This window comes from Marinomonas vulgaris (assembly GCF_018145875.1).
GTDB lineage: Bacteria > Pseudomonadota > Gammaproteobacteria > Pseudomonadales > Marinomonadaceae > Marinomonas > Marinomonas vulgaris.
In genome coordinates, this window is record NZ_JAGSSV010000020.1 from 1 (window position 1) to 54805 (window position 54805).

Sequence of the window (54805 nt, forward strand, 5' to 3'; positions counted from 1 at the left end):
GCTTCAGTGACAGCGATAATCTCACCAACATGACCACCCCGACCTTCACCGGTGCAGCGGAAGCGGGCACGGTAGTGTCTGTGTTGATCAATGAAAAAACCTACAGCACCACGGTCGCTGCAGGTCAAACCACCTGGTCGATCACGGTTCCTGAGTCCGACGCTTTAACCGACACAAGTGGTGATACAGAGAGCGGTACAGATTACGGCTACACCATCAGCGCCGTGGATTACGCGGGCAACATCGCCACGCCAGTGACCGGCACACTGACACTGGATACAAGCAACCCAACGCCGTTAACCGGTGGCTTAAAAGCCGATGCGACTAACGACACCGGCCGCGAATCAGACGACACCATCACGAATAATCGCTTACCGGTGTTTGAAGGCACGGTAGAAGAGGGTGCGAAAGTCACCTTGAAGATCAACGGTGGGGTATACCAAGCGACCGTGACCGGCACCACCTGGACCTACACCTTACAGGCAGGCGAAATCCTGCCGGCCAATGGCACGCTCAATTACACCATTGAAGCCGAAGACTCCGCGGGCAATATCAGCAGCATCAGTCGCGCTATCACGGTGGACACGACGAATCCAGCCGTGACCAGTGCTCTCGCGGCAGAGAGCGACAGCGGCGTGTCGAACAGTGACAACCTGACCAACGACACCACACCGACCTTGAAAGGCACCGCCGATGTAAACGCGGACATCGTGGTGACGATCTCAAGCACCGGCAAAACCTACGAAACTCAAGCGGACACTGATGGCAACTGGAGCATCACAATACCAGACGGGGAAAAACTGAGCGAAGGCGAGCAAAACTATACGGTCAATGCGACCGACGTGGCGGGCAACACCACCACGCTCAATGGCGACCGCTTTACCGTTGACACCACAGCCCCTACGACTCTAACGACGGACTTGGCCACGGCCAGCGACAGCAGCGATGCGCGTAATGCCACAGGCACCAACAGCGATGGCATCACGAATGACACCACACCGACCTTAACGGGCGCGGTGGAAGCGGGTTCGACGGTCAAAGTGACGCTAATAAATGGTGGCACTTTTGACGCCACCGTGACCGGCACTACCTGGAGCTACACGCCTAGCGCCGACTTGCCACAAGACACTTACGACTACAGTGTGGTGGCCACGGACGCCGCAGGCAACAGCACGGCTCCCAAGACCGATTCGTTCACTATCGACACACAAATCGCCAGCTTCACCGGTCGCTTACAAGCGGCCTCGGACACGGGCGACAGCAACGCAGATGACTTGACCAAAACCACCCAACCGACCTTCGCAGGCAACGTGGAAGCGGGTTCTGTGGTCATCCTGAGCATCAATGGTAAAAGCTACAACGCCACCGTCGACGCCAGTGGTAACTGGACAGCACAAGTGGGCGACGCACTCACTGACACAACTCATACTTACACCTTAACCGCGGTGGATGTGGCGGGTAACGAGCAAGTCTTGTCCGGCAGTATCACAGTAGACACCCAAGCACCGACTGAAGACTTCAGTATTGGGCTTTTGTCATCAAGTGATACGGGATCAAGCAATACGGACAAAATCACCAACGACAAGACGCCGACACTAACCGGGACGGCTGAAGCGGGAGCGACAGTCGCTTTATCAATTAATAATGTCGTACGCACTGTTCAGGTGTCAGATACCGGGACATGGAGCGTGACTTATCCCGAATTAGCGGACGGAGAAAATATCGTCACTGTTTCTGTTACCGATGTCGCCGGAAACGAGGCGACCATGCCTGACTATGTGTTTACTCTGGACACAGCGACGACTGTCACTGCGCGTTTGGACGCCGATTCTGATACGGGTAATTTGAACACAGACAGTATTACCAATATCGCCACACCGACTTTTTCAGGGTCGGGTGAAGTGGGCGCTGCGATTGCTTTGTTAATTAACGGTAAAACGCATACGGGTACGGTTAGTTCAGAGGGTACTTGGAGCATTGCTGTGCCTGCGGTGGATGCTTTGGACAGCAACTCTTATGACTATAAAGTGACGGCAACCGATGTAGCGGGCAACGAAGCGATAGCAGAAGGCACTGTTTTAGTGGACTTATTGTCACCGACGATCAGTTTTGATCAGATTGCGGCGGATGGGGTGTTGAACATCGTTGAGTCTGGTAAGAGTCTGACGATCACGGGGACAACCACGGATGTTGAGAACAATCAGATATTGTCTCTGTCTTTAAATGGTGAAAACTACACAGCTTCCGTTATCGGTAATGTGTTTTCTATCGTGGTTCCAGTTGATGACGTAGCGGCGTTAACGGCAGAAGATTACACGGTCACGGCGAGTGTAAGTGATGTGGCGGGCAACAGCGCCACGAAAAACGCGAGCTTCACCACCGACTTATCGGCGCCCGTGGTGACCATTAATATAGTTGCAACAGATGATTATATTAACCTTAGCGAATCTGGTCAGGCGGTGATTGTTTCTGGCACAGCCGCTGGAGCCGAGTCGGGTCGTACAGTAGAAGTGACATTGGGTTCGAATACCTACGAAACAACCGTGGATGAAAACCAAAACTGGTCGTTAAGTTTGACCGTTGAGCAAGTGGCTTTATTGCCAAATAACGCCACTACCGTTGTTTATGCACAGACGACAGATGAAGCAGGTAACGTTTCTAATCTAGCAAGCCGTGACGTCTATAAAGACATTACGCCGCCGACACTGGCCATTAATAATATCGCCGAAGATAACGTGATCAATCTGCAAGAATCCCAGGAAGCGATGACCATATCGGGCACGGTATCTGGCGTGGCGGATGGGCGTGATGTCTCGGTGGAATTAAATGGCAAAACCTACACGGCGGAGATCAGCAATGGCAATTGGTCGGCTGAGATCAACAGTACTGATGTTGGTGCGTTAGCCGATGCTAAACCTCACAGTGTTGTGGTATCGGTATCGGATGTGGCCGGCAATATCACTACGCAATCCAAGTCCATTAGTGTGGATAAAACAATTCCTGAAATCAGCATCAATACTCTTTCCGGTGATGGTTATTTAAACGCGACGGAAGCGGGCCAACCTTTGGTGATTTCTGGCTCAACTGTGGGCGTGGAAAATGGTCAGTCAGTGAGCGTTTTACTCAATGACGTGTCCTATTCAACTACGGTGACCAATAATACCTGGACGATTCCTGCGTCTGCCTTAGCCGATGCCAATCTTGTGGATGGGCAAACCTATACAGTAACGGCGAATGTAAAAGACATCGCGGGGAATGCGGCGGTTGAAGCTACGGCGAACTTGGTCACCGATTACACCAAGCCAAATCTGACCATCGACTTATTGTCTGATAATGACTATATCAACGCAGCTGAGTCCTCAACAGCGCTGTTGGTGTCTGGTACGAGTGATGCCGAAAATGGTCAAACAGTGACACTGACACTGGGTGATTACACAACGACCACGACAGTACAAAACGGTGTGTGGTCTAAATCGATCCCTGATTCTGTGATCAGCGGATTGGACGATGGCGATTACTTTGTGGTCGCTAACGTCACTGATGTCGCGGGCAATGAAGCGGATACGGCGACACGAAACGTCACTGTGGATACTTCTGTCCCAGTGATTACGGTGTCGACAATTGCCCAAGACGGATTGCTCAACACGGTTGAACGAGATGCTGGCTTAATCATAACGGGCACTACGGATGATGTGGCCGATGGGCAAAAAGTACTTGTCACGCTGAACAGCAAAACCTACGAGGCGATTATTGCCGATAACGCTTGGTCGGTGTCTGTTGTTGCTTCGGATTTGAATGATCTAACCGACAACACCACCTATCCAGTGTCCTTGTCAGTCAGTGATTTAGCCGGTAACACCGGAAACAAATCTGAGACGTTAAGAACAGACTTTACCCCGCCGACCATAGAGATTAACGATCTTGGTGACAATGTTCTGAACATTGCTGAACGTGGTGAGGCACTAGAGATTACCGGCACCACAGGAGACGCAGAAGTAGGGCAGCAGGTCACGGTTACTTTTAATAACCAACCTTATTACGGATCGGTCGCCAGTGATGGAACCTGGTCGGTGACAGTGCCAAGTACGCGCCTAAGTGCCCTGAATGACGCGACGTCTTACACCATAGAAGCCAATGTGTCGGATGTGTCTGGTAACCCAGCGCCGTCGGCAACCTTGGCTATCACTACCGACTTCACTGTGCCTGTGGTGAGCTTCAATGCTATCTCTGAAGATACGTCACACGATTACGATGAAACAACAGAAACCGATTTTTACACATCGGATCAGTCTCTTACGCTATTGGGAACAACGGAAGCGGGCGCTACCGTTAGAGTCTATGACAGCGAAAACCAACTGCTAGGTCTGGCAACCGTTCAGGCCAATGGTGCGTGGTCGTATGCGCATACCAACACATTGGCAGAGGGCAGTCATGTTTTTAACGTGATCGCGACCGATGCAGCGGGCAACAGCAGTGATGTTGCACAGCGCACCATTACCATTGATACGTCTGCACCCACGGTGTCTATTGTGGGTATTTCCCCAGACTCAGGGGCCATCACAGACGACGGTATTACCAATTCTCAGACATTGAAATTTAACGGCACAGCGGAAGCCAATGCTTGGGTGGTGGTGTCGGTAAATGACAGTGTGATTGGGCAAGTAAAAGCCGACACAGGCGGTGTCTGGACATTCGATTACACGAGCACCACTTTGGCAGAAGGGGAATACACGCTGAAGGCGACCTCGGTTGACCAAGCAGGCAACACCAGTAGCGCGGCGGAGTTTGCTTTCGAAGTAGACACCACTAACCCAATTGGTAGTTTTGTGAGCATGTCGACGGATTCAAACATCACCAATGATTGGATCAGTTCAGACACTACCCCAACCTTCAACGGCACGGCTGAGCAGGGCAGTAAGGTACAGCTCTATGTGGATGGTACGTTAGTGAAAACCATCGCAGCGATGCCGGAATCGGCAAGCTGGTCGATCAGTTTTGCTGAATATAAAGCTCTTATCGGAGGTGTTGATGCTCTGTCTGAAGGCAGTCATAGCTTGACTATGAAGCTGACCGATGTAGCAGGTAACACTGCTTCCTATAGCAAAGGCTTCAGCATAGACAGCGAAGCGCCAGACGTCGCCATAGTGAGCATCAGTAATGATACTAATGTGGCGGGTGATTTTTATACCTCGGATGGCACCTTAACCTTCACTGGTACCGCAGAAGCTGGCGCGAGTGTTCTGCTCGAAATTGGCAGCAATGAAGTCGCTACTGTTACAGCAAACTCGGAAGGTGTATGGAGCTACGAATACACCACAGATCTTGGCAGCGATACCTATACGCTCACGGCCACCGCGTCCGATGTGGCAGGCAACAGCAAAACCGCGACGCAAAGCTTCACTGTCGATAAAGTTAATCCAGATGCGTTGAGCGCAAGTTTGGTGACAGATTCTGGTATTAGTGCGGAAGATTTTATTACCCAAAATGGTGAACTGACCATTAGCGGTTTAGAGACAAATGCCACCTGGCAATACAGCACAGATAGCGGTGCGAACTGGTTAGCGGGTTCTGGAGATAGCTTTACCTTAGCGAGCAATACCACTTACGTGCAAGGCACCGTTCAAGTAAGACAGTTTGATTTGGCAGGAAATGAGTCGGCGGCATGGTCGAACGCGTCGGCCATCGTGATTGATAATGAGGTAGCAACGCCAACACTGAGTTTGCAAAATGACACAGGTTCTCAAGACGGTGACTGGGTAACGCAAAATCGTCAGATTAACGTGGCGGGTTTGGAATCTGGCGGCACGTGGGAGTATTCATTGGACAATGGCAGTACCTGGACAACGGGCACAGGCACTTCTTTCACTCTTGCGGACAATGCAACCTACTCCAGTGAGCAGGTACAAGTGCGTCAAAAGGATGTGGCGGGCAATGTTAGCTTATCGGTAAAAGCACCGGCCATCACCATCGATAATACCAAGCCTGCTGTTGTGACGGTGACTCTGGATGCCGATACCGGCCAAAGTGCCACCGATTGGACGTCTAACAACGGCAAGTTGAATGTGTCTGGCGTTGAAGCGAACGGCAGCTGGTTCTATCGAACTTCTGCGGACGGTGTTTGGACAGAAGTGACCGCCAGTTCTTCCTTTACATTAACTGAAGGCGTGTATGAAGCGGGTTCGGTACAGGTGAAGCAACGAGACTTGGCGGGCAATGACAGTGATGTTTGGACGAACGAACAGTCGATTATCATTGACCAAACACCTTATGCTGCACCAACCGTGGTGTTAGAAAATGACGAGGGTACGCTGGACGACGATTGGGTAACCAACGACGGCACCTTCGTGGTGGGGAACATCGAAACCAATGCCACCTGGGAATACAGCACCAACAATGGTGCGTCTTGGACGCAGGGCGTGGGCACCAGTTTTGATGTAGCGGAAGGCAGCTACAGTATTGGCGCGATTCAAGTACGCCAAAGCGATGTATCAGGTAACGTGAGCACCAAGTGGACATCGACTAAAGCCTTGGAGGTAGATACAACCATTCCTGCAGCGCCGACCGTTGGCTTGGTAAAGGATACCGGATCATCGAGTACGGATTGGTACACCAATGATGGTGAGGTTCGTGTATCTAACCTTGAAGTTGGCGCCACTTGGAAATATTCCCTAGATGGCGGTACTACTTGGAATGCGGGCGACAGCGACACCAATATATTCTCTTTGACGGATAACACCACTTACGACGCTGGTGAAATACAAGTACGCCAGTACGACCTTGCGGGTAACGAAGGCACAGTGAAAAGTCTGGGGCAGGTGGTTGTGGATGTAACGGCACCTGTTACACCTGCCGTGGCGCTTGAGGAAGACACAGGCTCTAATACTTCTGATTGGATAACCGGTAATGGTCAATTAAATGTGACCCTAGAAGAGGGCGCTATCTGGTATTACAGTCTCGATAGAGGCACAAACTATACGCTAGGAACGGGCACCAGCTTTACTCTTGAAGAAGGCAGTTATGCCTCTGGTGAAGTGCGTGTGTACCAAGTCGATAAGGCCGGTAACGAAAGTACTAGATGGGAAAGTCCTATTATTCAGGTCATTACCACGCCACCAACCGTAGACTCTGTGGCCCTAGTATCAGGCAATGATACAGGGCTAAGCGCCGAAGATTTTATTACTAAGCAACAGTCTTTGACCTTTGAAGGCACCACCTCTGGCAACGTGGAATTTGTGACCATTAACTTTAATGGTAGCCAAGTGGATGTCACTGTTGAGGAGGGGGAGTGGAGCTATGGTCCGACTGAGAATTTAGTGGCTGATGAGTACACATTTGAGGTCTTTGCCACCGATATTGCCGGCAACACCAGCGATACGGTGACGCAAGCGGTAGTGATTGACACCACAGCACCTGCAGCACCAACGGACATAGTGTTGACTACAGATTCTGGCACAGAGGGTGACAATAAAACCAACATCACTAAGCCTTCTTTCCAAGGCAGCGCCGAGCCCTTCTCTGAAGTCACCATGACGTTTGATTTAGGCAATGGCGTGACGCAATCTGCGACCGCCATTACCAATGGCAGTGGCGTTTGGTCGTTAACGTTGAGTGAGGCCCTTCCGGAAGGTACCCGCAGCTACACAGCGACAACCAAAGATGTAGCGGGGAATGTGTCGGAGGAATTGGCTAGCGGGTCGGTCATTATTGATACGACTAAGCCGATTGTGTCTGCCGTTACCTTGTTTGATGACGCAGATGTTGAGTTAGACGATTGGCTAACCAATGACGCGATAGGTAATTATAAATTAACGGGCACGGCAGAAAGTAACGCCACTATCACCATTTATAAAAATGGCAGCCCGTTAGGAACAGCCACGACAGGTGATGACGCTAACTTCGAGTTTAGCTTCGGCATTGGCAGTTTTGCTGAAGGCACTTTTGCTATTAAAATTGAGGCAAAAGACGATGCGGATAACATCAGTACAGCCTTCATTAAGAACCTAACCATAGACAGAAGCATCAGTTTGACCGGGGGATTATCGGCCGAGTCTGATACCGGTGTGTCGAACAATGATGGCAAAACACAGAGCACCTTACCGACCTTCTCCGGTACCACAGATCCTAATGCGACGGTGACAGTCAAAATTGGTAGCGGTGTTGGTGTTGATGTTACTGCCGACGCTGGTGGTGCTTGGACCTATACGCCAAGTGTTGAACTGGCAGATGGTACTTACACCTGGGTTATTTCAGCGGTAGATGAAGCCGGTAACGACACCAACCTTTTGGATACAAATTTAGAAGGCGCCTTGGTCGTCGACACCATAGCGCCAGCATTAAGCGGCGTGGCAGTGGAAGCCGACTTTGTTGACGGCACAGACGACACCACCAACGATCAGCAAATTGCCATTACTGGGGTGAGTGAAGCGAATGCCTACATTACCTTAGACATTGATGATCAAACCTTTACAGCCACCGCCGATGGCAGCGGCAACTTCAGGGTGGAAACCACGACTCTAAATTATGCGGAGCATACTTATACTGTGACGGCGACAGATGCGGCGGGTAACGCCACTGAGTTTGTCGATATCTTGCTCATTCAACCTGACTTTATTGCGATTGAGTTCTTTGTTAAAGACACCACCAACTCAGGAAGTGAGCTGGATTATTTGACCAATTTCGAGCGCCCTACCATTGAAGGGGTGGCGACACCAGGTTCCACTTTGACCCTGACAATTAGTTATACCCTTGAAGGCGAGGGTGAAGAGGAAGACTCAATTGAGGAGTGGGGATCTTACACGACCACGCCAAATTCGTCTGGTGGTTGGGAAATTTCCATAGACAAAGATTTACCCGATGGTGAATACACCTTTACGGCTTCCTCTGTGAAACCCGGTGTGGATTCGGATGAAGAAGTTCATACGGTTACCATAGATACGCAAAATACGCTTACCTTTGGGTTGAGTGAATCGACCGATTCGTCTGATGGTAACGCCATTACGAACGCGTCTTCGGTTGAAATCACCGGTGAATCGGATCCTGATTCAAATGTGACGGTGGTGATTTATGATTCAGAAGGCGTGGAATTATCGAACTTAAGTACAGTAGTAAAAGAAGATGGCACCTACTTACTGGCGATTCCTGGCTTGGCAGAAGGCAGTTACACCTACACAGTAACCTCGGTGGACAAAGCCGATAACAGCGTGGGTGGCGATGCGAATTATACAGGATCCTTTACGATTAACCGTGTGCCACCAACGATCACTGGGGGATTGTTGGCGGAAGACGATACGGGTGAGTCTGACAGCGATGGTGTGACATCGATTAGTACGCCAAGATTTGCTGGCACCATCGAAGGGGATTACAACGAGTTATACATCACATTGAATGGCGAAAATTTATACATCTATCAAGAAGATGCAAATGGTGATGTGATTATTGACTTGGTCGATGAAGATGGAAATTGGGTTCTTCCTATCAGCGAAGAATTAGACGATGGATACCATAATTACATCATCACTGCGACTGACAGTGCGAATAACGAATCTAAAATTCAGGATTCGATTCGAGTTAAAACCGATATTCAGTTTACCACCTACTTGGTGGGGGATTCGGGTGAGTACAGTACTGACTTTATTTCTAAAGAAACCAGCTTGGTCTTTAAAGGACTGACTGAGCCGGATAACAGTATCGAAGCTAAGTTGTACGATTCAGAAAGCGTCTTGCTGAAAACTCTAACCTTAACAGCGAATAACTCAGGTTATTACACCGCTGACTTTGGTGAGGACTTTGCGCCCGGCACTTACAGTGTGGTGTTTGATGTGTCCGATGCGGCTGGAAACGAGTACAACGACATAATTGATGAAGTGGTGATTGACACCGCAGTTACTGATCTGACCATGAGTTTTGACAGTACCTCGGATACGGGCAACATCGACTTGTGGGGAGATGATGTTCTTTCTGATGGGGTTACTAAAGTATCGAATCCGGTGTTTGCCGGTAAGGGTGAACCTGAATCCATTATTACCATTACACTTAACGATGCATTAGGAAATCAACTGGATGAAGAAACGGCCTTTGTAGGGGACTCCGGTAACTGGACATACAGCCCAGGAATCCTCGTTGATGGCAGTTACACTATTTCAGCGGTTGCCAGCGATGTGGCGGGCAACGTATCAACCACGCCCGCTGAGTTGGATTTCACGATTAAAACATCTATTCCGACATTGACATGGGGAATCGATTACGACACCAACGATGATGGCATTATCAACGAAGCGGAATACGCAGCGTCAGCAGTACCAGGAACCGTGCGTTTTTCTGGCACAGGGGATGTGGGGGATAGAGTTTCCTTGATCATTTCTGGTCAAGAATATACGGAGAATGTTAAAGCGGACGGTACCTGGATCATAGATACACCTGAACTGTCAGACTTAAAATACAATTTCCAAATTCAAGCAGAAGACATTGCAGGTAACGTCAACACGGTGTATGACAGCATCATTCTAGACTCGGGCATTAGCGCGAGTGTTTGGATGCTAGAAGCTGATGACACAAATTACAAGTTAGATGAAATCACGAGCAACACCAATCCAGGCTTTGGTATTCTGTCCGAGAAGGACAACCAAATGACGGTGATTGTACGCAGTGGCAGTGCCGATGGTGAAATCTTATACCAAGAGGATTTTACGGCGCTGTCTAATTCCTTCACATGGAAGTTACCAGACGGCCAAACTTATGCTGATGGTACCTACTACATTCAAGTGTTCGCCACGGATATTGCGAACAACGAAGAATCCTCTAGTAATTTAAAATTTGTTATCGATACTTATGTGTCTCCACAGGCCGACGTGCAAGTGAATTACAATAACGAAAACTCTTATCGTGCTGCGACTACGGAAGATGACGGAGACGTTTATTACACTAACATCAGCCAATTCAGCATTCTTAGTAACGTTGAAAGTGAAATATCAACGATTTCCATTACGGCTGTCGATACTGAGCTAAGCGGTGATTGGACTCGCTTGAGCTCGGATAAATTAAGCAATACCTTCACAACGCGTTTGCCTGAAGGGCTTGTAGATGGCCAGCATGAGTTGCTGATTACCTGGACAGATCGAGCCGGTAACACGACCTCATCAACCATTACTGTTGATGTAAACAATAAAATTGATGTCTTTACTTGGGAGGTGAGTAACTTCACCAAAGAGGACGGGCTTTATTATGGTGCTAGTGAAGAGGCTGTGTTCAGTGGGCAAACAGATGTGGGTGCCGTGGTAAAAGTGGTTATTGGCAATGATACTTTCACTCAAACAGCGGACAGTAACGGTGATTGGAGTATAGATGTCACTGGTTTGAGCGACGGTGTATTGCAAGCTGAGGTATCAGTCAGTGATAAATGGGGTAACTACAGGGAGTCGGGTGAACAAGTCTTTGTGGTGGATACCTTTGCGCCAAGTTTTACTTACGAGAGTGTTACGGATCAGGATACGTCGGAAGACATTCTTTGGAACAGCGGCGCGCGAGTCTTGTCGGGTCGTGCTGAGCCAAATACCACACTGACTATTTCTATTGATGGAGCCGATGAAATTGACATTAGCTTGGATGGATCGGGCTATTGGTCATACGACATGGCGGGGTTGGCTGACGGAACTCACAGCATCTTATTGAAAGACACAGATTTCTCTGGTAACGAGACAGTGAAAAACTTTGATGTGGTCATCGATACGACAGCGCCAACGGCTACTATCACCCTTGATGATACTGTATTGACGGTGGGCGATAGCACGCTGGTGACCATTAACTTCTCAGAAAGTGTCAATGATTTTAGCTTAGAAGATTTGATCGCTGATAACGGCGTGCTGAGCAACTTTGTAAAAGTCACTGACACCGAGTACACAGCGACATTAACACCAACGACAAATACCGATGAAGTAACTGGTAATACGGTGCGCTTAAGTGTCGATTACACGGATTCAGTCGGCAACCAAGGTACTATTAAAAGTAGCGAGACCTACACGGTAGACACAAAATTGCCATCGGCCACTATTACTCTAGGTGATACTGTATTGACGGCGGGTGAAACCACGCTGGTGACGATCGACTTCTCAGAAAGTGTTAATGGCGTTACTTTGGAAGATTTGACCGCAGACAATGGCGTGTTGAGCGACTTAGTGGAAGTCAGTGATACTCAATACACAGCGACATTAACACCATCGACGAACACCGAAGCAACCGGCAATACGGTGCGTTTAAGCGCGAACTATACCGACGTCGCTGGTAATACGGGTACCATCGCAACCAGTACAACCTTCGCTGTGGACACACTCGCACCGACGTTGACGTCGATTACCTTGTCTGATTCAGCCTTAAAAATGGGTGAAACAGCAACCGTAACGCTGCAATTTAGTGAAGCCGTGAGTGATTTTGCTTTAGAAGATTTAACTACGGACAATGGCGTGTTGAGCGACCTGGTGAAAGTCAGCGACACCCAATACACAGCGACCTTAACACCATCGACGAACACCGAAGCAACCGGCAATACGGTGCGCTTAAGCGCGAACTATACCGATGCCGCTGGCAATACGGGTACTACCGCGACAAGTACAACCTTCGCTGTGGACACACTCGCACCGACGTTGACGTCGATTACCCTGTCGGATACTGCACTGGCCATCGGTGAGACAGCCACGGTTACGTTGCAGTTTAGCGAAGCCGTGAATGACCTTGTATTGTCTGATTTGACGTCTGACAATGGCGTATTGTCAGATTTGGCACAGGATTCGCAAGACGGCAGTCTATGGACGGCCACCTTCACCCCAAGTACTGATATAGAAGACACAACGAATGTCATCACCTTGGCAGATGGTTTTACCGATGCGAATGGCAACACAGGCGTGGGGGGCAGCAGTGATGAGTATGAAATCGATACGCTTGCACCCACTGTTACCCAAAGTGGTTTAACGCAAGGTACAGACTCTGGTCTGTCTCAAACGGACAACATCACCAATAATAATCAGCCGACGTTTGAAGGTACGGGTGAAATTGGTGCGACGATTACAGTGACCATTGAGGGACAAAGTGCCACGGCAACCACAACGGTTGCTGCAGATGGAAACTGGAGTGCCACATTAGACAGTGCCTTGCTGGATGGGAATTACCAGTACACAGTCAGCGCAGAAGACAGCGCGGGCAATAGCACTGAACTGGCGAGCGATAATTTGACCATTGATACAGTTGCACCAACAAGTAGTGGCAGCACGACACCTGCTGATGGTGATACCAGTGTGAGTGGCAGTCTACCAAGTGAAGAAGGCGCCTTAATTGAGGTTACTTTGGACGGAAGTGATTATGGTAGTACAAATGTCAGTGCTGGCGGCAATTGGTCAATCAGTGGCGCGACCATAAACAGTGGCGCTGATGGCGCAACAACGGAAGTGGCAGTGACAGTAACGGATGTGGCGGGCAACAAAGACGACGAGCCTGCAGACGTTTACAACCTTTAAAAATGACCATTGATAATAACAGCCATATTAGAAGCAGGTTTGGTGCATGACCAAATCTGCTCTGATAAAAGGAGCAGGCATTGCGTAGTAGTAAAAAATACCTCTTTGGAATGGGGCTGTTGGTAATGGCCTGTCGGGTACAGGCAAACGAGTATCCGATTGGATTAGAAGAAGTGTATCAGTCGGCTTTATCAGTATCGAATGAGTATCGAGCACTGGAGCAAGAGTCTCGGTCCGCCAAGGCGCTGAGCGATTCAGAAAATAAGTATTATTTACCTACTTTGTCTTTAACGAGCGAGTGGTACCAATACTATGGTGCTGAAACTCCAGATCCAGAAGAGGAGGATACGCTTAAACTCAACGCCGAAATCAAGCTTTGGGGTTCTGGCGTGGCCGATAAAATTTCTGCCGCGGGCAGCAACTTAGAAGCGTCGCAGCTGTTGGTGTTTGGGGAATCCTTGTCGGTTTATCATACCGTATTGCGTTACCTGGCTAAGATAGAGCGCACTCGAGTGTTTTTAGCTGACAACGAGAACATCGAACGACGCTTGAAAGTGTACCTTGAGAAGCAGCGTAATTCGTCCATCGAGGGGGCGTCTGCAATGTCTAGCTTGAAAGAAGCCGAACTGGAATACAGTCGCTTTAAAGACTCAGTAGATCGAATTCGCGCCAGTATCGATCAAATGTTCCGCAGCTTGCGAGAAGAGACCAACTATCAAACTGACTATCCAAGAGACGTGGGCATCAGTGTTGCTATGCTTGAACAGCTGCTGGCTCAAGATATAGCCTCGATTACTGAGATGAACATCGTTCAGAGTAATCTTGAATTGCGTAATCGAAACCTATTGTTGGATTATCAATTAAAAACCGCCAAAGCGCAGCGTGAGCGATTCACCGTTTCCTTGGTGAATGAAACGCAATTTGAGGTTTTTGGCAGTGATGATTGGGATTCAGGCGAGACCAAAACGGATTCTTATATTGGTTTTGAAGCGACTTATGACTTGTTTAACTACCAAAACAGTCAAGGTCAAAAGTCTGCCTATCATCTGTATGATGCAGAAAGTGAGCGGGTTGATTTATTGCGCTTGCAGCTCATTTCACAGCTCAATTCCTTACAGAAAGAATTTTTAGACATCAAAGATAAGCGAGAGTCTTTGATGGAACAGATCCTGCTCAATGAAGATTTGGTCACAACGCAGGAAAGTGAATTATTGATCGATAAACTAGAATACGTGGACATAGTGCAGAGCTTATCAGGGTTGAGCTCTTCTTATACCACCTTGCTTGATTACGAATTGTCTCTTATTGATGCTGTGGTTGATACCATGTCATTGCGTTCAGAGAAGTTTGCTAGCAATGACTAAGTCTAGGTCGTTTTCTTTGCCCATAGCACTGCTTGTTATTGTTGCCGTTAGTGTGTGTACTTATCTGATTTTCTTCAAGAAAATTGAAGTAGTTGCACCTGGGCAAGGTCTTACTGGTATCAATGAAAGTAATGTATCGCTTAAAAGTCCTTCAAACAGTTATGTGGTGGATATGTTCGCGTCGGTAGGAGATTTAGTACAAAAAGGGCAACCATTGCTTGAGTTTCGTAACCTGCAAGACGAGTATCAACTGCAAGAAGTATCTGAACGACTTGAACTAGACCGAGCTTTATTGGCTGAATATCGGCAAGAAAAATGCTTTCTAACCAGTGATGTGTTCAATCAAGGAAATAGCGCTACTGATAAGGCGTTTCATGCTTCCCAGTGCGGTGGTGATGCCTCCATGGGTGGCTCTGGTGGCCAGTACATTCTGAACTTCTATCAAGACTATCTTCAAGAGCAGAGTTACATTTTACAGTTGGAGCAAGAGAAAAAGCGTCACAAAGAAGAGTTACTTAATAAAAAAGAAGTGTTAAGTAAAAAACGCCGTATTTTGATTCGTGGTGGTGGCGAAACCTTGCGGTTATATGACATGGATACAGAGCTTAGTGATTTAAACAGTGAGATTATTTCTTTTGAAATCAGTAAACTAGATACTCAAAAGAACTTAAATGACAAGTTTATGACTTTTCAATTACGCCGTTCAGAGCGAGTGCTGACCCTAGATGAAAAGTTAACCGAGCTCAGCGCTGACATTGTGCAGCGTAAGTATCAAAAAGAATTGCTTGAAGAGAAAAAGAAAAACGCCATGATTCGCTCTCCCTTAGATGGCAGCGTATTAGAGTTGACTGAAGGGGTCGCCATCGGAACCTTTATTCAGGAAGGTAACCCTATTTACACTCTAAAAAAACGCGGAGCGTCACAAGAAGTGGTGGCCAAGTTTGAATCTCGTTACCGGTATTTTTTAGAGATTGGTCGTGAAGTGAAAATTATGACCAACTCCACTGGATTCAGTAAAGCCTTTACTGGGGTAATAAAAGACATCAGTTCAGATTCGTTACCTTATGAGCCGGGCGAAGAAAATGGTAAGCGTTATTATCGTGTTGCTATCGAACCGAATGATGAGTTTTTAAAATTACAATTGAACCTAGGTATCGATGTGAATGTTATGGTAGTTGAAAATGAAATTACAGCGTTTGATTATATGTTGAGCGTTATTCCCGATGTCTTTAATTTTAAAGTTTGGTAGATTATGATCGGTTTTGTGTCTGCTATATCTGCTTCATTAGCCATTATTATTTTGGTTGTTATCTCTTCGTTGATTGGATACGTTCAATCTATTATGCCAGCCAAAGGCTTGGTTAAAATTGATGAAAATAAATATCGTTATGTGATGGAAGGCAAGTTTGTGAATCCGGATTTGCTTGAATTAGTCGTTATTGAAATTGAAAGTGCGGGCATCGCGAGTCGTGTTACTTCATATCAAAATGGTTGCAGTTATGGATTCAATACTAAGCAACGTGAGATGGAAGAAGTCGCTACTTATAACTATTTAGTCTTAAACCAATATTTTCAAAAAAGTTTAAAAATTGACACCATTAATAACTATAAAGCCGATGATGTATTAAATACTTGTTACATTGATATCAATTTACGCTCAGCACTTTAAAAGGATGAACTATGGACGACGATACGTTAGCCCCCTTTGTAGATGCTTTGGCGTCTGCGTTAATTATGATGGTTTTGGTAGCGATTTTCTTCTTGGTACAAACGGCCACTTCTCTTACCGCCAGTGCAAAGTTGGCGACGATTAGTGATCGTAATATAGATGAAGAAAAACCTTTATTTACGCCAATTATTTACCGTGACGTAGTGGAATATGACCTTGAGAAAAACACGTTAAAGTATATTGTCAATTTTAAGTTAGATGATGTGCATAAAGACATGATTAAAAGCAAAATGGATGGGGCGAAATCGTTAAAAATCACAGTGAGAAGTAACGACGATAAGAAAAAAAGCGTAGTGAATATGTTATCTTTTCTTCGCGCCATGAGTTTACCTGCTGGATTAGACGTAAAAACAGAGGTTCTTACTTCTAATTCGGTGTTATCGAGTTTGACGTGGGAAGTGACTCAGTAATCAATAAGCTAAAAGAATATGGTCACATATAAGGTAGTGGTTTTACTTTAAATGTGAAAGCGAATTTTAAAAATGATAGAGTATTAAGGGTTTAAAAATATGCATCTGATAGGCTTATTGTTTTACATCGGTATCCCGATATTTGCTTACTATGTTGAGTCAGCACGGGACTTTATTATTACGTCCTTTAATTTATCACCAGAAATCACGGTGTTGATTGGCATCGCTTATTTATACCCACTTTCTGTATTTTTAATGTCTGTGGTGTTTAAAAACAAAGGTTTTGCCAATATTACCTACTTCCGATCTCAAGTTACTCTGTCTTCTACTTTATCGGTTTCTTTTGGTCTGATTGGTACTTTCATTGGTTTGTCCCAAATGATCGCAGGTATTGCAGCCGGCATGGGCGCTGATGGGGACTTTACCAGCAAGATGGCGTCTTTGTTGGGAGCGATCAGTACCGCGTTGGATTCCATGTCTTTGGCTTTCTTAACCTCGATTCTTGGGGTGGGGGCTTCTGTTGCCATTCTATTTTCGTCTAACTATTTGGCGTCTTTTTATCGTGAAAACGATGATTTAAAACAAAATGAAGGCTCTGGTTCTGGTCCAGGTGTAAACGCCGATTTTGAGGCCGACGACAAGCAGCAAGAAAGCTTAAACAACATTAAGCAGTATCTTGAGCAAACTTTTGAATTAACGTCTGACAAAGAAAAAGTATGGTCTGATTTGTACTTAATGCTGGAGAAGAATTCGGGCTCAGAATTAGCCAATACACTCAGCGACAACATTCAGACCAATAGCCAAGCTATGACGGCGGTAAAAGACGAAATAGGGCATCTGCGCACCGATCAACGGGCGCACCAAGAAGTCACTGAACAAGTGTTTACCAATACGGTTCAGCAAATGCAGCAAGAGTTTGATGGCTTACGAACCGATCAGCGTGCACATCAAGCCGCTACTGAAACCGTGTTTGACAAGATGGCGCAACAAATGAAGGATGAGTTCACCGAACTCAAAGACAGCCAGCAAACGCATTTGCGCACTACAGAAACCATTTTTGGCCAGATGGCGGATCAAATCGCTAATCACACACAAAGTAACAATGCGACTATGTCTGAAATGCGTAACGCCATGATCATGATGGCTGAGACCACGCAATGTGGTCACGAAGCATTGAGTCAGACCATCGCAGACACTTCCCATCAGCTCTCTTCAGTTGCCAGTATCTTGCATGATTTGCGTATCCAGATGGCGATTCCCCTTGAAGAATCATTAGCGAATGCTTTGCGGGAAAATGGCTTGGATCTGGTGTATCAGGTGCAGGCGGATGGCGAAGGAAAGGTAATGGGAGCCGAGGTTTATGTGCGCTGGAATGAGCCTGTGCGTGGTTTAGTACCAAGTTCTGTGTTGTTTGATGTAGCCGAAAAACACGATATGTTAGTTCAGGTGGATCGTTGGGTAATCAAGGCCGCGGTTGAACAGGTATCTGTATGGAATAAGCAAGGCGTTTGGCAAACAGGGCAAACTATGTCTATCAATATTAGCCATAAAACACTCGTTGACCCAGGTCTACTGAATTATATTGAAATATTATTGGAAGATCATGATTTAGAAGCCTCGTGCTTCGCTTTTGAAGTCACTGAAAATACCATTATGAATTACCCTGAAGAAGCTCGCGACAAGGTGCGTCAAATTTCGCGCCTTGGTATTAAAGTATTCATCGATGACTTTGGAACAGGGTATTCTTCTTTGGTGAATTTGAAGAACTTTAAAATTGATCGACTCAAAATTGATAAAGGCATTGTACAAGACGTGCTGGAGTACTCAGACCAAAAAGAGTCTATTATTCGTTCCATCATGAATATAGCCGGTGAATTAGACATTCAGGTATCTGCAGAAGGTATTGAGACTCAAGAGCAATTGGATTTATTGTCTAGCGTTGGTTGTTCTATGTTCCAAGGTTACTTCTTAGGGCGACCCCAAACAGCTGAAGACTTCGAAGCTAGCTCTTTAGTCTATACTGAGGCGACGAATGCTTAAATTAGTTCAAGTCTTAGAAAAGCGCGTGGGTCTCATGTGGGCATATGTGCTTTTATTTATGATTACTTGGATCATTATGAGCGTGGTGATGATGTTTATTCAGGTCAACACCATCGCGAGTGAGTATCATAAAACGGCAAAACAATGGCGTGGGTATTTGTCAGATTATCTATCACAGCGTGCAACGGATTTCGATTTTCAGCAAATCCAAACAATTTCGTCTTCAAAGTTTGATCAGGGGCAGTTGGAACAGGGGCTGCTGGGAGTGACTCTGGTATCCGGCGAGCCGACACGGGGGCTATTGAAAATGATCCCTCACAACAGTTTTAGGCACCTTAATGTGTTGTCTACCACGCAAGAAGTATCTTCCCAAGTTATTACCGATATATACCCAGAAATTGGCGTGAGTACCTTATTTTATCGTGTGGACATCAGTGACTTAGACACAATCCCTTTAAAAGTCAAAGACAGTACAAGACGATTTTCCTATGCTTTTCTGTATACGGAAGAGCGGTACTTTGTGCTGTTAAGCGAGTACTTTGCTGATAACAAGACCATTGCCACTTCGCTGTATAATCTAGATGGAATCTGGACCAATTATGTCACAGAAGCATTTCATAACAGGGCTATGTACCTTCAGCGTGAAAGTCGTTTCGGGACCGTGGAATTGTTTAAGCAGCCTGTACATTACATACACGATGTTAAAATGGCGTTTGACTGGAGTGAGTTTGGCATTCCCGTGCGTTATTCGGTCACGGTTCCTGTTTCTTGGCAGCACTTGAGTTTCATTAAGATTTTTTGGCAAGCTAGCTTGATTAGTATTCTGCTGTATATATTTTTGTTCTTCTACAATCGTTATGAAAACAGACACAGTAGGCAGAATACTTCCTACTGATTGGAATGGATTATGAAAGAACAATTGTCGCGTTTAATTGAACAATCTGGAACAGAATTTGATTGGAAGGCTTACAAATACGTCAGTGAGCACGCATTAGAAAAAACCTTGAGTGAGACAAATGCGCTTTTTTTAGATCCGTTTTTCAATGTATCTTTGCATAAAAATGTGTTTACCCAGCTTCGACATCTCCCTGATTTGTTTTTAGTCAATCTTGATCAGGAATGGTTGTGTGTACGGCGTTCTGATGACCATTTTATTATTGAAGGACGCGCGCCGCTTTCTCAGGCGCAAATGAGTGATTTAGAGATTATTTACCTAGACGAAGTGCCGAAAAAACTCACCACACATGAGGTGCTACGAGTGCTATTCGATGCGTTTCCTCGGGTAAATGGGTTGCTGTTTTTGTTGGCACCTTTCGCTTTGATCCCTGCTTTTTATGCGAATTTATTTAACACTCGGATGATCTATAACGACGCTTCCTATACTCTGATTTTTATCACTGGCTGCTTTTCTTTGTTGTGGTTTACGGAGTTCTTTGTCAAAAAGTGGGTCAAGTTTAAACACATTAAAGTGGTCGATGAAAAATCCATTAAAGTAGAGAAATACCTTTTTTCATTGTTGTCTTTTAGTCGCTTGCCCAACAACTTGGTGAAAGCGCGACAAATAGAAACTAACCGGCGTGTAGTATGGGACAATCTTGCGAGTCTTATCACCGACGTTGCTGTGTTTTTGGTGGCGTATCTTGCGATTACCGCGGTATTAGGCTTTGCGTCTTTGTATTTGTTGTTGTTTTATTTAGCCGCAGCCAGCGTCTTGGTGTGGGCACGCTATAAAAATTACAAAGCCTATATAGAGCACGAATCGTCTCAGCAAGAAATGTTAACCGAAAGAATTTCGGTATGTGGCAACGCACAACAGTTGCGATTTTACGATTTTGAATCTTCTTTTTCTGGTTTTGAACAAGCCTGTCAAAAGATATTCCACTCCGATAAACGCATCAGTCATGTGAATTTTCATTGGGATGAAATTGTCCGTTACACGTCTTTTTTATCTAGCTTTTGTTTGTTCTTGGTGATGTTTTATCAGTCAAAAATAGATATTGGCGTGTTGGCAGTATTGATTGCCTTGTTGGTGTTAAATGGGCGAATCTCTGCGGCGCTAACTTCTGGTGTCAGCAAAGCTTTTCAGTTATTGGTGTCGCTTTTTCATTTACGCAAATCCTTAGAGCCCCTGCTCGACAGTATCAGTGACAATGGTTACGCCCGTGGTTTGAAGATCGATACGATCAGCACCATCGACATTAAAAACGTCACTGTTAATGTGGCAGAGCAGCCTTTGTTGCGGGATATTAATCTGAGCCTGCGTCGCGGGGAAAGTTACGCCGTTGTAGGGGGAATTGGTGCCGGAAAGTCGACATTGCTCAAGGCGATCGTCACACTGCACGACGATTACCGAGGCAGTATTATTTACAACAGCCTTTACGATGCGACCACCATAGATCGACATGTTTTTGCCGACAGCGTGGTGTACCTCGATATGAATTCTGGTTTTATAAAGGGCAGTTTATTCCATAACTTTTATATTCGTGGTGTGCGCAGTAAAGATCGTATTATTCAGTTGGTGCGATCGGTGTTTTCAAACGTGAATGTGGATTACGAGTTCTTGTTTAAAACCGATATTACTGATATTCCCATGTCATCGGGGCAACGGCGCAAGTTGATGCTTTATATGAGCATTAACGAGCATAAAAGCTTGATTATATTGGATGAAGCTTTGATTAACTTGTCGCCGGAAGAGATTCTAGCGATTCGTAAATACATCGCAAAATTGGCACCACAAGCCATTTTATTGATTGCGACTCACGATCGCATGATCAGTAACATGATGCCGAATGTGATCAAGGTGGAAAACAACACGGCTGCTTTAGTAAAAAGCAGCACAGTGAAGGTGACTGTCAAATAGAGCGTGTTTTGTGTTTAGGCAAAACGCTTTTCTAAGTAGGCAATAATATCAGATGATTCGTACATCCATTCCACTTTGCCTTCTTCTTCGATGCGCAGACAAGGCACTTTAATACGTCCGCCGCCTTGCTCTAATTCTGCACGGTGCGGTGACCCTTCAGACGCATTGCGCATCTCGATAGGAGCGTTCAGCTTGTAAATAGCACGGCGTGTTTTGATGCAAAAAGGACACGCATAAAACTGATACAAAGACAGTGCTTTCGCTTGGCTATTCACGTCTTGCTGTTTTTCAGGAGAGCGCTTTAATTTGCCGCCTCGTGTTATTAAATCAACAAGGACAATAAGAGTACCTAATAGGTTGCGGATCAATTTGATAAGAAATGACATGTGAGTTTTAGCTCGCTTTAAGATGGGCTATTTAAAAGGGTAGTAATATTCGAGCTGCCATTCTAGCGTTAAAGTGCCCAAGATTTAAGCACTGTTCAATAATTCTTGAGTTACTCCATTTCGATCATTTGCTTAGGTCATCTGCTTTCACCTTTTGTGCGTATTGAACAGACGCATAACGGTTGTGATTAAGATTGAAACAAGGATATTAAGCTATGGCACTTTCTGTAAGCGAAGAATCAAGAGTCATTGAAATGGCGTGGGAAGACAGAACCCCATTTGAAGCCATCGAAGATCAATTTGGCATGAATGAGCAACAGGTCATTCGTTTCATGCGCCGTACTTTGAAGCCAGGGAGTTTTAGATTGTGGCGTGAAAGGGTGTCAGGTCGTCAAACGAAGCATTTGCAATTGAGAGATCCGGCGGTAAGCCGAGGCTATTGTCGAGCTCAGTACAAGCCAAGATAAACTAATGTGGAAAAGGTCGATACAAAGAAAAGTGCGTGAAAGAAAAGGCAGCGCTTTGTATTGTTATTCTAGCGCTATTTCCTAAAAGACAGTAAAGAGCTTATGTGCTGACTTAATGTCTATCTAAACGGTAGATAAGTAGTAGATATTAAACGTGCTGTGCAGAAGAAGAGGTCAAAACCGCTTTTACTTTAGCAACGGCATTTTTAATGTTTTGAATACCTTCAGCAACACTTTCAGCGATATATTCAGCACGTTCTGCACGGGCAATCGCTTCGTATTTCTCGTTTTCGGTTAGGTAAGAAACATCAACAGTATTCAGTAGTTCGGCAACAGATTGAGTGTTTTTCATGGTAGATTCCTCTTTTATCAACAATGGATCTTGCTTCCAAAACACGCTTGTTTTGGTATTTGTATGATAAAAGAGAATGCGTTATCTAGACAAACGATAAAAAATACCATCACACCTGAAAAAAACTAATCAAACAGGGTTATTGCATACTGCTTTCAGTAATAAATCATCGCTTTCTAATGGGTGCCAAATTGGTTCTGAGGCGCCGTTCTTAGGGGATGCTGCCGTAAATGATTGGGTGAAGTCGGCTCGTGCACCTTGTACACAATCTATGATTTGAGGGACGCGTTTGGCCATATGACGGCGCTCGAAGAAGTATAAATCCACCAAAACCAAGTTTGGGTCTATTTTGTTTTTCGCTGAGTTTTCCACATCTGCTGCAATAAAGCGCATGGTTTGTGGGAAAACATAGCTCCAAGGGCGCCAAGGGGCCTCTTCTTCAACGGCTTTTACCACAACAACACCCTCTGGCAGTAAGCTGGTTTGATGATTGTACCAGTCGTATTCACCTTGCACTTGAAAGCCAAGCATGGCACTGCCTGCAAAGACGGGAACTAGCCATTTTGGTGCGGTTTGTTTGGTGATTTTTCTCAGTAATAAAGCAATACCAGCGCCACCAACGCCGGCAAAAATGGTAGCAATGAGTTCCCAAATCATAGGTATTCTCTTTTTAATCGTGATGAATGAAGTGCCATAAACCAGTCACCAAAAAGTCTGGGTAACCGGATAAAGCGTTAATGAGTATAAGGGAAAAAAGCCCTACTTATTGGTAAGACGAACAAGTAGGGCTTTTACAGAGCAGAGGGATAAATGGCTAACCTTTAGTGGTCAACCGCACCGCCTGCACCTTGTGGGTAACGTACACTTTCAACAAGGTCTTGGATTTCTTTTGGTGGCGGTGCTGTCATAGAAGAGACAGTGAAAGCAACCACAAAGTTAATCACGGCACCAACAGCACCAAATGATAGCGGAGAAATACCAAACAACCAGTTATCAGGTGTGTTCGCAAAAGACGCTGTACCTGGGATGAAGAACCAACCTAGGAATAGGAAGATATACACCAAGGTACACACCAAGCCTGCTAGCATACCTGCGATGGCACCTGTGCCGTTTACACGTTTAGAGAAGATACCCATCATCAAGGCAGGGAACAAAGACGCCCCTGCAATACCGAAGGCTAAAGCAACCACCTGCGCGGCAAAGCCGGGTGGGTTCATCCCGAGATAGGTCGCCACCACAATGGCGACAAACATGGACACCCTCGCCACTTTGAGTTCGCCTTTGTCACTGATATTGGGGTTGATCGAGCCTTTTATTAAGTCATGACTGATGGCGGACGATATTGCCAACAGCAAACCCGCGGCGGTAGAAAGCGCGGCGGCTAAACCACCCGCTGCGATCAGACCGATTACCCAGCTTGGAAGATTAGCAATCTCTGGGTTCGCTAATACCAAGATGTCACGGTTAACGTCTAGCTCATTGCCTTCCCAACCGCGAGCGGTAGCTTCTTCTTGGAACGCAGGAACATCGTTATAGAACTGCACACGACCATCGCCGTTTTTGTCTTCAAACTTGATTAAACCAGTGGTCTCCCACGTTTGTACCCAATCAGGACGCTCAGCGTATTCAATTGGTTGCTCAGTTGGACCTGAAGGGTAAATCGTTGTAAGTAAGTTCAAACGTGCCATAGACGCTACAGCAGGAGCCGTTAGGTACAACAAAGCGATGAACACAAGTGCCCAACCTGCAGACCAGCGAGCATCGGCTACTTTTGGTACGGTGAAGAAGCGAATGATAACGTGAGGTAGACCCGCGGTACCTATCATTAACGATAAGGTGAACAGGATCATATTCAGTTTGTTATCCACATCGGCTGTGTAGTCTTGGAAGCCAAGTTCACGAACCACTTCGTCCAATTTTTGCAACAGGGGAATACCTGATTCGGTGTGATTAGAGAAAAGACCAATCGCAGGAATAAAGGTATCGGTTAATTGCAACGAGATGAACACAGCAGGAATGGTATAAGCGATGATTAACACCACGTACTGGGCAACCTGTGTGTAAGTAATGCCTTTCATGCCGCCAAGTACTGCATAGAAGAACACCACCACCGCAGCAATGATCAAACCTGTGTCGTTGTCTACTTCAAGGAAGCGAGAAAACGCTACGCCAGCCCCTGTCATTTGACCGATAACATAAGTGACCGACGCAATGATCAAACAAGCTACCGCGACCAAACGAGCGGTTTGGCTATAGAAACGATCGCCGATAAAGTCAGGCACGGTGAACTTACCAAATTTACGCAAGTAAGGGGCCAATAACATGGCCAGTAACACATAACCGCCAGTCCAACCCATCAGGAAGGTAGAGTTAGCGTAACCACCAGCCGCGATAAGACCCGCCATTGATATGAAGGAGGCCGCCGACATCCAGTCAGCCGCGGTTGCCATGCCGTTTAGCACAGGGTGAACACCGCCACCTGCCACGTAAAATTCTTTAGTGGAACCGGCACGAGCCCAAATCGCAATACCGAAGTAGAGCGCAAAGGAGCTGCCGACGAAAAGTAAGTTGATAGTAAATTGATCCATAGTCGTTACTCCTGCAGGCCAAATTCTTCATCAAGTTTGTTCATTCTCCACGCATAGAAGAAAGTCAAAATGATGAAAACGATGATGGAACCTTGCTGAGCAAACCAGAAACCTAGGTCGGTTCCTCCGATATGAATGCCTGAGAGCATGGGACGTAGTAAGATGGCGCAACCGTAGGATGCTAAAGCCCAAACCACTAAGCTGCCGAGAATCAGCCTGAGGTTTGCTTGCCAGTATTTTTCTGCATTATTGTTATTTTCTGACACGGTAGATCTCCTTATAATTATTTTTATCAGCCTCTTGAATCTAGCAGGCGAATCTTTAATAAGAAGTGAGACTTTAGTCTCATAGTCTGATTTTTAAACGATATTGCGACAAAAGGATGTGCTTGAATCGTGCGACTAATGGAGAAAAAGCGAGAGAAGATGCAATGAATGCTAAGATAAAACAAAAAATCCTGACGGTTTGTGCAAATAAAATACAGCAAAAAGGTGAAGGTGTTCAGTTGTCTTTTTATGCGTTTTTTGCCAATAAAAATACTGATCCAGTGGCTTTAATGCAGGTTGCTCGCTGGTGGATTGAAGAAAATCAGTTTGATCACTTCGAAAAAGCGACCAAAATACAGGCTTTGATCGAAGCGATGGATCAAAACGAAGTGGTGTAATCGTGTGTAACGCAGAGAGTTTTTCACAAACGGGTATGCCATAATCGAATCATGGCAAATCGGCTTCAGGAGCAAAGGGTGATTTTAGCTATTTATGTATCGAAAAAATCCAAACAATCTCAAATAGGCATTGACGCGGTCAAAGCTGACGCCGGAAAAGGCATTGTGGGCGATCGATATTATGGTAAAAAAGGCCTAGATGGCCCCAATATTACGTTTGTTGAAAGCGAAGAAATTGCCGCTTTTAATGCGAATTTTGGTCAGCATATTAGTTTGTCGTCTACACGACGAAACATCGTTACCCAAGGCGTGCGATTAAATCAGCTGGTGGGGCAAGAGTTTTCAATTGGTGACGTGCGCTTTTATGGGGTTGAACTGTGTGAACCCTGTGGCTCTCTTGGCAAAGCGCTGGCTAATGACTCTCTAACATCATCGCAAGTGGTTAGAGCGTGGACGCGCCGTGCAGGGTTGCGCGCCAACGTATTAACAACGGGCATTTTACGCACCGGGATGCAGTTTAACCTGATTTCAAAAGCCACTAAGTAGCGTTTTTCTGCGTTAAATCTTGCGCTAATACAAAGTGTTTGATGTCCGAAAATGCGTCATTAAAAGGCTGATTTTGATCGATAAATTCCCCCGCAAGGCAACGTTTGACCAGCTCGCTGGCTTGTTCTAAGTACGTACTTTTAGCCACGATTTTTTGCTGTGTAAACTCTGTGTCGGCTGATCTAAATAACAGCGTATCAAGTGGTTTAGGTTGAACCGATTGTCCCTGAAAACGCCATAAATCGGTGCTTTGCTCATAAGCATAAAAAGGCAGCAAGGTGATCCCATGTTGAGCCACGAAATCGATGGCATCTAAAATAAAATTAGCCTCTTTCTCGTCTAAAAAGTAATTTAAATTGAACCGCACCCAACCCGGTTTGACCAGTTTCTCCCCGTGCTTTATGGCCAATTGAATACGTTCTGATTCTGCTTTATTGATACCTAAAAGTTGGTGGCCGTATGGCCCGGCACAAGAGCATCCGCCACGAACTTGAATACCAAACACATCGTTCAGCACGGCAGTGACAAAACCATGATGCAAATAGCCAGCGTCAGTGCGAATACGAAAAGCGGTAATGGACAGACGCGGTGCGTCAGCGTGTCCCAATCGTTCGATATTTGGATGCTGGTGCCAACGCTGATTTATTAAATTAACAAGTTCATGCTCGCGCGCTTCGATTAGCTTGGCACCCACAGTTTCTTTTAGCTGAAAGACCAAACCGGCACGAATGGATTCGATAATAGCGGGGGTGCCGCCTTCTTCACGACGTTCGCCAACAGGCAAAAACGTGTGGTCATCCGGCGTCACAAAAGACACGGTGCCACCGCCAATCAAGCTGGGCTTAAGGTTGTTGATCAAGGCTTTTTTGACCACTAAAATGCCTGGTGTGCCAGGCCCACCGATGAATTTATGGGTCGAGAAAAACATCGCGTCTTTTGCCAATGATGGGGCAAGTGTTTTCTCGGTGTTAGGGTTCATATCTAAGTTCACATAAGGCGCGGCGGCGGCAAAATCCCAAAAAGCCAAGGCGTTATAACGATGCAATAACGCAGTAATAGCATCTTGATCGCACAAAATCCCTGTTACATTGGAGGCGGCACTGAAGCTGCCAATGCAGGTTTTGTGTTGATTTTCCTGCAGTACTTGCTCCAAAGTGGTAAGACAAACGCCACCGTTTTTGGATTCCGCAATGCGTATTACCTCGACACCCAGTTCACGCCATGGCAGTTCGTTGGAGTGATGCTCATACAGCCCGATAAATACACACACATCGGCTTTTTCCGTGGTGTTGAGCGTACGTAAACCTAGTTGGCTGATTAACGTATTAATAGCCGATGTGGCGCCGCTGCCGCAGAAAATCACCAAATCGTCTTTTGTGGCGTTAACCGATGAGCGAATTTGCTGACGAGCTTGCTCACGAAAGGCGGTGGTTTGTTGTCCTGTGGCGTTGGCTTCGGTGTGCGTGTTGGCGTAGAGCGGCATCACATGCTGACGAATGGCGTCTTCAATAAAGTCCAAACTGCGCCCCGAGGCGGTGTAATCGGCGTAGGTGAGCGTGCGCTGCCCGAAAGGCGTAGTAATCTGAGTATCGTGGCCTATGATGCCGTTGCGAATACGGTCTAATAATGTACTGTCTTTGGTTTGAACGGCTGTCAGGGTCATTTTGTCTGCCTTGTTGACCAGCCGTCATCTTGCCTTGTGTCTCTCGGTTAGCGAACAGAACTGGGTAGAGGCAACTGCGTTGTCCACTTAATCTGTTCCATAGCAAAGTTCGAGGTCACATCGGTCAATGCGGTGGCACTGATTAATCGTTTATAAAATGCGTCGTACGCTGGAATGTCTTTGACCAGCACACGCAATAAGTAATCGTATTCCCCCGCCATGCGATAAAACTCCATCACCTCGGGAAATTCTGCGACGACCTTAGCAAAGTGTTCTGCCCACTGTGCGTCGTGCTGATTGGTTTTCACCTGCACAAAAACAGACACGCCAAGGCCAAATTTATCGGCGTCCAGCAAGGCCACACGGCGCTTGATATAACCGGCGTTTTCGAGTTTTTGCACACGTCGCCAACAAGGGGTTTTTGATAAGCCAACGTGCTGGGCCATCTGTTCGGTAGAAATACTATCATTACTTTGAATTAAGGCAAGGAGTTGCAAATCTGTTTCATCTAAGTGCATTTTGTTCTCTTTATTATTGAATATTTAGATTTATATTTCTTATTTTGGTGTTTTAGCTAATAACTTGCAATGGGAAGCTTGAGTTTGTCGAAAAGATAGAATTTAAGACACAGTGACGGATTAAAAACAGAGTAAAAAAAAGCGTATTTTATAAAAAAATACGCTTTTTTGCGGTTGCTTTGAGAATTAAACCCTTTCAGTAGCGACCTTAGGTTGCTGGAATCGTTTTAACAACTGCTCCGCATCTTCTTTGATCATCAACAGCACTGGGATCAACACCAAGGTGATTACGGTGGCGAACATGATGCCGTAAGCCAAAGATACAGCTGCAGGAATCAACATTTGCGCTTGTCTGGACGTTTCCCACAGAATCGGAATCAAGCCTGCGAAAGTAGTAAACGAGGTCAGTAGGACAGCGCGTAGGCGACTGCGACAGGCATGACTGATGGCGTCACGAACCCCTTCTGAGCGCTTGCGCAAATCATTAAAGCGCGATACCAGCAGCAAGCTGTCGTTCACTACCACACCACTGAGCGCCAAAATCCCATTAAGAGAAAAAATACCCAGAGTCAACTCGTTCATCCAATGTCCGAGCAAAGCCCCTATGATGCCAAATGGAATGGCCATCATGATGATTACTGGTTGTATGTAGGACTTAAGCGGTATGGCCAAAAGACCGTAAATGATTAGCAGAGCGATCAAGAACATTTCCGACATAGACGACTGGGTTTCTGCCCGTTGCTCGGCTTCCCCTGAGAAATACACAGACACGCCTGAGAATTGTCGAGTGAGGTTCGGCACCACGGCTTTTTCAAGATAGGCGACGATTTCTGTCGACGACATGACGTCTTTATCCACTTCCGAGGACATGTACAAAGAGCGTTTTCCGTCGATGCGTACTATGGTGGTTTCGGCGTTTTCTTGCGCCAAGGTGGCCACCGCAGACAATGGAATACGGGTTCCATCTTCTAAAATGATTTTGGTATTCATCACCGCAGCAGGAGATTCTTGCTGATCAATAGGGTAGCCCAAACGTACTTCGACTTCGTTGTTGTCGCGCTGGTAGCTTTGTACTTCATCGCCGTCGAAATTGTTGGAAATTTGCGTCGCCAAATCGCTGGTGGACAAACCTAATAATCGACCTTGATCACTGACGCGCAACACCAATCGTGATTCAGTTGGCGTGTCGTTTTGTTCAATACCTGTAACCGCTGGCAGAGTTTCAAGTTGTTTCAACAACTCGCTCATAGCGCCTTCTAGCACGCTAGAGTCATTACCGCGTAATTCGATTTTTAGTGCATCAACGGTTTCCCGTGCACTTCGAATACGAAGGTTTTTGACTCCTTCCGGTGTGCCTGATAACTGCTGCCATTTACTGGCAAATTCGGCGGCGGTATAAGGTCGGTCGGTAATGAGTTCGATGCGAATATTACCAGATTGGTCATTACTGGCGGTAACTTGAATGTTTTGAATGGCCACTTCGCCTTTTGGCTCTCTATGGGCTGGAGGACCTTTTCTTTCAGAATTAGCGGATGGTTTTGGAGCACCGTCGGGACGCGGTGGGCCAGAGCGTTCGCCAGAGCCAGAGCGTAGATCTATATCAGCTTGATAAGCCGCTGCTTCCAGCGCCAATAGTACAGTGTTGGTTTGCCCGTAGCTGACGTCGTTTTGCATGGTTAAGCTGCCACGAACGGTATCCCCAGGAATCTGTGGGAAAAAGCTGGTGCGAATAGCACCGGTAAAGGGCATGGACATCACCAATATGAAAATGGCAAAGAACAGCACCAAAATGGCATATCGATAATTCAATGCAGCTTCGATAGCGGGGCGGTAAAGTCGTTCACTGAACCAGTTTAAACCTGAGTCTGCGCCATGCTGAATGGCGGCCCAGCCTCTGGCGATCAGGTTGGTGCGCACGGATTTACGAGTGTTAATGTGCGCCAAGTGAGCTGGCAGAATCACCTTAGACTCAATCACCGACAAGACCAAACAAATGGCCACTACAATGGCAAACTGCGAATAAAGCTGCCCTAAACGACCTTCGATGTTCGACAAAGCCCAGAAGGCTGCCACCGTGGTAAATACACCAAATAAGGTGGGCACCGCGACAATCATGGTGCCCTTGATGGTGCTGGCGAGGGTGTCACCCTCTTTGGAGCGCACCGTATAGATGCTTTCACCCACCACCACGGCATCGTCCACCACTATGCCCAGTGCCATAATAAAACCGAAGGTGGTGAACATGTTAAGGGTTAAGCCAATGCTTTCGGTGCCCATAAAAAACAAGGTGCCGAAAAAGATAAAGGGCAGCCCCATGGCAACCCAAAACGCCACGGTAATATTTAGAAAAACCGCCAATAAAACAAACACCAAAAACACCCCAGTAACGGCGTTTTCAACCATGAGTTCCAGTCGTTGGTTAATGGATTCGCTTCGGTCGTACCAGGTCCCCACGGTCACATTCGGTGGTAAGCGGCCGCTTTCCTGCCATTCGGCCAATACCGATTTGGCGGCAATGACCGAGTTGGAAATGTCACTGGTGCCCTTGGTTAACACTTGAATGGCTAAGCTGTTTTCTCTATTAAAGCGCGACAAGACAAAATCATCGTCGTCGAAGGTATCGCGAATCGTCGCTATGTCGCTGAGCAACAGCTTGCCGCCATTGCTGTTGGTTTGAATGGGAATACTAGAAAACTGAGCTTTAATATAAGCCTGCTCGGACGCGCTGACCGACAAATAAATATCTTTGTTGCGTAAGGTCGCTACTTTTGCCGTGGAAGATTCTGCATTAATGGCCGTGGCGATGTCACTTAAAGAAAGCCCGTAAGATTCGAGCTTATTTTTGTCCACATCGATTTTCATCATGGGGTCAAGCCAGCCAGTGATGGACGTGGCGCTGATGTCTTCATGTGCGAGTAAATCGGATTCCAGCTCGTCGGTAAGTGTTTGTAGTGTGCGGCGATCCGCTTGCCCGTAAAGCTGAATCCAAATGGAATGTTCTTCGCGTACGGCTTTTGACACAACCGCTGGCTCGGCGTCGTCAGGAAAACTGGTGATCTGATCCACTTCGTCTTTTACATCATAAAGCAAGGTGTCTATGTCGTAGCCATCGGTCATTTCAATGGTCACGCTGGTAGACTTGGCCGTCGACGAGGTGGTGATGTTTTTAATGCCCGAGGTGCCTTGGAGCGCTTGTTCTATGGGAATGGCAATGCCTTCTTCGTTCTCTTTGGCAGAGCCGCTGTTGTTCACCACTGAAATGGCCACGCTGTTGGGCGATAAACTGGGGAAGGCTTCTTTATTAATGGAGCCTACGTTCAAAATCCCCAAGGTAATCATTAAAATCAGCAGCAAATTCGCCGCCACTGGATTATTGGCAAACCAAGGGATAATGCCTTTAGTGGTGTCATTCGAGCTCATTGGGTCACATCCTGTGTTGCTGCGTTATCAGCGGCTGAAGCGCGGATGATCGGTGTTACCAAGGTGCCTTTGATGTAGCTGTTGTAAGGTTGAATCAGTACTTGGTAGGTTTTGTCGTGCATGTTTTCTGGCACATCAATGTACACGTATTGCTCATCGACGAAGCGCGGCGTGGTGTCAAAGGTGGCGAGGCGATTGTCTTCGTCGAGATACCAAATTTCACTTTTTTTGCTGAGCGCCGTATTGGGTAAGCGCCATAGTTTGTCGAGCGACTTGCCTTGTAGAGAAATTTCCACAAAAGAGCCAGGGATCAGCGGCGATGATTGTGACAAAGGGTTATTCAACGCCACCGTGAGGCTGCGCATTCGGGTGCTTTCATCAATATGAAGGCCAACGTGTAAGATTTTTCCTTGCCATTGGGCTGGGCTGTCTACGCTTTGTATGGTGACGGGCCAATTTGTTTGCAGCAGTGTTTGCGTGTCAGGCAGCTTTAGCCAGTCGCTGTTGGCAAGATCGATGGAGATCTCGGCACGGTCGATGCTGTATAAGGTACCAACCTCTGTACTAGCGCTCAAATAGGCGCCAGGCGAAATGCTACGCGCTACGACGAGAGCATCAAAAGGCGCAATGATTTTTGTGTTTTTTACATCATTCAGCGCATTGGATAGCTCAGCTTTTGCCGCTGCCACTTCGGCTTGAGCCGCGATTAATTGCGGTTCACGTAGCACCAAATCTGAGTCAGGTTCCTCGGTAAAACCAGAGGCTTCCCATTCCGCTCTGGCTTGTTCCCCTTGGCGAATTTCTTCTTTTAAAGCAAGCTCTGCGCTGGCAAGGGTGTTTTTTGCACTGGCAACCGCACTGTCGAGTTCGGTATTTTTTAGCGTCGCAAGTAGGTGACCTTTTTTGACGATTTGACCGGATTCAAATTGCGCTGATACTTGGGAGACTTCACCACTGACTTGGCTGGTAAGTGACAACGAGTAGCGCGGTTGTGCTAGGCCAGAGGCGGTGATTTTAGCCGCATAGCTGCCCATACCGACGTTAATCACCGACATTTCTAACGCTTGTTCGGGGGATTCGGGTCGAGGCTGACGCACCTTGTTATTTTGTTCCTCTACGGCGTAGGTGATGTAGGCGTAAACACAGCCGATGGAAACGAGCGCCAGCAGTAAATAAATCCATTGTAGTTTGCGTGTCATTCTTTGTTTACCCCAAGCCCTAGTGCGAGCCCTAAGTCGACTCGATTTGATAAGTGTTGATAAATAATATCGTCCAGTTGCGCTTCTAAATCGAAGGCGGTGGTTTGCGCATCAATGAGATCGCTCAATTCGACCAAGCCATTACGATATTTCTTCTCATATTGCGCTAAATTCTTTTGCGAACTGGTGAGGGCATCGCGAATGTGTTTTGTCTGCAACGACAGAACTTTTTCTTGTCCTAGCGTGCTTTCCACTTCGTTGACCGCCGTGAGTAGGGTGTCTTTGTAGTCTTGATAGGCTTGTGCGGTTTCTAATTTGGCGATTTCCGCCGCGGCTTTGAGCTGTCCGCCTTGGTAAATAGGCTGGGTAAGTTGCCCTAATAACGACCAAATGGGTGAGCCGAATAAGGCTTTTGTGGGTGACTCCGCGGTTTCGCTCAAGGTCGCGCTGAGGCTAATGCTGGGCAGCATGTCTTTGTAAGCCACTGAGGTATTGAGGTCGGCGGCTTCAATGTCTAAGAAGGCGGCTTTTAAGTCAGGTCGACGGTGCAGAGTTTGTGTCGGCAAGTCATCAAAAGCCAAGCTGACATTGGGGTAATCGACATTTGGCAGCAGCGCTAAGGAATCGGATGTACCAAGGTACAATTGCAAATTACGACGTTCAATGGCCAGATTTTCTTGGTATTCCACCAGATCCGAACGAGATTGAGAGGAAGAGGTGCGCGCTTCGTCCAGCGCTTCTAAATCCCCTAAGCCGTTTCGGAAACGCTTCACAATGAGTTGTTCGTTTGACTCAAGCAAAGCGAGTCGTTTGGTTTCGATTTCAATGGCGCGGTAGTTGGCTGTCATGGACAACCAAGATTTCATCACATTGGCGACCAAGGTATCACGACTGGCTTGATACAGAGCTTCGTCGCTGGCGAGGGCTTTTTCAGCCGCTTGTTCAGATTGCGCCAGTTTGTTCCATAAGTCCGCTTCCCAACTAATGCCTAGATCGGCGGTGTAACTGGTGTCACTGCCTTCGCTTTTGCCTGCTGAAAGCCCTGCTTCTACACTGGGTAAAGAATCACCGTGCTGGCTTTTTATGCTCCATAAACTGGCTTGGAGAGTAAGCTGCGTTTTCTGTAAACTGGGGTTGGCGGCGAGCGCTTCTTGTATAAGTTGGTTGAGCCTATCGTCTTGAATCAAGTCTGTGAGGTAGCTTACTGGGGCCGCATTGTCTAGCGCTTGCCACTCAGAGGCTTTTTTATCGCCGATGACTTCTAGCTCACTTTGTGCCAAATCAGCGTAATTTTCACGCTTTTCTGAACTACTGCAAGCGCTGAGTAACAGGCTAGCGCAGAGTAGGCTGGTGCCTAAAAAGGATCGCTTGATCATTAATAATATCCTGGTAAAAACGCCAAGTCCGTTGAAATAATGCAGTGATGTTATGGCTATGTTGTATTTTCTAAAACGATGCAAAGTATCAGCCAATTCATTGTCTGTAATTAAGTATATTTTCGTTTCTTTACATTTAATCGGTGTCGATTGGTCAGTAGGTTATACGCTATTGTTCACCAAGAGAGAGGTTTCGTCGTGTATTTTGACAAATCGCAATAAGATAAACAGCGGCCAAGGAGCCACCAATGACCGACAGCAATGCCACCGATCACAAAGTGAGCGGTAAAACATGGCAGCTTTACATGATCCAAACGCGCTTGAACACGCTTTACACTGGCATTACTACCGATGTGTCGCGCCGTTTTGCAGAACATAACAGCAGCAGTAAACGCTCCGCTCGGTATCTGAAAGGCAAAGGGCCTTTGGTGCTGGTCTGGCATCAAGACGTCAGAAGCAAAAGCGACGCCTTGACGCTAGAATATCGTGTAAAACAACTGAGCAAACAGCAAAAGCTGAGCCTTATCGCAGGAACCTTGTCGTTGGATTCCTTAAGAGTCACTGGCCCTGAAGAAGGTCAAGATCTGGCTGATAACAACTGACTCACCGCATCTAAAACAGACTCATACGGGCGCTCTTCGTAGGCGCCAAAACCACCCAGTTGCCGCGCTTTGATCTTGGTGAAAATAGGTTGAGTCAGTCCCGTTAAGTAACGTGTTGCCAACACCGCCGTAAGGGGTGCCTGCGGGCTTTTATTGGCTAAATGTTGGGCGAACTCTTGCAGCAAACCGCGTAATCTTTCACCTTCTTGCTCTTGCCAGTGGTCGTTGTCGACAGCGTCTGTGCCAAAGGCGAGCACTTTTCCTCGACAAACGGAACAGTGACCGCAGTGTTCCGGCGCATTTTGATCGCCAAAATAGCGTGCTAAGTTATGGTTTAGGCAGCGATCTAGCTGGAAAAAGCGAATCATAGTCGCGATACGAGCGATTTCTGCACTTTGCTTTTCTTCGACATAGCGCTGTAATTGACCAGACAAAATAGTGTGCTGAAAAGCGTCTGCATGAACGCGATAGACTTCGGTTAAGCCTTTGCTTTCTAGCGTTAATACATGATGATCGGCGGCGAATTCGAGCATCTGCAACACGTGTCCACGAGACAAACCGTCTTCGTTGAACAGTGTATCGAAATTCGGTGTGCCCCAAATCTTTTTGTACTGAATGCCTTTTAACAGTGCTTGATAAGCGCTTTGCCACTCGTTTGGAATACGAGCTGCAAAAGCCATTCGATCGCCTTCCCATTTGAGTCGAACGTCCGCGTAATAGCTGTATTGTGGCGTAATGGCACCGAGCAGCTCGAGTTGCACCAGCAAGGTTTTGAGCGGCAACGAGCGAATGTTGGTGGCGTTAGATAAACCGTATAACTGTGTTTCCCATTCGTTGTTCAGCGTTTGTTCTGCCATGGTGCGCAACAGCGTTTCTATGTCTTGTGGCTCTGGCGTGTCGCCATAAACAAAGTTTTCGAGTGTGCTTAACCCCTCTAAACTGGCGAGCAAAACACAGCGGCTAGGTTGGCTATCACGACCGGCACGACCAATTTCTTGGCTGTAGTTCTCGATGGATTTGGGCAAGTCATAATGCACAACGAGGCGAATGTCAGATTTATCGATGCCCATACCAAAAGCAATGGTTGCCACGATAATGCGTGTTTTGCTGTCCATAAAATCCGCTTGAATACGACTGCGAACCTCGCTGCTAAGCCCTGCGTGGTAGGCCTCCACGGAATAGCCTTCGGCTTTGAGCTGTTGAGCGACGTCTTCGGCGGTTTTTTGTTGTGTGACATACACAATGCTTGCGCCTTGGGTGTCATTGAGTACCGCTTTTAAAGTGGGAAGCTTTTCTTCCCGCTGAACTGGGATCAAGTCGATGTCTAAGTTCGCGCGGTAAAAGCCAGTCTGTACGATGTTTTCTGGGTGAATGGCGAATTTTTGCGCCATGTCTTTTTGCACCCGCCGCGTCGCGGTTGCCGTAAGCAAAAGAACCAAGGGGATGGCCAGTTCTTGTTGGTAGGCAGGAAGTTTTAAATAATCGGGGCGAAAGTTATGACCCCATTCTGAAATACAGTGGGCTTCATCCACCACCAACATAGAAATGGCAACGCCCTTGATGAAACGACGAAAACGCTCATTTTTAAAGCGCTCCACAGAGATCATCAATACTTTAATACGACCCTCTTGCACGCCGGCCATCACGGCTTGGCTTTCGTCTTTGGTTTGGCTGGAATCCAAACAAGCGGCAGGAATGCCTTTGGCGCTTAAAAACGCCAATTGATCGTGCATAAGAGCGATTAATGGTGAAATTACCAGAGTTAAATTTGGTAACTGGGTGGCGGTTAACTGATAACACAAGGACTTCCCCGAGCCGGTAGGAAAGACCGACAGAGAGGATTTCCCCGCTAAGAGTTGTTCTATGGTTTGTTGCTGACCTTCTCGAAATTGATCAAAGCCAAAGTGTGACTGTAACACCGACTGTAAATCCATCATTGGATCGTCTCCTTCCTTGTTAAATGTTGGTCTGCTTGCTGAGTAAATGTATTCATCAAAGACATGATTAATTTAATTCATTGAGAAGTGGTTGAGAAGAGGCGTTACATATTGCCGCTGATTCGAGTGAGAGGGGCTTCTTGTAACATGGCAAATTGTTCGCGCAAATCCAGAATATGCTCAGCCCAATAGCGTTCAGTATTAAACCAAGGAAAGGCTTTTGGAAAGGCTGGATCTTGCCAGCGCCTTGCTACCCAGGCCGCATAGTGCATCATGCGTAGGGTTCTGAGCGGTTCGATGAGCACAAGTTGGGCGTCATCAAAATCACAAAACATTTCATAACCTTCTAGTAAGGCTTCTAATTGCATCATTTGATCTTGTCGGTCGCCGCTTAATAGCATCCATAAATCCTGAATGGCTGGCCCCATACGACAGTCATCAAAATCGACAAACACGGCTTTGTCGTCGCGCCACAAAATATTGCCAGGGTGACAATCTCCATGAAGTCGGGTGGATGTGTAATGGCAAGCGTCGAAACGCTGCTGGATGACGCTCAATATGTCGCGGGTCAAGCTGTCATAAGCTTCTTTGAGACTAGTGGGAATAAAATCGTTCTCCAACAGAAAAGTGCGGCTGTCGGTGCCATAACTTTGGATATCGATGTGTGGACGATATTGAAAATCTTTTTGCTGGCTGGTGGCATGCAAGCGCCCTAGTGTACGTCCTAGTAACTCAATGGTGTCCAAGTTATCCAGCTCAGGCGCGTGGCCACCAAAGCGGGTAAACATCGCCAAGGTAAATTCACCATCTTGATGAAGGCTGCTGCCCGTAGGAAGCATCATCGGCGCCACAAGAGGAAACTCTGCCGCCGCCAATTCTGCACAGAAATCGTGCTCTTCTTGAATTTGTTCGATAGACCAGCGGTTTGGGCGATAGAACTTGGCAATCAGAGGCGTGGCGTCTTCAATGCCGACTTGTAGCACACGATTTTCGTATGAATTTAATGCGGTAACTCGACCATCGCAGTGAAAGCCCAAGGCTTCAATCGCATCGAGAATACGGTCTGGTGTTAGCGCACTGTAAGGATGATCGGTCATTGCTTTACTTCTGTTTATGGCGTGAGTGGCTATGGTACAGAATATATTGCTTCATTATTACCTATCTTTTCAGGAAGGGGGATCTCGACAATGCGCTACTACTTTAGTCGTAGGTCTGAGGTTTTAGATTGACCTAACTTGGCCTTGGCGAAACACTGAGTAAAATAATAATGATTAGCAAGGAATACGGATGATCTTTTTCCAGTTTTGCGTGATTTTAGGGCTATTTGTGCTCTTTATAATTGGTTACTTACAAGGAGCGGTGTCATCGACGTTTGCTTTGGCAGGCGGCGCTTTGTGCCTGTTATTGCTGGTATTGAAAAGCCTTCGCGCAGTGCCGGTAAAAAGGTCAACTTTGGAGACGCCTAAAGAGCAAGACACTCACGCTCAGTACGCACAAATGAGCCAGACCGTTACTCAAGCGACTTCTAAAATGGCCATAGGCGCTGCTGAAGTATCGCATTTTGTCGATACTCTGAGCAAAGACATCCATTTCACTCGAGACGACAGCGAGCAAATTACCCAAGCGGTGGTGACCTTGTCGGATACAGGTCTAACGCTATCGAATAACCTTGGTCACCTAACGCGCACCATGAGCGAAACGGCAGAATCAAGCCAAACAGCACAAGCGGCACTGACGCAAAGTGCGGATCAAATTAATGAGCTGACCCAAAAAGTACAGACCGCCAGCGAACAATTGGCGCTGTTAACCAAGAGCGCCGATGACATAGATACCATTACCGATGTGATTAAGGCCGTTTCTGAACAAACCAACTTATTGGCGTTGAATGCCGCAATCGAAGCGGCACGAGCCGGTGAACAAGGCCGCGGTTTTGCGGTAGTGGCCGACGAAGTTCGAGCTTTGGCGGGAAAAAGTGCGCATGCATCCGAGCAGATTTCAGCCTTACTGACCGATGTACGCCGTAATAGTCAGTTAACCAACACGGAAATGACCTCCCTAAAGAGCCTAACGGAAAGCCTGTCGAGTACCTTATTAGGTGAAACTCAGCGTTTTATCGCTTTGACCAAAGAAGTGCAGCATGCTTCGACCGTATTGACCGAAGTGGAAAGTGCAGGCGAGGAATTGGGAGCGGCCAGTACGCAAATTAATTCGTCTATTTCTCGTATCAGTGGCGCTTTGCAGGATATTTCCAAACGCAGCGATCGTTTGTCGATCGAGGCGTCCAGTTTGAGTAATGGGGCAGAAGTGGTGTTTCGTGAGTTGGACAAAGTCGACCAATCTTTGTTCTTTTCGGATTTGCTCAACGCGGCAAAGGGTGCCGCGCAGTCTGTTTCCCATGCGTTTGAAGAGGCTATTGAGAAGGGCGAGTTGACTCAGCAAGCGGTGTTTTCAAAAGATTATCGGCCAATCAAAAACACCAATCCACAAAAATTCAGCACCGATTACGACGCCTTTACTGACCGAGCCTTTCCAAATATTCAAGAAGCTGTGTTGGATGCTTTCGATGAAGTGATGTTTGCTGGTGCGGTGGATATAAACGGCTATTTTCCCACTCATAATAAAAAATTCAGCCAGCCTTTAACCGGCGATTATGAAACAGATTTGGTGAATAACCGCAGCAAACGTGTTTTTAATGATGCAACTGGCAGCCGCTGTGGCGCTCATACAGACACCTTTTTATTGCAAACGTACAAACGCGATACGGGTGAAATTCTCCATGATTTGTCCGTGCCTATTTATGTAAATGGCCAGCATTGGGGTGGTTTTAGAATGGGCTTTAAGTCGAAAACGTCTTAGTAACTTTCTGTTTTTTTCCGTTCTTATGGGAACACTGGAGTATAGTAGAGTCATCTAATGCTTATCGGGTGACTCTGTTATGAAAAATGCTCTTGATGTGAAGGTTGGACTGACAACCCTGTTGGTATTTTTACGGCCTTATCGGCGACAAATTCTCTTCGCTCTAATTGCTTTGGTGGTGACTGCTGGCACCATGTTAAGCGTAGGAAAAGGGTTGCAGTACCTAATCGATGATGGCCTGACATCTGGATCGCAAGCGGGTTTGAATAAAGCCTTGTTGGTGTTTATGGGCTTGGTGTTTGTGCTAGGTATTGGCAGTTTTTGTCGATTTTATCTTGTTTCTTGGATTGGGGAGCGAGTCGTCGCCGATATTCGTCAATCGGTTTTCGCGCATTTACTGACCTTGTCGCCTTCCTTTTTTGAAGACAATTCCCCCAGTGAAATCCAATCACGAATTACCGCAGACACCACCTTATTGCAGAGTGTGATTGGCTCGTCTTTGTCGATCGCCCTGAGAAACAGCTTGATGTTGGTGGGGGGGATCGCGTTTTTGCTGGTGATGCATTTCAAACTGACGCTTATTCTATTGGCTTGTGTTCCTGTTGTGGTGGTGCCAGTGATATTTTTTGGTCGCCGTGTACGTCGCTTGTCACGTAACAGTCAAGACGAGATCGCTAATGTTGGGCAGTATCTGTCCCAAGCCTTGAGACACATCAAGGTGGTGCAAGCCTTTAGTCATGAAGACCATGATGTACAGCGTTTTTCCCATGCCGTAGACAAGGCTTTTTCGGTAAGTGTTAAACGTATTCAACAACGGTCTTGGTTAACCTTGATGGTGATCTTACTGTCGATGAGCGGCATTGGCGTGATGCTGTGGTTTGGTGGTAAGAGTGTTATTTCAGGGGAAATCAGCCCTGGGGATTTGGCGAGTTTCTTGTTTTACTCGGTGATTGTAGCGGGTGCTGTGGGAGCAGTGTCTGAAGTGATGGGAGACTTGCAACGCGCGTCCGGCGCGGCTGAGCGCATCATGGAATTACTGAGTGCCAAAAGCGACATTGTCGGCGGTACTTTGGAGCGGTTTGAACCACAGGCAGAGGCTGAAAATAACATTATTGCCTTCGAGCAGTTGAGCTTTTGTTATCCCACTCGGCCTGATCATGCAGCACTGAATAATCTGTCGTTTTCGATTAAGCGAGGGGAAATGGTAGCGCTTGTGGGGCCATCTGGTGCAGGAAAATCGACCTTGTTCGAACTGTTATTACGTTTTTACGATCCACAGCAAGGCCAAATTCGCTTAGCTGGTCACCCTTTAAAAGACTATTCACTAAAGGCGCTACGAAAGCAGTTTGCTCTTGTGCCGCAAGAAACCGTTTTGTTCGATCAAAGTGTGTACGAAAATTTAGGCTATGCTGATCGTGCTGCCAGCCATGAATCTATTCAACAAGCGGCAGGTCAGGCTAACGCGCATGAATTCATCTCGCGTTTAGATAAGGGCTATGACACACGATTAGGCGAAGACGGCGTGCGATTGTCTGGTGGGCAGCGTCAGCGAATTGCCATTGCTCGAGCTATTCTAAAAGACGCCCCTATTTTACTGCTCGATGAAGCCACCAGCGCCCTAGACGCAGAAAGTGAAAGCAAGGTGCAGGCCGCACTCGACCCTCTAATGAAAGGCAAAACCTCTCTTGTTATCGCCCATCGGTTGGCGACCGTACTGAACGCGGATCGAATTATAGTGATGGATAAAGGACACATTATCGCGCAGGGCACCCATACTCAACTACTGGAAAGTTGCGAGCTTTACAAACGCCTAGCGGACTTACAGTTTAATCAATCTGCCCAATGAATACGCCACGGTAGGCGCACTTTAGTTGGTTGTTTTCTATTGCCATACTGGGTGTGTTGTAAAGGGGTGTTAGGCTTTTGTGATCGGTTGGTATGCTGGCTGCAATGGGTGTGTCGGTATTGTAAAAAACGATCCAAAAGCGTGCTGATAGATCCGCTGAGGTTAGGGTAAGAGATAGGTAATGGCGGTTTTTATCAGACCAATCTTGTCCTGTCATGGGCGTGCCTTGTTCATTAAACCATTCAATGTGATCGGCATTGGTGTGCTGATACAAGGGGTCGTCGTCTAGGTGAAGATTTGCCAAAATAGGGTAGCGTTTGCGCAGTGTCATTAGGGTTGCAATGGTGCTTTGCAATTCTGTGCGAGCATGACTGGTTTGCCAATTTAGCCATGTTAGCGAGTTGTCTTGGCAGTAGGCATTATTGTTGCCTTGTTGTGAGTGTGACAACTCATCGCCACCGAGAATGTGCGGTGTGCCTTGGCTTAATAGCAGTGTGGCCATAAAGCAAAGCTGTTGGTTTAAGCGTTGTGCTTGAATGTTGGCATCGTCTGTTTCGCCCTCAGCACCAAAGTTTTGGCTGATGTTATCCCCATGACCATCGCGATTATCTTCCATGTTGGCTTGGTTGTGTCGTTGGTGATAAGACACCAGATCCCTCATGGTATAGCCGTCGTGATACGTGATGTAATTGACCGAATGTAGGGCGCTTTTTTGGCCCTTGTGGAAGTAATCTCTTGATCCCATGAAGCGGGTGGCGAATTCTGGTACTGCGCCCTTATCGCCACGCCAAAAGCGGCGAATGGTGTCGCGGTATTGGTCGTTGCATTCAAAGAAGCCTTTGGGAAATTGCCCAACTTGATAACCATTTGGGCCAATGTCCCACGGTTCCATCACAAGGCAGGTGTTGCTGAGCACAGGATCTTGCAAGATGGCTTGCAATAAGGGGGCGTTAGGAGTGAAGTCGTGATGAGTGCGACCCATATCCACCCCTAAATCGAAGCGGAAACCATCCACGCCCATCACATTGACCCAATAGCGCATGCTGTCGCAAATGAGACGAATGCTACTTGGGCTAAAGGTATCGATGCAATTTCCACAACCGGTAAAGTTCAAATACTGGTCGTCTTGATGGCGGTAATAGCGTGCGTTGTCTAGACCTCGAAAACTCACACTGGATTGATCGAGTTCGCTTTCTGCGGTGTGGTTATACACCACATCCAAAATCACTTCGAAGCCTGCTTGGCGAAGACCATCCACCATTTGTTGAAATTCCACTACGGCATCATGTTGGGCATAAGACGGTTCTGGTGCAAAAAAACTAACAGGATTATAGCCCCAGTAGTTGTTCAGTTTTAAAACGTGTAAATGCCGTTCCGTCATAAAGCTAAAGCAGGGCATGAGCTGAATGGTGGTGATCTGTAAGCTTTTTAGATGCTCAATGCCAGGCGCAGAAATCACCCCTAAATAGGTGCCTTTGAGTGCATCGGCAATGGGTAAATTTTGACTGAAGCCTTTTACGTGCAGCTCGTAAAGTGCTCGGCTGCTTGGTGATACACGCACACGAGCGGGACGCTCTGGTGAAGAAACAGGTGTACGAACAATGGATTTGGGCACACAGTAGGCGCTGTCTGTCAAATTGGCTTGGCCGTCTTGTGTCATCGCCGCTTGATCTGGATGCCAGACCAGTTTGTCGCTGAGGTCTTTAGCGTAAGGGTCGATCAGCAGTTTTTTGAGATTAAACATCTGTTGCTGTTTTGGCTGAAACGCCCCATCAGCACGCAGGCCATAATGCTGGCCTTCGGTTAATCCCAGCACTTCCATGTGCCAAATGCCTCGGTGTTTATGCAGAAAAGGCAAGGGCGCTTGTTCCTTACCCTCGTTATCAAACAGACACAAATACAACTGGCTGGCGTCTTCTGACACCACAGCGAAATTCACCCCTTGCTCTGTCACGGTTGCACCAAGTGGAAAAGGGGAGCCTGTGGCAAGGGCGTGGTCTGTTGTTGTCATTGTGGTCTCTTTGTTGTCTCTTTTTGGTGTGTAGGGTGCTTTTTAGTACAAAAATCAACGAGGCATTACGCCTCGCCTAACCAACGAAGCAAGATACCGGCCAAAGGCGGCACTTGCAGTTCAATGCTTTGTTCACGGCCGTGACTGGCGACCGCTTGCGTGTCGTATATCTGTGTGGAGGCAAAGCCGCTGCCCGTATAATGGGTGGCGTCCGTGTCCATAATGACTTGGTAGCGTCCTGCTTGTGGCACGCCAATGCGATATTGACCATGTGGCATGGGCGTGAAGTTGACCACGGCAATGCTGTGCTCTGAGCGGTTTTTAGCGAAACGAGCGAAGGCCAAAATGCTGTTGGCGCTGTCGTCGTAACTGATCCACTCGAAGCCTTGTGGTGAGTGGTCGTAGTGCAAGCTGGTTTGATTTTGATAAAGGTGATTTAAGTCTTTCGACAAGGCGTGTTGTGCCTTGTGAAGAGCCACATCAAGCAAATGCCAATCAAGCGAGCGCTCATGGCTCCATTCTTGACCTTGGGCAAATTCATTGCCCATAAAATTAAGCTTTTTACCCGGATGAAAGTACATATAAGCGCTAAAGGCGCGCAGGTTCGCAAATTTCTGCCAGCTGTCTCCTGGCATTTTAGCGATCATGGAACCCTTGCCATGCACCACTTCGTCGTGGGAAATGGGTAATACGAACTGCTCGTCAAAAGCGTAAACCATACTAAAGCTCAGTTCGCCTTGGTGATGCTGGCGATAAATGGGGTCTTTTTTGATGTAATCTAGCGAGTCGTTCATCCAGCCCATGTTCCACTTAAAGCCAAAACCTAAGCCGTTCATATAGGTCGGTTTTGATACGCCTGGAAAGGCGGTGGATTCCTCGGCGACGGTAAAGCAGCGCGGATGATTGAGGTACACGGTTTCGTTCAAACGACGTAGAAAATCGATGGCTTCGTAGTTATGATTGCCGCCATCTTTGTTGGGAATCCATTCGCCGTCTTCGCGGGAATAATCCAGATACAACATGGAGGCCACAGCGTCTACACGTAAGCCGTCAATGTGAAACTCTTCCAGCCAATACACGGCATTACTGATCAAATAGTTGACCACGTGCTCTTTGCCGAAATCGTAAATCAACGAATTCCATTCAGGGTGCCAGCCTTTTTTAGGGTCTGGGTATTCGTATTGTTTTGAGCCATCGAAATTCGCCAAGCCATGACTGTCGGCTGGAAAATGCGCCGGCACCCAATCCATAATGACGCCGATATTGGCTTGGTGCAGAGCGTCCACTAGAGCTTTAAATTCTTCTGGTGTCCCAAAACGCGATGTCACGGCGTACAAGCCAACCGGTTGGTAACCCCAAGAGCCATCAAACGGGTATTCGGTCACGGGCAATAATTCCACGTGGGTATAGCCCATTTCTTCAATGTAGGGTACCAGTTGATCCACCAATTCTAGGTAGGTCAAAGGCTGGTTATCGTCTTTACGACGCCAAGAGCCAAGGTGTAACTCATAAATGCTCATGGGTTGTTCGTATAAATCGGTAATGGGGCGCGTCACCCATTTTTCATCTTGCCATGCGTGTTTGTGGTCGAAGCAGGTCACGCTGGCAAAAGAAGGGTATTGCTCAATACGTTGCGCATAAGGATCGCTACGATGGGGCAAAATATCACCAGAGCGCGCGCGAATTTCAAACTTGTAGCGAGCGCCGTGGTTCACATCCGGAACAAACAAACGCCAAATACCGTCGCCATTACTCGACATTGGGTGTGTACGGCCGTCCCAGCTATTGAAGTCGCCCACTACGGAAACAGAGCGCGCTGCCGGCGCGTACACCGCGAATCGCGTCCCTTGAATGCTGAGCTTTTTGGTGATGCTGGCGCGGGTTTGTATGGCGCCTTGGCTTTTGTACAAACTGGCTTGATGGTGTTCTGGGTCGACAAAGGTGGTGCTGGGAAATTGATAGGGATCGACCATCACATGACGGTCGCCACTGTGATAAGTGATCTCTAATCGATAATGAAAACGCTCGGCAAGGCTTGGCCATTCAGCAAAAAACAAGCCGTTCTCATCCGTTTGTGTCATGTCAGCCAAGAGCTTGTCTGAATCAATGGCAAGCACGCGGATAGATGCGGCTTCTGGTTGCCATACGGTTAACATAAGGCCTTTTTTGTTCGTGTGCGCTTGTAGCCCTAAACAACCAAAAGGGTCGGAACACTGTGTGTCGACGACATCCTTAATGAGGGCGTTTTTTATTAGATGCATTCATTTCTCCAGCAAGCGTAAGCCTGTTAACTCGGTGTGTGTTGGTGCTGATAGCTGTGAAATTTGCTCACGGCCCAACGCAAATATTGATTCACTTTGTTCGGTGTCACTTGGGCGAACTCGTCTAAAACGGCTTCGGCCAATGAATCGCCTTCGTGCTGTGTTTGGTATTGTTTCGCATGATCCAATGCCGCTTGAGAAACCAAAACGGGTAAATTGATTTCTTGCTCGAACTTGCAATTTTTATGTTGCTGACAAAACTGTATGAAAGCGTACAAGCCTTCAAAAATCAGACTCTTATACCAGCTAGGGTGAATGTCTGAGGTTAGCGATTCGATCAGCAAGGCAAAGGTATCTTCTCCTGGTGTCATAGAGCTCAGAGCACGTTTGCAATCGAGCGTGGTTCGGCTTTGTAAATCCCCAAACACAATGTTATTGGCATGGCTGAGGCTATCCCAAAGTTGCAAGAGCATGGACTCAGGCAGTTTGGTGATCATGCCTTGTTCAGAGCGCCAATCGAACCAATCCACATCTTTGATCTTGCCTTGATCGTCGTTGCTGTGGTGATAGCGTAAGTTACTGGCGACGTGGGCAAATTCGTTGTGTTTTTGCTGCAATACGTGTTTTAGGGTTTCGTAAAGCTCGCAAGGAGACACTTTCGACAAGGTATCAAAAATCGGCTCGCTGGCGTCTGGGTTGAATTGTCGAGCGCAAAGCACCGCCAAATTGTGTACGCGAATGGTGCGCACGCCCGAGAAGAAATCGGAGTTTACCTTTATCAAGGTGCCAGCAATGGAAATCAATTCATGGGCAATCACTAAGGCCAATGGCGAAGACGAGACATTTTTGAGCATGTCCAAAATAACGTCTTGGTGCAACGGCGAACGGATGTCTATTTCAGTGTCCGGAGTTTCACCAATCACCAGTAAACGCTGACGAACGGTAATATCAGCGATGTAAGTGGCCAAATCGGTAGAGGGTTTTAAAATCATTGAATAAAGCAGGCGGGCAGGTCGCCAGTTTTCTTTTAGCAAGGCTTGCAAATACACGCTGTGCAAGACTTTATAGGCGGTCACCGCGGGCATAGTGTTTGGGATGGTGTTCATTAGAGCGCGGCGGCTGCCAATCTCTATTAAGCAATCCACGGCTTCATTCATGCTGGGTTCGGCTAGCAAATTAGCCAGCAAGGCATCGGTTGAACACTCTTTGATGATTGACTTGTTGTCGGTCTTATTCTCAACCGACAGAGGCCAAGGAGTGTCGTGAGAAGGCAGCTTGATTGCTAGCGGACCTTGGTTCAGTGCATTGATGGTAATGGAACGGCGATTACCCGATTTAAAGGCATTTTTAGCCGATTGAGGAATCACTCGGAATTCTTCGTGCTCACGTTTTTGCAACAAACGAATAAATTCAAACAGGGCATCGCTGCCTTTCATTTCGCTCATGGCGTCATCAATCAAAATGGTAAACACCGCGTTGGCTTGGTAATACCAATGGTTGGCGATGATTTTCAGTTCATTGCGAATGTGCGCTTGAAACAACGTAGGATCAATCTTTCGGTAATCTTTGTCTTCGTTTTGAATCCACGACAGGCATAAATAGCTCTCGTCGTTGATACTAAACGCTTGCGAAGTGGCCAGGCTGTTTAGCGCGCGATTCGGGCGTCCGGTTAACCCCAAAATTTCAGAAGCACCGAGGTGGCGATAGGTTTCTACCAATTGATCGGCACTGATGGCTTTGAGCGGTGCTATGTCTTCGAGGGTTTGACATAAACAGCCGGCGTTGATCAGCTTTTGTTTGACCTTGTCGTTTTGCGCCAAAATCACCATGGAAGTAGTGACTTTATTTGGGCGATATTGAATTCGGTGCAATCCGAGTGGGTCTAAATCTGTAGTGGTGATCAGCTCTTCGTCGAGCATCTTGCCCACAAGAAACAGACTTTGCGCCCACACCAAGGGCAGGTTGTCATTAGGAACACGTTTTTGTGAACCAGGGTTTTCTTTCTCAGCTAAAATACTTTCTTGCGGTACATAGTAGAGTTCTGGCAGTAGCATTTGACCGTCTTTTTCGACCATTAAGGATTCGAGTTTATGACGATAAAAATTGGCACTTTCCCAATCGCGAGCAAACAAGCGATCTATATAAAGGTAGGTGAAAAATAGCGGCCATTCTGATTCGATGTGTTCGAAGTTAATCAGCTCATCGTATTCGTAATAAATGCGGCTTTGATCTTCGAGTTCTGATTGGTGGCCGTCGAGCAAGAAACGTTTGCAGCCATATTCGCCGCCCAATTTACTGATAATTTCGTTGCGGGTGCGCCGTGCGAGTTTTTCATCGTTTACCGCAAACGCAGGGAAACCGACGATGCTGAGAATGGCGCTGTCCACTTCTTTAGAGCGGGATTCTTTGGGCAATAACGATTGCAACACAGAACCCGCGCGCGCCACGGCATCGGCGAAAGAGTGCACCACCGCCCATTCGGGGCCTTGATCGCCAAATAGGTTCAACCCATCCATGGCTTCCATGGCGGCTTTGGCCATGCCCACCGAGCTGGCGTTGATTTCGGCCTTGCCGTTGTTGACCTTGTTACCACGTTCCCAAATACCATAGTCTGGGGTGCGATAAGTGCGGGAAATGTAGTAGATCAGGTTTTGGACGAAGTTAAATTCATCCCGAGAAAAGATCAGCTTGCTGCCCGCTTTGGTCATTTGAGCCAGCATGAGCAAGTAAAAGCTGGTGGCGTCGATTTGCAAATGCCCCCAAGCGTCGTCGGCCACGGCTTCTAGGCCAGTTTTTGTGTCGTATTTGGCGTGCAGGGCGTCTTTCGGGTCTAAGCTGTGTTTAAAGGCTTCCACTTTATGAGACTGGCGCATCATGGCGAACAAGAGACCACGCATCATTTTAACGCAGGCAAACTCTAATTCATGGGCGCGTTTTTGTGGGTTCGAAGCGCGTTTGTAGGCCAAATACAAAGCCCATACCGCCTGAATGCTGTAGACATTATCGCGCACCCAAGCGTCGGTATAATTGCCGTGATTGTTGATGCTGGTACTGGCTGGAAATAAGCCGGTAACGGGGTGTTGACGAGATAAAATTACCGCTTGAATGTGTTGATACAGAGAATCTAGCTTATCTTGCGTGTCAGACGCCATGTTCGATCCTTTAAAAGCGCATTATTAAAAAATCACTATACCCAAACATAATGGCAGTCACCAAGAAGGTAAAGCGGTAAAACGCTTTCTTTTTTATTAAGTACTAAACTGCCCGACCAGTTTGCGCAGTTGGCTGGCGCATTCTTGTAAATTATTCACAGAGGTTTGTATATCGACGGAATTGTGTTTGTTTTCGTCGCAAATTTCCGCGATGTTTTCCAAGGTAGTGTTGACCGTTTTGGAAGAGTCGAATTGTCGGTCAGCGGCTTGGCTGATGTCGTGGTTGATCTTTGAAATAGAGAGAACGCCGTGAGCAATGTCGGTGAAGGCTTGACCCGCTTGGGTCGTCTGCTCGGCGCCTTGATTCGCTGTATTGCGCGCCGACTCCATCACCTCGACCGTGTTGATGGTCTGACGAGTTAATTGATCGATGAGTCCGCCAATTTCCGTTGCCGCGTGTTGAGAACGCTGTGCCAGTTGACGAACTTCATCGGCGACGACGGCAAAACCGCGGCCTTGTTCGCCTGCTCGTGCGGCTTCTATCGCAGCATTCAATGCCAGTAAATTGGTCTGATCGGCGACTTCGCTGATGATACCTAAGCGGTCGTTAATGTGGCTCACGTCTTGGCGAAGAGTTTGGATTTGCACCGCGGCGTCACCGACTTCTATCGACAAGCGTTGAATGTCTTGGTTGGCCTTGTCCATCATGCCCAGCCCGTCTTTAGAATGTTGCCCTAGTGCTTGCGCGGTTTGGTTGGCTTGTTCGGCAATGGTTAAGGTGTTTTCAACAGAAGTCATAACACCCTGCATTAAAGATGTAGCTTTGCTGGCATTCGCCAATTGCTTTTCGACCCCATGAACCGTTTTGGTAGTGGATTGGTTAGTGTGACTGACAATGTTGTCGAGCATTTCGCTCGACTGACTGACATTGCGAACAATGGTTTGGAAGTCGTTCATCATGATGTTGAACGCGTTGGCCATTTCGCCCATTTCGTCTAAACCAGAAAAGTCGACGCGGTGAGTTAAGTCGCCAGAGTCTTGTACGGACGTCATGGTTTTGCATAAAGAGGTGACGCGACTGGTGACCATGTGAATAATAAATAACGCGGTGCCGCCAACTAATATCGTCAATAGACTAACTAAGATGGCGTAATCTACCAGCGCGGTTAAAAAGAAATCCATTACCGCGTCCATAGACGCCGTGGCAATGATTGTCAGCCCCAAGGCTGTAGATGTGGTCATGCTGGCGATCATTCGGTGTGTGTTGCCATCTTTACCTTGGTATTCAAAATTCAAGGTTTGGTATCGGCTGCTATTGGATGGCAAAGCGGCGAGCGCGTTTCGCAACGAAGTCGGGAGACTTTTGCTTGCATAAGACTTGGGCGCGTTGAGTAGGTTTTGTTTTTGATCAATCATCCAAAGGCTTTGTTGGTCGGCGTATTTAAAAGAACCGAGCAAAGTGATGGCCGCAAGCTTAGCGTGTTCGGGTGGTAATGCCTGGCTGGCTTGTTGATCGTGAATAGGCGCAATGATTGAAGTGGCGATGTCTAAAATATCTTGTGTGCGGTCTTTTCTGGCGTCCACGTGACTAAAGTACAGGCTGGTGAGGGAAACCAGTATTAACGCGGCCGTTCCCATCGACATCAGACCAATAATCGCCCATAGCTTGTAACGAATTTTTATATTGTTGATGCGGTTTAGCATGTTATCTCCGTTCGGTATGTTCTGCGTGTTGTTCACGACTCGACTTCATGCTAACTCAGTATAGTGACAGAATAAGCGTTGCCAATCCGTTAGAGTAAGTGTTTTTTTATGCCATGCCTAGCGGATGTCTTTGCGCTGCGTCATGGTTTTATGGGTTAATAAAGAATTCAAGTGAGAAACCGTTAAGAGAAAGCCGTTGGAATATTGTGTTGTGTTTGCGGTGTCCTTGTTGTCGGCCACCTTACTGCCTTTGGGGTCAGAAGGGGTTTTGTTGTATTACGCTAGCGAAGCCGATTTGACGACTTCTTTATTGTGGCTTGCCGCCAGCATTGGCAATACTTTAGGTGGTATGACGAACTGGTTTTTAGGCCTGTATTTGTTGCGTTATCATGAGAAAAAATGGTTTCCCATTTCACCCGCATTGCGTGAAAAATCCGCCGTTTTGTTCAATCGTTATGGCCAATGGAGTTTGTTGCTGACTTGGTTGCCTATTGTTGGCGATGGGATTGCGCTCGTATCCGGTGTGTTGCGAACCTCGTTTTGGGTGGTGTTGCCCTTGGTTTTTATTGGTAAAGCGGCTCGTTATGCCTTAATTTTATGGGGGCAACAGTGGCTATTGGCTCCTTAATTACGTTTAATAAAAGCCACGCTCAACAAACGAAGTAAAATTCTGATGAAGTACATGGAGAACGGAAGAATGAAAGCGTCAAAGAATCTGATTTTGGTGATGGCAAGTTTATCGCTGGTGGCTTGTTCCGCCATGGACGAAAAAAACACCTTTATGACTTACGGAGATTTGCAAGACAAGGTCCGTGAGCATGACGAGCAATGGGCTATAGCGCAAGCCAAACTTGAACGACTAGACGAGTTAGAAGCCGAAGTCGCTGCGCTGAAACAAGGTCAACCTGTTGCCAGTGCACCGATGAACGACAACATGACTGGCATTAACGTGGCCCCTGTTATTGCACCAACCACCTTTGATTCGCCTGCGCAAACCACAAACGCCAGCATGGTAACGGCTCCTATGGTGATGGAACCATCAAGCATGGACGAGCCAGTGATGGCGGAACCAGTGTCTCAAGCCCCTGTTGTGGCTTATTCTCCTGCGCCAGAAGAATCACCATATGGCGTGCAATTAGCATCTTACGCAAACCGCGATGAAGCCGCACGAGGCTGGCGTGTATTGCAGTCTAATTATCCAAATTCCTTCGATGGCTTACTGCCTTTGATTAACCAAAAGCAAGTAAATGGCCGCACTATGTACCAGTTAAAAGTCGGGCCTTTTGTGAGCAAAGCATACAGCGGTAACTTTTGCCAAATGTTGAAAGACAGAGGCAGCGATTGCCTAGTAACGCGTTATAACGGTGAAACCCTCTAATTTTAGGGATCTAAACTCTAAAATGTTGTGCTAGTGCTTGCCATTGGGCTTCTGATTGAGCCGCAAGCATTTCGCCTTCCAGCTTGTAAGGGGCGTACTCACTGCCATCTAATAATCGACAAACGCCGCCTGTTTCTTTGTAAATCAATACCCCAGCGGCGTGATCCCACGGCAGCATTTTGTAGGTCAAACTGAAATTGAAATGACCAAGGGCAATTTGCCGATACGCAGGGCAAGACGGTAAATTATTGACTCTTAAAAAATGAGTAGCTTGAAGGGCAAAATGCTGTCTTCTTGATCCCTTATAAGAGTTTACCGACATGATGCCTTTGAGCGATGACAATTCGGTATCAATCTGTGCTGGCATGGTCAAGGTCAAAGGCGCTTGGGAAGGGCGTTGCCCTGTTCCTCTTTCTTTCATAGTCGTGCGTTGAAAAAAACTGCCTTCGCCTTTGTTGGCGTATACCCAATCGTCGTTTACTGGATCATACAGCACGCCAAATTGCGTTACCCCCTTGCGCACGACGGCGAGGATAATGCCAAAATCGGACAAGCCATGAGCATAATTCCAAGTGCCATCTATTGGGTCGATAATCACACAAGTATCGGCTGTGGCAATACTGTCCGTTGTTGATGGCGTCTCCGCCACGGCTTCTTCACCCACCACTTCCCAATCGGGAAACGCCCGCAAAATCGCCTGCGTGATAAAGGCTTCACTGGCTTTGTCGGCCACCGTGACCAAATCAGTCAAACTGCTTTTTGTTTCTACCTGAGCGGAGTCCAATTGTCGAAAATACGGCATCACGATCTCCTGCCCAGCTTGACGGACAATATCGATCAAGATGTCTTGTGATGTCTTATTTAGGTTCATACAGAACTCCTTTATACAGAGGGATTAATCATCATACGTGAAAAACAGTGTACGCGATTCCTATGACAGATTGTTTAATTAGAGAGTTCAATCGAAGCATGAGATGCTAAAGCTATGATTGCTGGTTAATGGATCAAATTCGCAGAGCTAGAGACCAATTTACGAACCAATTCTGTTTGAGATTTAACATGCAGCTTGTGGAACACCGCTTTTAATTGAGTTCTTACCGTTTGGATGCTGATCTGCTTGTCACTAGAGTAACTTTGTAAGCTTGAACCATTTGTTAAACACAAAGCCAAATTTGCTTCAGAGGGGGTTAATCTGTACATATCTTGCAATACGGTGGGGGAAATACAAACAGCCTGCTGTGGGTGAGATAAATATAAAACCACGATGTCATCGATTAATTCAGCGTCGTTTACAAGATGCGTGTTTTTCTTAACACTTTTAGTAAGGGTTATTGTGAGTGCATCATCTGCCCCGCCTTGACCTAGTGTTATTGAAATAAAGGGACAGGAGTTCTTGAGTGTTTTTTCAACGGCTAGTTTTACTTGATTGTGTTCAGTGATGTCATCAAAGACTAGGTAATTAGAGCGCAGACACACATCGGTTCTATTAGAAATAATGGCTTGAGCCATCTTGTTGATAAACTGAACCTTTAGATCTTTATTAAGAGCCACAATACCAAGAGGAATTTTTGATAAAGCACTGTTGAGCACCGCTTCGTTCTTCTTTAAATCAGCAAACATTTTTGAAAAGTTTAAAGCACGTTCAAAATGCGGATTCAGTTCTTCAAGAAGATCTAAGTCCGCTTTCTTTAGAGTCGACTGTGAAGAACCTTTGCGAATATCTAGCCTGAAACAATACTCTTCATTACTGAAAACATTAAGGGCACTGATGCAGATTCCGTCACTTGGTAAGGTCTTGGGGCGACCTTGACTGCAGGGTAAACGGCGTTTTTCAAGGTAGTTGTCGCCTAAAATAATTAAGCAGCGTCTTTATGTTGCTCTGGATTTAATTCCACATCACCTATTGGCTGCCAGTTTCTTTCTGCTTTTGACCAACGCTCAGGGCGCTCTTTCCTTTTTTGCTGATACAAGTCC

Annotated in this window: 34 protein-coding genes; 16 read left to right on the forward strand and 18 right to left on the reverse strand. The window is 46.9% G+C overall.

Annotated features, from left to right (window positions below; genetic code table 11):
* From J9B83_RS12725 to J9B83_RS12760, 8 genes are all read left to right on the forward strand, one after another.
* Positions 1-13502: Ig-like domain-containing protein (locus J9B83_RS12725; RefSeq protein ID WP_211537242.1), on the forward strand; the 13502-nt coding region annotated here is incomplete at its 5' end.
* Between the two features lie 80 nt (positions 13503-13582).
* The gene (locus J9B83_RS12730) at positions 13583-14866 is read left to right on the forward strand and encodes a TolC family protein (RefSeq protein ID WP_211537243.1); all 1284 of its coding nucleotides are present in this window, start codon (positions 13583-13585) and stop codon (positions 14864-14866) included.
* The gene (locus J9B83_RS12735) at positions 14859-16115 is read left to right on the forward strand and encodes an HlyD family secretion protein (protein ID WP_211537244.1); all 1257 of its coding nucleotides are present in this window, start codon (positions 14859-14861) and stop codon (positions 16113-16115) included. Before J9B83_RS12730 ends, J9B83_RS12735 begins: the two co-directional genes overlap by 8 nt.
* 3 nt (positions 16116-16118) lie before the next feature.
* Positions 16119-16535, forward strand: a complete 417-nt coding sequence (locus J9B83_RS12740) for a hypothetical protein (RefSeq protein ID WP_211537245.1) — start codon at positions 16119-16121, stop codon at positions 16533-16535.
* A gap of 11 nt (positions 16536-16546) precedes the next feature.
* A complete protein-coding gene (locus tag J9B83_RS12745) occupies positions 16547-17005 on the forward strand; it encodes a hypothetical protein (protein ID WP_211537246.1) in 459 nt (152 codons plus the stop codon).
* A 99-nt stretch (positions 17006-17104) separates the two neighbouring features.
* Positions 17105-19045 carry an EAL domain-containing protein gene (locus tag J9B83_RS12750; RefSeq protein ID WP_211537247.1) on the forward strand — a complete coding sequence of 647 codons (1941 nt, stop codon included), beginning with the start codon at positions 17105-17107 and terminating at the stop codon, positions 19043-19045.
* A complete protein-coding gene (locus J9B83_RS12755) occupies positions 19038-19940 on the forward strand; it encodes a hypothetical protein (RefSeq protein ID WP_211537248.1) in 903 nt (300 codons plus the stop codon). Before J9B83_RS12750 ends, J9B83_RS12755 begins: the two co-directional genes overlap by 8 nt.
* A gap of 12 nt (positions 19941-19952) precedes the next feature.
* Entirely contained in the window at positions 19953-21905 is a 1953-nt protein-coding gene (locus J9B83_RS12760; protein ID WP_211537249.1) for an ATP-binding cassette domain-containing protein, read from the forward strand.
* A gap of 14 nt (positions 21906-21919) precedes the next feature.
* On the opposite strand, the gene J9B83_RS12765 is transcribed toward J9B83_RS12760, so the two are convergent.
* Positions 21920-22291: a glutathione S-transferase N-terminal domain-containing protein gene (locus J9B83_RS12765; RefSeq protein WP_211537250.1), complete on the reverse strand. Its 372-nt coding sequence runs from the start codon at positions 22289-22291 to the stop codon at positions 21920-21922.
* A 215-nt stretch (positions 22292-22506) separates the two neighbouring features.
* On the opposite strand from J9B83_RS12765, the gene J9B83_RS12770 reads away from it, so the two are divergent.
* A complete protein-coding gene (locus J9B83_RS12770) occupies positions 22507-22758 on the forward strand; it encodes a TIGR03643 family protein (protein ID WP_211537251.1) in 252 nt (83 codons plus the stop codon).
* Positions 22759-22906: 148 nt separating this feature from the next.
* Here the strand turns inward: J9B83_RS12770 and J9B83_RS12775 are convergent, their stop codons facing one another.
* The 4 genes from J9B83_RS12775 to J9B83_RS12790 all read right to left on the reverse strand — a co-directional run bounded on the left by J9B83_RS12775 (position 22907) and on the right by J9B83_RS12790 (position 25964).
* Positions 22907-23110, reverse strand: coding sequence for an RSP_7527 family protein (locus tag J9B83_RS12775; RefSeq protein ID WP_211537252.1), 204 nt, complete (start codon positions 23108-23110; stop codon positions 22907-22909).
* Positions 23111-23239: 129 nt separating this feature from the next.
* Complete coding sequence (locus tag J9B83_RS12780) at positions 23240-23767, reverse strand: hypothetical protein (RefSeq protein ID WP_211537253.1); 528 nt, start codon at positions 23765-23767, stop codon at positions 23240-23242.
* Between the two features lie 164 nt (positions 23768-23931).
* Entirely contained in the window at positions 23932-25698 is a 1767-nt protein-coding gene (locus J9B83_RS12785; protein WP_211537254.1) for a sodium:solute symporter family protein, read from the reverse strand.
* Between the two features lie 5 nt (positions 25699-25703).
* Entirely contained in the window at positions 25704-25964 is a 261-nt protein-coding gene (locus J9B83_RS12790; protein ID WP_211537255.1) for a DUF4212 domain-containing protein, read from the reverse strand.
* A 122-nt stretch (positions 25965-26086) separates the two neighbouring features.
* Here J9B83_RS12790 and J9B83_RS12795 point away from each other — a divergent pair, with 122 nt between their 5' ends.
* Both J9B83_RS12795 and J9B83_RS12800 read left to right on the forward strand, forming a co-directional pair.
* The gene (locus J9B83_RS12795; protein WP_328797737.1) at positions 26087-26362 is read left to right on the forward strand and encodes a DUF6500 family protein; all 276 of its coding nucleotides are present in this window, start codon (positions 26087-26089) and stop codon (positions 26360-26362) included.
* Positions 26363-26440: 78 nt separating this feature from the next.
* Entirely contained in the window at positions 26441-26908 is a 468-nt protein-coding gene (locus tag J9B83_RS12800; protein ID WP_211537256.1) for an MOSC domain-containing protein, read from the forward strand.
* On the opposite strand, the gene J9B83_RS12805 is transcribed toward J9B83_RS12800, so the two are convergent.
* From J9B83_RS12805 to J9B83_RS12825, 5 genes are all read right to left on the reverse strand, one after another.
* The gene (locus J9B83_RS12805; RefSeq protein WP_211537257.1) at positions 26901-28571 is read right to left on the reverse strand and encodes an aminotransferase class V-fold PLP-dependent enzyme; all 1671 of its coding nucleotides are present in this window, start codon (positions 28569-28571) and stop codon (positions 26901-26903) included. The two genes, J9B83_RS12800 and J9B83_RS12805, sit on opposite strands and share 8 nt — an antisense overlap.
* A gap of 47 nt (positions 28572-28618) precedes the next feature.
* Positions 28619-29089, reverse strand: coding sequence for an Lrp/AsnC family transcriptional regulator (locus J9B83_RS12810; protein ID WP_211537258.1), 471 nt, complete (start codon positions 29087-29089; stop codon positions 28619-28621).
* Between the two features lie 186 nt (positions 29090-29275).
* Complete coding sequence (locus J9B83_RS12815; protein ID WP_211537259.1) at positions 29276-32509, reverse strand: efflux RND transporter permease subunit; 3234 nt, start codon at positions 32507-32509, stop codon at positions 29276-29278.
* A complete protein-coding gene (locus J9B83_RS12820) occupies positions 32506-33708 on the reverse strand; it encodes an efflux RND transporter periplasmic adaptor subunit (protein ID WP_211537260.1) in 1203 nt (400 codons plus the stop codon). Before J9B83_RS12820 ends, J9B83_RS12815 begins: the two co-directional genes overlap by 4 nt.
* Entirely contained in the window at positions 33705-35084 is a 1380-nt protein-coding gene (locus tag J9B83_RS12825) for a TolC family protein (protein ID WP_211537261.1), read from the reverse strand. The genes J9B83_RS12820 and J9B83_RS12825 overlap by 4 nt, the downstream gene beginning before the upstream one ends.
* A 248-nt stretch (positions 35085-35332) precedes the next feature.
* Here J9B83_RS12825 and J9B83_RS12830 point away from each other — a divergent pair, with 248 nt between their 5' ends.
* Positions 35333-35686: a GIY-YIG nuclease family protein gene (locus tag J9B83_RS12830; RefSeq protein WP_211537262.1), complete on the forward strand. Its 354-nt coding sequence runs from the start codon at positions 35333-35335 to the stop codon at positions 35684-35686.
* Here J9B83_RS12830 and J9B83_RS12835 read toward each other — a convergent pair.
* Complete coding sequence (locus J9B83_RS12835) at positions 35662-37623, reverse strand: RecQ family ATP-dependent DNA helicase (RefSeq protein ID WP_328797738.1); 1962 nt, start codon at positions 37621-37623, stop codon at positions 35662-35664. The genes J9B83_RS12830 and J9B83_RS12835 overlap by 25 nt on opposite strands.
* Positions 37624-37727: 104 nt before the next feature.
* Positions 37728-38720 carry a serine/threonine protein kinase gene (locus J9B83_RS12840; protein ID WP_211537263.1) on the reverse strand — a complete coding sequence of 331 codons (993 nt, stop codon included), beginning with the start codon at positions 38718-38720 and terminating at the stop codon, positions 37728-37730.
* A gap of 229 nt (positions 38721-38949) precedes the next feature.
* On the opposite strand from J9B83_RS12840, the gene J9B83_RS12845 reads away from it, so the two are divergent.
* Positions 38950-40479 carry a methyl-accepting chemotaxis protein gene (locus tag J9B83_RS12845; RefSeq protein ID WP_328797739.1) on the forward strand — a complete coding sequence of 510 codons (1530 nt, stop codon included), beginning with the start codon at positions 38950-38952 and terminating at the stop codon, positions 40477-40479.
* A gap of 79 nt (positions 40480-40558) precedes the next feature.
* Positions 40559-42325 (forward strand): ABC transporter transmembrane domain-containing protein, encoded by a 1767-nt coding sequence (locus tag J9B83_RS12850; RefSeq protein ID WP_211537265.1) that lies wholly within the window; start codon positions 40559-40561, stop codon positions 42323-42325.
* On the opposite strand, the gene glgX is transcribed toward J9B83_RS12850, so the two are convergent.
* The 4 genes from glgX to J9B83_RS12870 all read right to left on the reverse strand — a co-directional run bounded on the left by glgX (position 42306) and on the right by J9B83_RS12870 (position 51453).
* Positions 42306-44336, reverse strand: a complete 2031-nt coding sequence (glgX, locus tag J9B83_RS12855) for a glycogen debranching protein GlgX (protein WP_211537266.1) — start codon at positions 44334-44336, stop codon at positions 42306-42308. The two genes, J9B83_RS12850 and glgX, sit on opposite strands and share 20 nt — an antisense overlap.
* Positions 44337-44401: 65 nt before the next feature.
* Positions 44402-46597 (reverse strand): 1,4-alpha-glucan branching protein GlgB, encoded by a 2196-nt coding sequence (gene glgB, locus J9B83_RS12860; protein ID WP_211537267.1) that lies wholly within the window; start codon positions 46595-46597, stop codon positions 44402-44404.
* 26 nt (positions 46598-46623) lie between these two features.
* Entirely contained in the window at positions 46624-49749 is a 3126-nt protein-coding gene (locus J9B83_RS12865; RefSeq protein ID WP_211537268.1) for a glycoside hydrolase family 15 protein, read from the reverse strand.
* 96 nt (positions 49750-49845) lie between these two features.
* Positions 49846-51453: a methyl-accepting chemotaxis protein gene (locus tag J9B83_RS12870; protein ID WP_211537269.1), complete on the reverse strand. Its 1608-nt coding sequence runs from the start codon at positions 51451-51453 to the stop codon at positions 49846-49848.
* A gap of 196 nt (positions 51454-51649) precedes the next feature.
* On the opposite strand from J9B83_RS12870, the gene J9B83_RS12875 reads away from it, so the two are divergent.
* Together J9B83_RS12875 and J9B83_RS12880 are read left to right on the forward strand one after the other, a co-directional pair.
* Positions 51650-52081, forward strand: coding sequence for a YqaA family protein (locus tag J9B83_RS12875; RefSeq protein ID WP_211537270.1), 432 nt, complete (start codon positions 51650-51652; stop codon positions 52079-52081).
* 69 nt (positions 52082-52150) lie between these two features.
* Entirely contained in the window at positions 52151-52831 is a 681-nt protein-coding gene (locus J9B83_RS12880; protein WP_211537271.1) for an SPOR domain-containing protein, read from the forward strand.
* A 10-nt stretch (positions 52832-52841) separates the two neighbouring features.
* Here the strand turns inward: J9B83_RS12880 and J9B83_RS12885 are convergent, their stop codons facing one another.
* Complete coding sequence (locus tag J9B83_RS12885) at positions 52842-53702, reverse strand: inositol monophosphatase family protein (protein ID WP_211537272.1); 861 nt, start codon at positions 53700-53702, stop codon at positions 52842-52844.
* A gap of 125 nt (positions 53703-53827) precedes the next feature.
* Positions 53828-54451: a helix-turn-helix transcriptional regulator gene (locus J9B83_RS12890; protein WP_211537273.1), complete on the reverse strand. Its 624-nt coding sequence runs from the start codon at positions 54449-54451 to the stop codon at positions 53828-53830.
* Between the last annotated feature and the right edge of the window lie 354 nt (positions 54452-54805).

What these genes read in the sequence shown, in the direction of transcription:
- J9B83_RS12735 (WP_211537244.1), top strand. Translation starts at nt 14,859, where the DNA reads ATGACTAAGTCTAGGTCGTTTTCTTTGCCCATAGCACTGCTTGTTATT.
- J9B83_RS12740 (WP_211537245.1), top strand. Translation starts at nt 16,119, where the DNA reads ATGATCGGTTTTGTGTCTGCTATATCTGCTTCATTAGCCATTATTATT.
- J9B83_RS12745 (WP_211537246.1), top strand. Translation starts at nt 16,547, where the DNA reads ATGGACGACGATACGTTAGCCCCCTTTGTAGATGCTTTGGCGTCTGCG.
- J9B83_RS12750 (WP_211537247.1), top strand. Translation starts at nt 17,105, where the DNA reads ATGCATCTGATAGGCTTATTGTTTTACATCGGTATCCCGATATTTGCT.
- J9B83_RS12755 (WP_211537248.1), top strand. Translation starts at nt 19,038, where the DNA reads ATGCTTAAATTAGTTCAAGTCTTAGAAAAGCGCGTGGGTCTCATGTGG.
- J9B83_RS12760 (WP_211537249.1), top strand. Translation starts at nt 19,953, where the DNA reads ATGAAAGAACAATTGTCGCGTTTAATTGAACAATCTGGAACAGAATTT.
- J9B83_RS12765 (WP_211537250.1), bottom strand. Translation starts at nt 22,291, where the DNA reads ATGTCATTTCTTATCAAATTGATCCGCAACCTATTAGGTACTCTTATT.
- J9B83_RS12770 (WP_211537251.1), top strand. Translation starts at nt 22,507, where the DNA reads ATGGCACTTTCTGTAAGCGAAGAATCAAGAGTCATTGAAATGGCGTGG.
- J9B83_RS12775 (WP_211537252.1), bottom strand. Translation starts at nt 23,110, where the DNA reads ATGAAAAACACTCAATCTGTTGCCGAACTACTGAATACTGTTGATGTT.
- J9B83_RS12780 (WP_211537253.1), bottom strand. Translation starts at nt 23,767, where the DNA reads ATGATTTGGGAACTCATTGCTACCATTTTTGCCGGCGTTGGTGGCGCT.
- J9B83_RS12785 (WP_211537254.1), bottom strand. Translation starts at nt 25,698, where the DNA reads ATGGATCAATTTACTATCAACTTACTTTTCGTCGGCAGCTCCTTTGCG.
- J9B83_RS12805 (WP_211537257.1), bottom strand. Translation starts at nt 28,571, where the DNA reads ATGACCCTGACAGCCGTTCAAACCAAAGACAGTACATTATTAGACCGT.
- J9B83_RS12810 (WP_211537258.1), bottom strand. Translation starts at nt 29,089, where the DNA reads ATGCACTTAGATGAAACAGATTTGCAACTCCTTGCCTTAATTCAAAGT.
- J9B83_RS12815 (WP_211537259.1), bottom strand. Translation starts at nt 32,509, where the DNA reads ATGAGCTCGAATGACACCACTAAAGGCATTATCCCTTGGTTTGCCAAT.
- J9B83_RS12820 (WP_211537260.1), bottom strand. Translation starts at nt 33,708, where the DNA reads ATGACACGCAAACTACAATGGATTTATTTACTGCTGGCGCTCGTTTCC.
- J9B83_RS12825 (WP_211537261.1), bottom strand. Translation starts at nt 35,084, where the DNA reads ATGATCAAGCGATCCTTTTTAGGCACCAGCCTACTCTGCGCTAGCCTG.
- J9B83_RS12830 (WP_211537262.1), top strand. Translation starts at nt 35,333, where the DNA reads ATGACCGACAGCAATGCCACCGATCACAAAGTGAGCGGTAAAACATGG.
- J9B83_RS12835 (WP_328797738.1), bottom strand. Translation starts at nt 37,623, where the DNA reads ATGATGGATTTACAGTCGGTGTTACAGTCACACTTTGGCTTTGATCAA.
- J9B83_RS12840 (WP_211537263.1), bottom strand. Translation starts at nt 38,720, where the DNA reads ATGACCGATCATCCTTACAGTGCGCTAACACCAGACCGTATTCTCGAT.
- J9B83_RS12850 (WP_211537265.1), top strand. Translation starts at nt 40,559, where the DNA reads ATGAAAAATGCTCTTGATGTGAAGGTTGGACTGACAACCCTGTTGGTA.
- glgX (WP_211537266.1), bottom strand. Translation starts at nt 44,336, where the DNA reads ATGACAACAACAGACCACGCCCTTGCCACAGGCTCCCCTTTTCCACTT.
- glgB (WP_211537267.1), bottom strand. Translation starts at nt 46,597, where the DNA reads ATGCATCTAATAAAAAACGCCCTCATTAAGGATGTCGTCGACACACAG.
- J9B83_RS12865 (WP_211537268.1), bottom strand. Translation starts at nt 49,749, where the DNA reads ATGGCGTCTGACACGCAAGATAAGCTAGATTCTCTGTATCAACACATT.
- J9B83_RS12870 (WP_211537269.1), bottom strand. Translation starts at nt 51,453, where the DNA reads ATGCTAAACCGCATCAACAATATAAAAATTCGTTACAAGCTATGGGCG.
- J9B83_RS12880 (WP_211537271.1), top strand. Translation starts at nt 52,151, where the DNA reads ATGAAAGCGTCAAAGAATCTGATTTTGGTGATGGCAAGTTTATCGCTG.
- J9B83_RS12885 (WP_211537272.1), bottom strand. Translation starts at nt 53,702, where the DNA reads ATGAACCTAAATAAGACATCACAAGACATCTTGATCGATATTGTCCGT.
- J9B83_RS12890 (WP_211537273.1), bottom strand. Translation starts at nt 54,451, where the DNA reads ATGTTTGCTGATTTAAAGAAGAACGAAGCGGTGCTCAACAGTGCTTTA.